Below are 46850 nucleotides of genomic sequence, written 5' to 3' on the forward strand. Positions count from 1 at the left end.
GGCTCGCCGAAGCCGACCTGGACGGGCTGCACCACGCGCACCAGGAGACGATGCGAACCGGTTGCGTGAGCCTGGCGCACAACGTCGGGGCGATGCTGGCGCTCGACGCGGTGCTGCGAGCCGACTTCGACCGGGCCGCGGCCCTGCTGGACGGCTCCAGGGCCGAGACCGAGCGACTGCAGTTGCACTCGGTGACCCGGTACGCCCTGATGGTGGGCGCGGTGGCGGCCGCCCACCGGGCCCGCAGGCCCCAACTGCGGGCGGCGCTCGCCCGGTTCCGGAGCAGCGGTGGGAACGAGTCGCGGGAGGCACCGCTCGTGCTCGGCCTCGCCGAGCTGTTCTGCGCGCTGTTGGAGGAGGACCACGAGCAGGCGGCGGAGCTGGCCGCGCGGCTGACCGCCGCGGTCCCGCCGGACGAGGAGAACTACTTCCACCTCGCCGGCAGCCACGGGCTGGTCCTGCTGCTGTCCGTGCTGGCCGGGCGAGCCGACTGGGCGGAGGTCGAACGGATCACCGCGAGCCAGGCGGGCCGGATGCGGTGGAACCGGCAGTTCGTCGGCTTGGCCCGGGCCGTCCTGTACGGGCGGGAAGGCCGCCGGGCCGAGGCGGTGGCGGCGTGCCGCGCCGCACAGGCCGACGCGGTGGTCTTCCCGACGGCTCGTCACCTCGGCCTGCGTCTGGTCGCCGACGCCGCGGTCACCGACGGATGGGGGGCGGTCCGTGACTGGTTGACGGAGGCCGAGACGTACTTCCACCACTCGGGTGTCGACGCCGTCGCCGCCGCGTGCCGTTCCCGGCTGCGTTCGCTGGGCGCTCCGGTCGGGCAGCGCCGCACCGGCACGGACCGGATTCCGGCCGAACTCGTCGCGCTCGGCGTCACCCCGCGCGAGTACGACGTCTTCTGCCTGCTGGTCGAACGGGTCGGCAACAAGACCGTGGCCGCCCGCCTGCAGATCTCTCCCCGGACGGTCGAGAAACACATCGCCAGTCTGATCGGCAAGACCAACTCCGCCACCCGCGCCCAGCTGTGCGATTTCGTGGCGGACTTCCTCGCCGCACGCTAGGGCCCGTCAGGGCCTGCCGAGGCCTGCCGGGAATCCGACGCACCCCCCTGTCGAAAGTGGGTGATGGTGTGCCAGAGTCGTGGAGTGACGGTGAAGGCGACTCGGTCGGTTCCGCTGCCCGCGGCGTGCGGCGCCTGGTGGCTGCCCGCACTGTCCCCGGCCGAGCGCGATGCCCTGCCGCCCGGACGAACGCCACGCTGGGCCGAGTCGGTGGAGCAGACGCTGCGCCGCGCCGAGTCGGCGCCCGGCGGGCGGATCCGCTCGCTCCCCGGGACGGGCCCCGAGGGCCGACTGCTGCATCCGCTGCGGCCGTTCCTGCTGACCGCCTCCCGCCAGTTCGCGGCGGCGAACCCTGCCGCAGCGGACCGGCGGGTGGTGTGGGCCGGTGCACGGCGCCACCTGGCCGACGGCCTGGTGCGGCTGGCCGGGCGCACACTGGTGCGGGAGTTGGGACGCGCGCGCCGGGCCGGAACCTTGACCGGGCAGGACGGCCGGGAGCGGTTCGACGCGTTCCTGCGCGAGATCGCCGCCGGGCCGGCCCTGGGTGCGGTGCTGCACCGTCATCCCGTGCTGGCCCGGCTGCTGGCCGAACGGTGCATGCGTACCGTCGCCGCGGCCACCGAACTGCTGGAGCGGCTCCACGCGGACCGGGAGCAGCTCGCCGCCGCCCTGCTCGACGGCGAGCCCGGTCGTCTGACCCGGGTCCGCTTCGGACTGGGGGACCCGCACGCGGCGGGCCGGTCCGTCGCCGTGCTGGAGTTCGACGGCGGGCGGCACCTGGTGTACAAGCCGCGCCCGCTCGGTCTGCACGCCCGGTGGAACGAACTGCTCGCCTGGTTCGGCGAACGCCGGCCCCGACTGGCGGCGCGAGCCGTTCGGTTGCTGCCGCGGGCGGGGTACGGCTGGGCCGAGTACGTCGAGCCGCGCCCGTGCCGGGCCCACGCCGACGTCGGGCGGTTCTACGAGCGGCTCGGCGCCCAACTCGCGCTGCTGCACGCGGTGAACGCGGTCGACATCCATGCCGAGAACCTCATCGCCGCGCGCGACCAGCCGGTCGTGGTGGACGTGGAGACGTTGTTCCACCCGTGCTGGGTGCCCGTCACCGACGGCGGCGCCGATCCGGCCGCCCGGGAGCTCGCCGCGTCCGTGCAGCGGACCATGGTGCTGCCGAACCGGCGCTTCGGCGAGGGCGGTTCACTCGACCTCTCGGCACTCGGTGGCCAGGCCGGCCAGTGGACGCCGGACCCGGTGCCCGGGTGGGCGGACGCGGGCACCGACCTGATGCGGCTGGTCCGCCGCCCGGCCCGCTGGCCCGGTGCCGACAACCGCCCGATGCTGGCCGGGAGACCCGCCGATCCGGCCGACCAGCTCGACCGGCTGCTGTGCGGATTCCGCGCCGGCTACCGGGCGATTGCCGCAAACTCCCATGAACTACTCGGTGAGCAGGGGCTGTTGTCCCGCTTCGCGGATGAGACGATGCGCCTGGTCGCGCGGCCCAGCCAGAGCTATGCGACGCTGCTCGCCGAGGCGACCGAACCGGAGCTGCTGCGCGACCACTCCGGTCGGGAGCGGGCCTTCGCCGCACTGGACGACGAGACCGGCCACCCGCACCTGCACGTGCTGGCACCCCACGAACTCACCGACCTGCTCGCCGGCGAGATCCCGTACTTCACCGTGACCCCCGCTGCCCGCACCCCGCAGACCTGGGACGGTCGTGAACTCCCTTTCCGGCTCGACGAATCCGGGACAGCGGCCGCCGCGAGGACGATCCGGGGGATGTCGGAGGGCGACCTCGACCGGCAGGCATGGCTGATCCGCGCCTCCCTGGCCGCCGGACGACGGTCTCCGGGCCGCTGTGCTCCTGGGCGCCGTGCTCCTGGGCGCCCCGCTGCCGAATTCAAGGACGCCCACGACGATGACCTCGGTGCCCGGGCGCTGGAGCTCGCCCGGGGGATCGGGGAGGACCTGCTCGCCCGGGCCTGCCGGGGCGAGGGCCGGGTGAACTGGCTCGGGCTGCAGGAGACCGGGCCAGGACAGTGGGCGGTGCTGCCGATGGGCATGGCGCTCGGCGACGGCTACACCGGCCCGGCGCTGTTCCTCGCCGAGCTGGGCCGACTCACCGGGGCGGTCCGCTATCAGGAGGCCGCCGACCAGGCCGTCCGCGCCCTGCCCCAGCTCCTGAGGCTCCTGGCGGAGCACCCCGAACTCGCGCGTGCCGTGGGGCCGGGCGGTTTCTCCGGGCTGGGCGGCATCAGTTACGTCACCGCCCGGCTCGCCGCCCTGCTGGACTCCCCGGAGCTGAGCGCCGCCCTGCCCGCCGGCCTCGCCGCACTGCACACGGCCGCCGTCGATCCGGCGGCCCCCATGGACATCGCCGACGGCCTGGCCGGTGCCCTGCTCGCGGCCGAGGCCGTGCACGCTCAGACGCGGCTGCCGGAAGCCGCCGAACTCGCCCACACCGTCCGGACCTTGGCGGGCCGTCGGCCCCGTCCTGAGCGGCCCGGCTTCCTCCACGGCCACGAGGGCGTCGCGTGGGCCCTGCGGGAGCGAGCGGCGGTGGACCGGGCGGACTCCGACGGCCCCGGCCGGTGCCCGGACCGGGTCGGCCGGGCGCCGCGCGCCCGCGAGGCGGACCAGCGCCTCGCCCTGTTCGCCGACCGCGGGCCGATGCCGGACCACTCGCTCCGCCACGGCGAACTCGGCCTGCTGGAACCGCTGGTGGAGCCGGCGTCGACCGATGCCGGCCGGCGCCGTACGGCCGCTCGACTGGTGCGGTCCGTCGAACAGCAGGGCGCCCGTTGCGGGACCCCCGGTGAGGTGCCCACACCCGGCCTGCTGACCGGACTGGCCGGCATCGGCTACGGCCTGCTGCGGCTCGGCTTCGGCCCCAGGATCCCCTCGGTGCTGCTGCTGCGACCAGCAGCGGCACCGGGGCCCGTCGAACGAGAAGGAGGGCATCACCATGATGGACGGCGGACTGCTCGAAAGAGTGGACAACGAGCCGCAGGAGACCGACGAGCGTCGTACGGCGGCTGACCACGCGGCCCGCCGGGCCCGGCTGCGGGTGGCGATCCTCGCCGGCCTGACCGTCGGCTCGGCCGGCGTGGTCGTCCTGGACCAGGGGGAGCCGATCACCACCACCGTGTCGAGTTACACCATCTGAGACGGCGTCACCGTCCGGGACAGGTGGTGGGGCCGCCCTCGGGCGGCCCCACCACCGAGCAGGCCGGCCGGCCTCCGACGTGTCCGGGCCGCCGTCGGGTGGTCAGCCCGCCAGCGGGAATTCGCACCAGACGTTCTTGCCGCTGCCGAGCGGCTCGACGCCCCAGCTCCCGGTGAGGGCGTCCACCAGCAGGAGACCGCGGCCGGAGGTGGCGGTCTCGCCAGGGGTCCGACGGCGCGGCAGGACGCTGGAGCGGTCCCGGATCTCCAGACGGATGCAGGGGGTGCCGCCGGTCCGCAGTTCTATGGTGAGCAGTGCGCCCCCGTCGGTGTGGACGAGGGCGTTGGTGATCAGTTCGTTCGCCGTCAGTTCGACGGCCGGCAGGAGGTCGGTCGCACCCCACGCGGCCAGTGCCTGGCGGAGCATGGCCCTGGTCTCCGTCAACCCTTCCGGATCGGCCTGGTGGACGTGCTGGGTCATCCGCCGGGTGGCGTGGGCGCCGGGTACGGCGGCGCGGTGCAGCAGCAGGAGCGCCATGTCGTCGCTGCTGCCGAGGCGGCTCGGATGGCCGCCGCAGAGGTGGTCGGCGAGCGCCTCGGTGTCCTGTGGGCCGTCGCGCAGGGCGGCGGCGAGGGCTTCGATGCCGTCCGCGATGTCCCGACCGGGGTGTTCGACCATCCCGTCGGTGCACAGGAGCAGGGTGTCCGCGGGGTTGAGGTCGAGACGGGTCTCGGGGTAGCCGTCCTGGCCGAACACCGTGGCCACGCCGAGCGGCAGGCCGCCGCGGACGCTGACCCAGCCGGTGACGCCGGTACCGCGCCGCACGAGTGGTTCGAGGTGGCCGGCCCGCACCAGGCGCAGTGTTCCGGTCTCCAGGTCGGCGTCGACGTAGATGCAGGTCGCGGACCGCTCGGTGTCGAGATCGGCGAGGAATCCGGAGGCGCGGGTCATGACCGTGGCGGGGGTGTGTCCTTCGGTGGCGTAGGCCCGTAGGGCGATCCTCAACTGCCCCATGATGGCGGCCGCGTGGCTGTCGTGCCCCTCCACGTCGCCGACCACGAGACCCACCCGCCGGCCCGGCAGGGGGATGACGTCGTACCAGTCCCCGCCCACCTCGCGTCCGCTGCGGCCGGCCCGGTAGCGGACGGCCACCTCACCGCCGTTGATCTCGGGGATCCGGCGGGGCAGCATGGTGGTCTGGAGCGTGGTCGCGAATTCGCGTTCCTGGTCGAAGAGCATGGCGCGTTGCAGGGACTGCGCGACCGCACTGCTGAGCGCGATGCAGATGTTGCGGTCCTCGGTGCTGAAGTGGTGCCTGTCCCGGTAGAACAGGCCGAGCGCGCCGATGGAGCGGGCCTGGGCGGCCAGGGGCAGGAAGGCCGCCGCCTCGATCCCCATCTCCTCGGTGTAGGGCAGCAGGCGGGGGTAGCGGGTGGTGAGTTCCTCCCTGGTGCCGAGGAATCGCGGGCGTCGGGTGAGCACGGCCTCGGACAGCGGGAGGCCGTCCCCCAGATGGGTCATGGACAGGTCGTCCCGGGCCCTGAGTTCCGCCGACGGCTGCTCGGTCGCGGCGACGAGGCGCATGACGTCGCCGTCCACCAGCCCGAGGGCGAGCCCGTCCGCGCCGAAGCGGCGCAGGCCTTCGCTGTCGGTCAGCACGTCGGTCACGTCGCGGACGGTGACGGCGCGGGCGAGGGCTTCGGTGGTGGCGCGCACGGAGTCGGTCTGGCGGCGCCGGTCGGCGGCGAGCGTACGCATCCCCTCGGCGTGGGCCAGTTCCTCCTCGGCGTTGCGGACGATGCCGACGATGCGGTACGGGCGCAGCTGCGGGTCGCGCAGGATGCGCCCCTGCGTGTGGGCCCAGCGCAGGGTTCCGTCGCGGCAGATCAGGCGGAAGTAGGACGCGAAGGTCAGGTGTCCCTCCCGCAGCGCGAGTGCCACGGCCTCGTCGAGCCGCTCGCTGTCCGTCGGCACCACCCTCGCGGAGAGTGACGCGGGATCTCCGTCGAACTCGTCGGCCCGCAGGTCGAACACTTCCAGGCCCGTGTCGTCCAGATGGTAGGTGCCCTTGTCGAGGTCCCAGTCGAAGCTGCCCATGCCGTTGAGCGCCAGCCGGTCGTTGGCCGCGGTCGGCTCGGTGTCGTTCCGGGGGGCCGATGACGGCGCGGGGGTGCCGACGGACACGCGGCCGGTGATCTCGGGGTCGTGGCCGCCCGGAGACCTGGACGTGTTCGCCATGGCAGGGCTCCCGTCCGATCGATGGCCCGCTGCCGGATCATCCGCGACCCGTTCCCGCCGCTGCGGTCACGCGGTGGAGTGGTGTACGCGCGCGACCACGGGGCGCGGCGGGAGCTCTGTCGCCCGCGCCGGGTCCGTTCCTGGAACGCCTGGTCAGTCTATCCACGGGGCGAAGGCTCGGCATGGACGCGTGAGCCGTGGGGCGGGCCTCCACGACCGCCGTGGCGGGCCGGGCCTTCCCGGCTCCCGGGCCGCCAGGGGCCACCGCCGGTTGCTGATCGGCCTTAAGGCCCGCCTCTCGTCTTTGCAAGTGCACGCTGACGTCAGTCCACGGGCGCACGACACATCGGTGCGAGAAGCGAAGCCTTGGCAGCCAACTGCCGGAGCACAGCGCTTGGGCCAAGTGCTCGGCGCGGCGCCCCAGGGCCTCCGTCATCGGACTTCGGGTTCGGTCAGCGGTGGACGCGGATCGGCAGGCAATGCTCCGGCAGGCTTCGCCCAGCTGCTGTCCGCCTCCAACCGCTCGGCGAGGGTCTGCCACGGTCCGTGTCGTTCAGGGAGATCGTGCCACGGAGCCCCGGTCTGCAGCTGACTGTCGCGAGGGCGGCAACTCAGGCATCGGCGTCGGGGGCTTGGCGCGGCGCGCGGAAGAGGCACCCGGTGGCGGCGGCGAGCACGATGACGGCGACGACGACGAGGGAGGCCGACAGGCCGCTGATGAAGGCGTCCTTGACGGCCTGCGCCAGGGCGGGGCCCTGTGCGCCGGCGTGTTGGGCCACCTGCAGGCCGGCGGCCGCGGAGTCGCGGACGGAGTCGGCGGCGTGGGGCGGGAGCTGGTCGATGCTCGCGGGGAGGGCGTCGCGGTAGTGGCTGCCGTAGACGGAGCCCATGAGGGCGATGCCGATGGCGGAGCCGACTTCGCGGGTGGTGTCGTTCATCGCGGAGGCCACGCCCTGCTGGCCGCGGCCGAGGGACCCGGTGATGGCGGCGGTTCCGGCGGCGCCGGTCAGTCCGATGCCGAGGCCGCACAGGACCAGCCCGCCGAGGAAGGGCAGGTACCCGGAGTCGGCGTGGATGCGGGAGATCGTGAACAGGCCGCCGCTGAGCAGGGTCAGGCCCGCGACCATGACGGCTTTCATGCCCAGGCGGGCGACGAGGTGGGGGGTGATGTGGGAGGTGGGCAGGACGACGACGGCGACGGGGACGAGGGCGACGGCGGCCTTCAGGGGGCTGTAGCCGAGGATGAGCTGGAGGTACTGCAGGCCGACGAAGAAGAACCCGAAGACGGCCATGAACTGCACCAGCACGGTGACGGCCCCGGCACGGAAGCCCGGGATGCCGAACAGGTGCGGGTCGAGGAGCGGTTGGTCGTTGCGCAGCCCGAAGAAGGCGTAGGCGGCGAAGCCGACGACGGTGACGGCCAGGGTTGCGAGGACGACGGGTTCGCTCCAGCCCTGCTCGTTGCCCTCGACGATGGCGAAGACCAGGCAGCCGATGGCGACAGCCGTGCAGGTGGCACCGATGACGTCGGGCCGGTGGGGGTGGGGGTCCTTGGTGTTGGGGGCCAGTGCCGCCGCGGCAGCCCCCGCGACCAGGGCGGTGACGGCGCTGGCGACGAAGATCGAGCGCCAGGAGAACTGCTCCAGCTGGGCGCCCGCGGCGAGCATGCCGATGATGGCGCCGGCCGCGGCGAAGCCCGACCACACCGCGACGCCCTTGGCCCGCTGCTCGGGCGGGAAGGCCGCGGTGATCGTGGACAGGGTGCCGGGCATGATCATGGCCGCGCCGATGCCCATGACGATCCGCCACACGATCAGGTGGGCGGTGGTGTCGGAGAAGGACGCCGCGAGGGAGGCGGCGCCGAAGACGACGGTGCCGGCGACCAGGACGTGGCGGCGGCCGATGCGGTCTCCGATCGCGCCGAGGGGCAGGACAAGTGCGGCAAGCGCGACGGTGTAGGCGTCGGCGATCCAGGTGAGCGAGGCGTTGGTGGCCGACAGGTCCACGGCGAGGTCGGGCAGGGCCAGGTTGAGGGCCGAGACCGACGCGACCACCAGGACGAGCGCCAGGCACATGGAGAACAGGACGCCGCGGTGGCCGGCCCGGCCTGCGGCGGCCTCCTCGGATGCCTGAGCGGGGGTACGGGGAGTTGTGGTCATGTCGGGTCACGTCCCTTGGAAGGGTGGCCGGTCGGTGAGGCGGCGAGCCTCGATTTCCGATGAGAGCATCAACTTCGATGGAGGCATGCAGGGTGGGGCGTGTCCTGGTGGACTGTCACCGTTTCGGGGGTCGCGGAACGCGTGGGGCTCGGGCCTGGGGGCCGTGATGGCCTCGCAGCGTTATGCGCCGACGGCGGGTGCGCCCGTGCGGAAGGTGACGTCGTCGCCGGCGAGCCGGGCTTCCAGGCCGCCGGCGCTCGTCCGGAGGGCGTCGAGGTGAAGGCCCTGGGGGATGTCGTGCAGGGGAATCGGCTGGTCGAAGATCTTCGCGAGCAGCTGCGTCCCGGGGCCGGGCAGGTTGCCGGACACCGGATGGAGGTCGGTGAAGACGATGGTGTTGCCGGTGCCCGCGGAGACCTTGGCGGTGAGGGTGGCGGCCCCGACCAGGGGCAGGAGGACCTGCGCGTCGACGTAGCCGGGCCGGTCGCCGGCGGTGATGCCGAGGCCGAGGGCGCTGGAGAGGTCGTCGTAGGACAGGAAGGCGCTGGCCTCGGCGGAGTCGGCACGGGCCGCCCGCTCGTCGCCCGACTGCCGCACCCCGGTGAGGTCGAGGTCGAGGCGGGTGACGGGCAGGCGGCCGTCGTGGGCGGGTATGCCGTGGGCAGTGATGCCGACGTGGTCCAGGCGTCCGGCGACGACCTGGCTCAGGACGGGGAAACCGTCGATGGTGACCCGGGGCGCCCGGGAGGTGCCGGTGGCCTGCTGGAAGGCGTCGGCAGTGCGGTGCTGGACGTACTGGGCGACTGCGCGGTCGGCCCCGGTCGTACCGAGCGCGAGGGCCGCGAGGGCCGCGGTGGCGGCAAGGGCAGGGTGGCGGCGCGCTGCGAGAGGCAAGAGGGGCACGGGGGCTCCTTGTGGACAGGCGGGTGAGGTGCGCCCGCGTGGTGTTGCCGAAGCCGGGCTGGGCTGGGCTGGTGCAGGACCTCGAGGGCGGACGCGCGGCGGGTGAGGGCGATCACGTACTCGGTGTCGCCGCCGTCTGCTTGGCCGCAGCTTCGCGATCGGGCTCGGGGTCGGTGGACCAGTGGGGCTCCGGGGTTGCGGTCCGGGCCTTGCCGCCGGGGCGCGGTGCGATCGCGGCGCAGGCGATGGCGGCGACCGCCAGAATCGCTGCGATGACTTCCATCGCGGAGGTGAAGCCGGACATGAAGGCGTCGCGGACCGCGGTGGCCAGCGCGGACCCCTGGGCGCCGAGGTGGGCCGCGACTTCGAGTCCGCCGGCGGCGGAGTGGTGCACGGTCTCGGCGGCCTGGGCGGGCAGGCGGGACAGGTCGTCGGGCAGTGCGGAGCGGTAGTGGCTGGAGAACACCGAGCCCATCAGTGCGATGCCGATCGCGGAGCCGACCTCGCGGGCGGTGTCGTTCATGGCCGAGGCCACCCCCTGGCTGTCGGGGCCGAGGGAGTCGACGATGGAGCTGGTGCCGGTGGCGCTGGTCAGGCCGATACCGGCCCCGGCGAGGATCAGGGCGCCGAGGAAGGGCAGGTAGCCGCTGTCGGCGTGCAGGCGGGTCAGCCAGAACATGCCGCCTGCCAGGCACAGCAGGCCTGCGGGCATGACCGCCTTGACGCCCAGGCGCTGGGCCAGGCGCGGTGTGACCACTGAGGTGGGCAGGACGACGGCCGCGACCGGGACCAGTGCGACTGCGCTGCGCAGCGGGCTGTAGCCGAGGATCAGCTGGAGGAACTGCAGGCCGACGAAGAAGAACCCGAAGACGGCCATGAACTGCACCAGGATCGCCAGCGTGCCCGCGCCGAAGCCGCGCAGTTTGAAGAGGCGCGGGTCCAGCAGCGGGTGTCGGCTGCGCAGGCCCAGCACCACGTAGGCGGCCAGCGCCACCGCGGCGACCGCGAACGCGGCGGGGACCTCCGGGCGGGTCCAGCCCCGGTCGTTGCCCTCGATGATCCCGTAGACCAGCGCCCCCACCGCCAGTGCGGTGGTGGCCGACCCGGGGAAGTCGAAGCGCTCCCGCACCGAGCTGCGGGTCTCCGGGGCCAGCAGCAGCGCGGCGAGCGCGCACGCCATGGCGGTGGCCCCACTGGTCCAGAAGATCGACTTCCAGGAGAACTGCTCCAGCAGGCCGCCGGCGACGAGCATGCCGATGATGGCCCCGGCCGCGGCGAAGCCGGACCAGATCGCGACCCCGCGGTCCTTCCTGTCCGCGGGGAGGACCGCGGTGATCGTCGACAGCGTCCCCGGCATGATCATGGCCGCGCCGACGCCCATCACCACCCGGCACACGATCAGGTGCGAGGTGGAGGAGGAGCAGGCCGCGAGGGCCGCGGCGGCGCCGAAGACGACGTTCCCGGCGATCAGGACCTTGCGGCGCCCGATCCGGTCACCGAGCGCACCCAGCGGCAGGACCAGCGCGGCCAGGGCCACGGTGTAGCCGTCGGCGATCCAGGTGAGCGCCGAGTTGGTGGCGCCCAGTTCCACGGCGAGGCTCGGCAGCGCGAGGTTCAGCGCGGAGACCGAGGCCACGACCAGGACGAGGGAGAGGCACATGGCGAAGAGCACGCCGCTCTGGCCGCCACGACCCGTTCGGACAGGGGAGTTGCTGAACGCGGGCGTTTTCATGCCCTCATCGTAACTGATGGCTTCATCAGTTACGACCAAAGAATCAGGTGCGCTCACAGGGCTGGGGAGTACGGCAGGCCCCCGCGCCGTGGAACGGTGCGGGGGCCTGGAGTGGAGTTCTGGCCGGCAGGCCGGGGTCAGGGGAGGTCGGGCAGGGGGCCGGTGGCGATCTCGCACGCCTCCTCGGCGGGGAGCCCTAGCATGCGCAGGATCATCTCGGCCGTCTGCTCGCCGGCGGCTGCGCCGAGGTCGCGCGCCGAGTTGAGCTGGAGCAGGCCGATCAGCGCGCCGCCGACCGCAGACAGGGCCACGAGCGGGTCGTCGAAGGTGAAGCGCCCGGACGCCTTGCCGACCTCCAGGTCGCGCAGGGCACGCGGCCCGAGCCCGGTGGCGGCGTTGATGTGCGGCAGGCCCCGCAGGCGCAGGATCTGGGTGATCTCGGGATGCGAGGCGGCCAGCCGCAGCGTGAGGCGGACGCTGGTGGCGAAGACCGCGGCCGGGTCGTCGATGCCTTCGGTGACGCTGTCGAGCAGCTGGCCGTACTCCTCCAGGGCGTCGCCGACGGCGGCGTCGAAGAGCTCGTTCTTGGTCTCGAAGTGGTTGTAGAACGTGCCGAAACCCACGTCGGCGCGTTCGGCGATCTCCTGGATGCTGGCCGAGGTCTCGCCCGTCTCGGCCAGGATCTGCCGCGCGGCGGCGATCAGCGCCTGGCGAGTGCGCGCACGGCGGCGCTCGAAGCGATTCGCACTGGCGGGGCCGTCGGTGGTGTCGAGCTGGTTCGGCATACCGCCAGTCTAGGCGCATTCAGATCTGATGACTCCATCACTCTGGGCCTTGACGATTGCTCTGCCAAGACTGATGCTTCTATCAATTCAGAGCTTCTCATCAGAAGCGTGTCCGTTCGAGCCACCCTGACGGAGCCACCACATGGCGAAGGACCGCGCCCGTCCACCCGGGCCCAGCACCGCCCACCAAGACCTGCACAGCGAGCACGGGCCGCTGCGCGGGGAGCACCCCGGCCGTGCCCGGCAGCCCGTGATCAAGGTGGCGGACCTGGCCTGGCTGGAGTTCGAGAAGCCCGACCTGTCCCGCGCCGAGGTGTTCGCCCGCGACTTCGGCTTCGCCGTCGCCGCGCGCACCGCCCAGGCCCTGTACCTGCGCGGCACGCTGCCCGGTTCGGCGTGCGTGGTGCTGCGCCGCGGCCGCACCTCGCGGTTCCTCGGGCCGGCGTTCCGGGCCGCCGAGCGCGCGGACCTGGACCACCTGGCCCGGGCCACCGGCCGTCCGGTCCGCGACCTCACCGAGTTCGGCGGCGGGCAGGTCGTGGACCTGACCGACCCGTCCGGCTTCCCGGTCCGCGTCGTCCACGGCACCGAGCAGCTCCCGGCCCTGCCCGAACAGCCCCCGCTCCTGCTCAACTTCGGTGGCAGCCGGGCCCGGACCAACGCCACCCAGCGCCCGCCGCGCGAACCCGCCCGCATCCAGCGGCTCGGCCACGTGGTCCTGGAGACACCGAGGTTCACCCAGGCCCTGGACTGGTACCTGGAAACCCTTGGCCTGATCGTCAGCGACTTCCTGTTCCTGGACGGGCGGCGCGACCGCGGGCCGACAATGGCGTTCATCCGCTGCGACCGGGGCAGCACCCCGGTCGACCACCACACCCTCGCGATGCACCTGGGCCCGCGCACCGGCTACGTCCACTCCGCCTACCAGGTCACCGACCTCGACGCGATCGCCGCCGGCGGTCAGTACCTCGCCGAGCGCGGCTACAAGCGCAGCTGGGGCATCGGCCGGCACATCCAGGGCAGCCAGCTCTTCGACTACTGGCGCGACCCGGACCGGCTGATGGTCGAGCACTTCGCCGACGGCGACCTGTTCTCCTGCGACCTGGAACCCGGCTGGGCCCCGATGTCCGCGAGCGGCCTGGCCCAGTGGGGCCCGCCCGCCACCCGTGACTTCCTCGGCGCCAACCCCACCCCCGCCCTGATCCGCGAGGTGATGCGCGCCCTGCGCGCCGACAACGAGATCGACCCCGGCCGTCTGCTGGGCCTGATGAAAGCGATGAACCGATGAGCGTCAACGTCCTGCGCACCACCGACGGCTGGTACGCCGTCCGCGAGCAGCGCGCCGTCCGGGTGCAGACCACTGCCGCCACCACCGCCGAGCTGCTGGCCGACCGGGACGCCGTCACCGCCGCCGCGCACAGCACCACCCCCGGCGTGCCGGTCGCCGACCTCGCGGTGCTCTCCCCCATCACCCCAGGGCGCCGGGTCGTCGCCCAGATGACGAACTTCGCGTCGCACGCGGCCGACGCGGGACTCGACCCGAAGAACGTCCCGCTCACCTTCTTCCGCAAGGCGTCCGGGTCGATCAGCGGCCCGTACGAGGACATCGTCAAGCCCGCCCACGTCCGGCTGCTCGACTACGAGGTGGAGATCGGCCTCGTCATCGGCGCACCGCTGCCGGTCGGCACCGAGGTCTCCGCCGCGAACCTCGCCGACCACGTCGCAGCCCTCGTGGTCACCAACGACGTCTCCGCCCGGGACCTGCAGCTGCCCAAGACCCAGTTCTACGAGGCCAAGTCCTACCCCACCTTCACCCCCACCGGACCGGCGCTGGTGCTGCTGGAGGAGGGCGACCTCGACCGTTTCGCGCAGCTGCGGCTGCGCCTGTGGGTCAACGGCGAGCTGCGGCAGGACATGCCCGCCTCCGACATGATCTACCGGCCGCTCGAAGCCCTCCGGGCGCTCAGCGGCTTCCAGCGGCTCGACCCCGGCGACCTGCTGCTCACCGGCACCCCGGTCGGCACCGCGCTCAGCGCGCCGCCCAAGCCGGTCGAGGTCCTCGGCTCGCTGCTGCCGGCCGCGACCAAGTGGCGCCTGTTCTTCAAGGCCCAGGCCAAGAACCCCAAGTACCTGCGACCCGGCGACCTGGTGGAGGCCGCCGTAGCCACCGACGACGGCACGCTCGACCTCGGCCGCCAGCGCACGACGGTGAGGTACGCCCGGTGACCGAGGACCTGCTGTGGCCCCGCTACGCCGCCCCCGACGACCTGGCCGCGATCGAGGCCGTCCCGCTCCAGGCGCGCGGTCTGCCCGGTTCGACGTACGACCTGCTCGTACGCGCGGCGAGCAGGTGGCCGGACCGCACCGCGCTCACGGTGCTGCCCGAGGCCGCCCGGTGGCGCGAGCCGGTGCGGCTGACCTTCGCCGACCTGCTGGAACGGGTGCACCGCTACGCCAACCTGCTGCACCGTCTGGGGGTACGGCGCGGCGACGCGGTGGCACTGATGGCGCTCAACTGCGCGGACCTCGTACCGGCCGTGCTGGCCGCGCAGCTCGCCGGGATCGCCGTGCCGCTCAACGGCGCGCTCGCCCCGGCCCACCTGGGCGAGCTGCTGCGGCGTTCCGGCGCCCGGGTCCTGATCACTGCGGGACCGGAGCTGGACCCGCAGGCGTGGGCGAAGGTCCCCGAGCTGACCGGCGCCCTGGACGCGGTCCTGGTGCTGCGCCCCACGGACGCGCAGGCCCCAGCGGCGCCGCTGCCCCGACTCGACGGAGTATTGGTCGGCGAACTGGCGGAGTTGTCCCAGGACCAGGACCCGTCCGGCTTCTCGGGCGACGAGCCCGCGGCGGGCGACCTGGCCGCGTTCTTCCACACCGGCGGCACCACCGGAACCCCGAAGCTCGCCGCCCACACCCACGAGAGCGAGGTCGCCAACGCCTGGATGATCGCCGCCAACTCGCTGCTCGACGGCGACGCGGTGATCTTCGCCGCCCTGCCCCTGTTCCACGTCAACGCCCTCGTGGTCACCCTGCTGGCGCCGCTGTTCAAGGGCCAGCAGGTGGTGTGGGCAGGGCCGCTCGGCTACCGCGAACCCGCCCTGTACGGGGAGTTCTGGTCGATAGTCGAGCACTACGGCATCGCGGCCATGAGCGCCGTGCCGACCGTCTACCAGGTGCTCGCCCAGTGCCCGGTCGGCACGGCGGACATCAGCAGCCTGCGGTACGCCATGGTCGGCGCGTCGCCGCTGCCCGACGCCGTCCGCGCCGCGTTCGAGGCCCGCACCAAGGTGACGCTGGTCGAGGGCTACGGCTTGACCGAGGCCACCTGTGCCAGCGCCCGCAGCTTCCCCGACGCGCCGCGCCCCGGCGCGGTCGGGCAGCGCATGCCCTACCAGCGGCTGAAGGTCGTCCACCCGGAATCGGGGGCGGAGCTGCCCGCCGGGCAGACCGGCCTGCTGGCGATCGCCGGCCCGACCGTGTTCGCCTGCTACGTCACCGGCCGCGACGCCCAGGGCCGTCCGGTCCTCGACGGCCTGGGCAAGCTCGTGGACGGCTGGCTCGACACCGGCGACCTGGCCCGACTCGACGCCGACGGGTTCGTCCACCTGGCCGGCCGTGCCAAGGACCTGATCATCCGCGGCGGCCACAACATCGACCCGGCTGTCATCGAGGACGCGCTGCTCACCCACCCGTACGTCACCGGTGCCGGCGCGGTCGGACGCCCCGACCCGCACGCGGGCGAGGTCCCGGTGGCGTACGTGACCCTCGCACCGGATGCGGAGGTGAGCGAGGACGAGCTCCGCCGGTGGGCCGCCGAGCGCGTCCCGGAACGCGCGGCCGCACCGAAGTCCGTCACCGTCCTCGCCGCGATGCCGGTGACGGACGTCGGCAAGCCCTACAAGCTCGCCCTGCGGGCGGACGCCACCCGGCTGGTTGTCGCAGAGGCCCTGGCCGGTCAAGGCTTCGGCAACGAAGTCGACGCGGCGGTCGAGGACGGGTCCGTCCTGGTCTCCGTCACCCTCGGCGCCGGTGACCGCGAGGCCATCAGAGCGGTCCTCGACCAGTACGCCCTGCGATGGACGTGGTCCCCGGCGACGCCCGGACCGGTGGCGCCATGACCCCCGACATCGTCCCGGTGGTCGTGATCGGCGCCGGTCCCACCGGCCTGACCGCGGCGACCCTGCTGGGCCAGTACGGCATCGAGACCCTCGTGCTGGACCGCTGGGCGTCGGTCTATCCACTGCCGCGGGCGGTCCACCTCGACGACGAGATCTACCGGCTGCTCGCCCGCCTCGGCACCGCCGAGCAGTTCGCCGCCATCTCCCGCCCCGCCCACGGCCTGCGGCTCCTGGACGGCGAGCTGCGGGTGCTGGCCGAGTTCCGGCGCGGCGCCGACCTCGGCCGCCACGGCCACCCCGAGGCCAACATGTTCGACCAGCCTCAACTGGAGGAGCTGCTGCGCGCCAACCTCGAACGGCACCCGACCGTCACCCTGCGCGGCAACACGGAGGTCACCGCGATCGAGCAGTCCGACGGCGGCACGGTGCGTGTACGGTTCACCGACCGGAGCACCGACGAGACCAGCACCGTGACGGCCGGCTACCTGCTCGGCTGCGACGGCGCCAACAGCCTGACCCGCGCGACGATCGGATCCAGCATGCACGACCTGGCCTTCACACAGCGCTGGCTGGTCGTCGACGTCGCCACCGACGCCGACCTGGCCCAGTGGGAGGGCGTGCACCAGGTCTGCGACCCGGTACGTGCAGCCACCTACATGCGCATCGGCGCACGCCGCTACCGCTGGGAGTTCCAGCTCCTACCCGGCGAAACCGCCGACGACTACCGCGACATGACCCGCCTGCAACCCCTCATCCGACCCTGGACCCACAACGTCCCCGCAGACGAACTGGAGATCGTCCGCACGGCCGAGTACACCTTCCGCGCCCAGATCGCCGACCACTGGCGCAAACAGCACGTCTTCCTGCTCGGCGACGCCGCCCACCTCACCCCGCCCTTCATCGGCCAGGGCATGGGCGCCGGCCTGCGCGACGCCGCCAACCTCACCTGGAAACTCGCCGCCGTCCTCGACGGCCGCCTCCCCGAACACGCGCTGGACAGCTACGAGGCCGAACGCAAACCCCACACCCGTTCGATGATCACCCTCGCGAAGCTGATCGGCACCGCCATGACCGCCGGCGGGGACACCGGCAACGCCCTGCGCCGCATCCTCGCACCCCACCTGTACCGGGTACCCGGCCTGAGCAACCGCATCCTCGACAGCCGGACCCCGGCCCTGCACCGGTCCGTCCTGGTGGACCGTAGGCGGCTCGGGCTCGGCCTCGCCGGACATCTGTGCCCCAACGCCCAGCTACCGGACGGCCGACGCTTCGACGACCTGGCCGCCGGCCGCTACGCGCTGGTCACCTCCGCAGCCGCCACCCCCTCCCTGCAAGCCGAGGTCCACGACCGCGGTGCCGTCCTGGTCACCGTCACCCCCGGCACCGCCCTGCACCGCTGGCTCCACCGTGGCCACACCACAGCGGCGCTCGTCCGCCCCGACGGCACCGTCCAGCGCACCGCACGCGACCCGAATGCCCTGTGCGAGTTCCTCCCTTCACCGCCCCCCGCAGAGGTGTCTCGTGATCGATCTTGTGACTGGTCGAGACGAGTTGACGGACGCGGCATGGGAGCCGGCTGAGCCCCTATTGCCGCAGTGGACATCGCGGCTGTCCGTGGCGCGATCACCGCCAAGCGGTTGGCTCTCACCTCTGCACACGTGAAGCGGCTCCACGCCGACCTGCGGGGTGACGCGGCCGAGCTGGTCGCCGCGTAGTCCGGAGAGCTCTACGTAGCGCCCTCCGGCGAGTAACCGGGGGCACTCGCAGCGGGTGCGCGTGGCCTCAGTAGCAGACCGAGAACGTGGCGTCGGCTCGGCCGGTGGTGGTGGAGACCGGGTCGATGCGCAGCTGATAGGCGTAGTGGCGGATGTAGCGGTCGGGGTGGCTGTGGGAGCGGAACGACGACCAGGACGGGTCGGCGAGGCCGGCGGTCCGGTGGAAGGTGGCGTCCTGGGCGAACCTCGTGGTGCCGTCGTCGGCATCCAGCCGTAGCTGGTAGCCGAGGTGCCGCAGGTAGCGGGTCGGCTGCGTGGCGGACTGGAAGGAGACGCCGGAGGGGTCGGCCAGCCCTGGCACCAGCTTCCACTGCGAGTCGGTGTAGGGGTCGAAGGGGTACGGGTCGATGCGGCCGATGCCGTCGGCCTGTCGCCAGTATCTGTCCGGGAAGTTGTAGGACTTCAGCCGGTTCCAGGCCGGCTTTCCCCACGTGGCGACCATGTTGTCGTACACCGTCTGGGGAATCGGCTTGATGTCGGCGTGCTTGGAGTTCAGCGGCTGGGTGTAGACGCGCCGGTCGGTGGCGGTCCACGTGCCGGTGGAGAGGTCGCTGGTCTGCCAGGTGTGGAACAGCGCGTTGGCGTCGCCCCACAGGTACCAGGTGCCGGCGGCCTGGGCGAGGATCGGGCCCTCGATGCCTCCCTGGGGCGCCAGGCCCGAGGTGAACTGGGTGAAGCTGCCGGGAGCGAGGGAGGTGGACTTCGCACCCGTGAGGCTGTTGTGGCCTTTGTAGTACAGGTAGTTGACGCCGTTCACGTCCTTGGCCAGGGTGCCGTCGATGATGTCGTAGCCGGGGTCGAAGAAGACCTGCGGCGACGTCACGGTCTGGAAGTCCGTGGTGTAGTTGACCATGATCACGTTGTGGCCGCTGCTGTTGACGGCCGAGTAGATGATGGCGTACTGGCCGCGGGAGGGGTCCCAGAAGGCGTCGGGCGCCCAGGTGTGGGTGGCCATGTCGTGCAGCTTCAGGAGGCGGTAGTTGTCGAAGGAGCGCAGGTCGGCGGAGTCCCAGACGTGGATGTAGGGGCTCTTCCTGGTCCAGTCGGTGCCCTTCAGGTTGGTCGCCATGACGACGTAGGCGCCGTCCTGCTTGGGCAGGATGACGGGGTCGCGCAGGCCGCCGTCGCCCGCGGTCGGGGTCACGACGGGGTTGTTCTGGTTCAGCGGCATCCATTGCAGCGCGTCGGTGCTGACGGCGAGGTGCAGGCCGTAGTCCGTGCCGAGGTTTCTCGGTGACTGGGTGAAGTAGGCCATGACGTAAGGGGAGGTCGTCGCGGCGCTCGCGGACCGGCTGCCGAGGGTCAGCACGCCGGTGGTGGACAGCGGCACGGCCGCGGCCATGCCGAGGAAGAGCCGGCGCGACGGGAGGGGTGTTGCGCTCATCCGGTGCCTCCGGGGTGTAGGGAAGGTGCGGGCGGATCCGGAACCATGGGCGGCCCGGCCTTGGAGCCGCCCACGGTTTCGGTCCCTCGTCAGCTCCAGGGAGCCGCGGTGAGCCGGTTGGATTCCCGGGCCGCGCTCTCGTGTTGTCCCAAGCCTTGGTGCCGCCATGAGGGCCTTGCGGACGCGGGTAGTTGGAGTTGACGCATCCGTGCCGGCGCCGATCTGGAGGCGCCGGCACTCCTGGTGATGCGGGTCAGCTCGTCACGCGGAAGGTGGCGTCACCGCGTCCCGTCGTGGTGGTGATCGGGTCGAGCTTCAACTCGTAGGCGTAGTGGCGGATGTAGCGGTCAGGGAAGTTGTACGACTGGAACGAGGACCAGGTCGGGTCGGCGAGGCCGGCGACCTGACGGAACGTCGCGTCCTCCGCGAACCTGGTGGTGCCGTCGTTACGGACGAGCTGGAAGTCGTAGTTGGAGTGGCGCAGGAAGTAGCCGGGGAAGTTCACCGACTCGAAGGAGACCGTTCCGGTGCCCGCGAGACCCGGGCGCAGCCGGAACCGGGAGTCGTCCAGCGGGCTGACGTTCGGGTCGATCCGGACGTCGAAGTTGCTCTGGCGGACGTACCGGTCCTGGAAGTTGAAGGACTGGAGCCGCTGGGCGGGGGTGTTGGGCCAGCGGGCGAGCACCCGGCTCTCCTCGGCCGCCGTCAGGGTGGTGATGGCACCGTGGCGCTTGGCGGTGCCGCCCATGTCGTAGGCGGTGGAGGGCTGGAGTCGGTAGGTGCTGACGTCGAACGGGTTGGTCGTCAGGATCGGCCGGTACTCGCGTACGCCCTGCGGGTTGTTGTAGTCGATGTAGAGGGCCCACTCGTTGCGGTCCCTGAACTTCATCCAGACCGGGCCTTCGACCACGTTGCCGGTGAGGCCGATGCTGGAGAGGTTGCCGAGGTTGGTCCACGTCCCCAGGATCGAGTTGCTGCCCTCGACGTTGTTCTGGCCGTCGCCGGAGACCCGCAGGTAACGGTAGGGGCCGGTACCTGCGGGCACCTCGGTCATCTGGGTGTCGACGACCGGCGTGGCGCCGGGCGGGTCGATCCAGATCTGCGGGGTGGTGATGGTGCGGAAGTCCGTGGTGCGGGCGGAGTAGATGCGGTACTTGAAGACGCCGTTCACGGTGGCGTTCGTCGCCCAGTACAGGACGAAGTCGTTGGTCTCGGGGTTCCAGATCGCCTCCGGCGCCCAGGCGTTCTTCCCACCGGGGATCAGTCCGGCGGCGCCGAGCAGCCACGGGTTCGACCACGTCACCAGGTCCGTCGACTCCCACACCACGAAGTTGGGGCTGCCGTTCTGGTAGGTCGAGCCGCAGCGGATGCACAGGTCGGTCGCGATGATCCAGTACCGGCTGCCGTCGGGAGACCGCACCAGTGCGGGGTCGCGCACTCCCTTCGTGCCGATCGTGGAGTCCAGGACCGGTGCCCCGCCGTTGAGGTCGTTCCAGTGCAGGCCGTCCGTGCTGTGCGCGAGGTACAGCATCTGACCGGTCGCGGAATCGCCGGTGAAGTGGACCATCAGGTAGCCGGGATCGGCGGCGGCCGCCCGCTGGGCTGCGGACAGGGCTTGGCCTGTGAAGAGGAGGCAGACGGCGAGCAGCATCACCGACAGCCGGGCGCGAAGCGCGGACATGGACATCTCCTGATCGTTCTGTGCGTGCACCAGGGCGAAGGGAGGAACTGGGGTGGTGGGCGGGCTCGGTCTCGGCGGGGCGGGACACGGTCGGCCCCGCACCACACAGCGGGAACAAGGCCGCCGGCCGACCGTCCCTTCCGAGAGCGACACGTGTCGGCGTGGTGACGGCAGGAGTGCGCAGCCCGGATCGTGAGCGGTCGGGCAACGCCCTTTCCAGGTCGCTCGTGTGAACCGGAAGTGACGCCGCTGTTTCGCTCCGGTGAGATTGTTAGCGTTAACAATTTGGTCGACAAGAGGAAGTACTCGCTGTTACCCAATCTTGATCTGCTTGGCCCTGCTCATCGCCAACGGCGCCGTGACCGTTCTCCTGACGGTCGGTCAGTGAGCACCGCCGGCGAAGCGGGCGTGAGCTCGCGCCCCGGTGCGCGGGTTCACACTTGTCCACTGGTCACGCCCACGGCACCGAGCCCCGGGCGGCGCTCAAGCGGGCGCTCCAGGTCGGTCTTCGCCCGCACACCCTCCTGCGCGGTGAGGGCGGTGGATCGAGGCAGGCCCATCCGAGTTCTTACGAATCGAGTCGTTTCCTTGCCGGTGTCCGGCCTGTCGGGTGTGAACTGTGCGACCTCCGCTGTGTGGTCTGCGGTGGGGTGTTGCGCAGGCGAGCGCCGCAGGGCTCCCGGCTTCGCCGAGGAAGCGGGGAGTCCTGAGGTCGGCCCGGGGGAGGCAGCCCGCCGGACCGGGGCTGCGTCCTTCGCGGAGCAGGTCAGTCCACGTCGACCACCTTCCACAACTGGCTGTCGGCGTTGGTGTCCGTCGCCTGGACGAGCTGAGTGCCTCCCGAGGACACGTCGAGCACCTTGCCGCTGTTCACGTTCTTGATCTTGTAGTAGCCGTTTCCGGTGGCGACCGGTGTCCAGTGCTGGTCCGCGGCGTTGGTGTCGGCCGACTGGACGACGGACGCGCCGTCCGCGGTGGAAGCACCGCTGACGTCCATGACCAGGGCACTGTTCCGGTTGGTGACCTTGTAACTGCCGTCACCCACCGGGACGAAGCGCCAGTTCTGGTTCCCGGCTCCGGAGTCGGTCCACTGGATGACGTCGGCTCCGGCGGACAACGATCCGCCCGAGACGTCGACCGCCTTGGAGCCGCTCTTGTTGACCATCTTGTGGTTGGCGTTCGTCGCGGGGAACGAGATGGGGGCGAACGCGTCCACCGCGCAGACGGCGGAGGAGGCGGCGGTGTTCTTCGTCCCTGTGCACACCACCCTGATCGTGTGCGGGCCCGCGGCCAGGTCCGTCTTCTCGAACAGCGGCACCTGCTTCGTCACGGTCGGGGCGTACGCGTCGATGCCGGCCCGGGCCAAGGTGCCGTCGATGTAGACGTCCACCTTGCCCATGTTCGGCTGCGTCATGCCGAGGTACCGCACGCCCGAGCCGGTGAACGAGAACTCGGCGTAGTCGCCCGCGGTGCTCGTGAACTTCTCGGACCCGTTCATGTCCTTCGTGTCGTTCCAGTTCGACCAGGTCCCGGAGTAGGTCACGCCCGCGGCCTTGTCGTCGACGTGGTTCCAGCGCTGTCGCACGAGGGTGTTCGACGCGGCGGACGCGTTCCCCTGGGCGTCCACGACGTAGAGGCGGTAGTCGCCCGCCGCCTGCGGAACGCTGATCCGCGTCGAGGCGCCGCTCGCGCTGGTCATGGTGGGACCGGCGGCGAACGTCGTCGTACCGGCGGGAGCCAGCCAGAGCGTCTTGGCCGCGTCCCCGGGGCTGCGCACCGGAACACTCATCACGCCCGTGCCGGCGAACGTGCTCGCGGGCAGGGTGTAGTCCTGGAGAGCCGCCGCTCTGCTCCGGGGGACGAGGTTCTTGTAGGCGTCCTCCAGACCCGCGTTCAGGGCGATGCCGTACGCCTGCGACGGCCACACGTTGTCCCCGTACCCCCGCACGTCCTGGATCGTGCTGTTCGGGACGTTCCTGCCGGCGATCTTGTTGACGGTGCCGTAGTTGTTGGTGATGGTCAGGTCGTGTTGCCGGCCCCAGGTGCCGGAGTTGACGGTGTACGCCAGACCCGGGTCGACGTCGAACACGTTGTCGTGCTCGTTGATGAAGGCGGAGCCCTCATCGGGGTGCAGGCCGTACTTGTGGCCGGCAGGGACACCCTTGATGTAGTTGCCGCTGATCTCCGTTCCCGGCTGGCTGCCCAGCGTGTAGATGGGAGCGGAGTCGCCGAGCACCTGCATCGTGTCGAGGATCTGGTTGTACTTGACGGTGTTGTTCTTCGCCGTGGTGGTCGGGTTCCCGGGATTGACGGAGTTCGTCGAACCGTCGAAGTTCCACCAGCCCCAGCCGAGGGTGATGCCCGCCCACGGGGACTTCTCGATCCGGTTGTGCTGCACGGACAGGGACTCGACGAAGTACGCCGACACGGGGCTGGAGCCCTGGAACAACACCGCGCTGTCGTAGAGGTAGTTGTCCGTGATCGAGATGTTCTTGCAGAGCCCCTCGACGTTCACCGGGTACTTCTCGTGGTCGGCCGAGGTGTAGTCCCCGATGTACACGTGCTGGGGGTGCCCCACGGTGATCGCGGAGCCGGCTGTGTCATTCGTGACGTTGCCGGTCAACTGTGAGTCCGTCACGTCGTTGGCCAGGGTGATCCCGTCGGCACCGGTGTGCTGCACCGTGTTGCCCTGCAGGACGATCCCGTCGGCGTTCTCGATCTGGACGGCCGCGGGCGGCAGGTCGACGTTGCGGTAGGTGTAGGCGTGGAAGTTCTTCCTCGCGTACACGGTCGAGCTCGCGTTGCCCTGTGTTCCCTGCCGGAAGACGGAGCCCGCGACATTGACCAGGTTCCAGTCGGAGTGCTCGACCGTGAGCCCGGAGAACGTGATGTTCCGCGCGTGGTCGGTGGTCGACGTGCCGGCGATCTTGAGGAGGGTGGACAGGTTGTTCGGCGCGAAGACCTTCGCCGTGGCCATGTCCTCGGAGCCGGACTTGTAGTAGTACAGCGTGTGGGTGCTCTTGTCGAAGTAGAACTCGCCCGGCTGGTCCAGGAACTCGTACGCGTTCATGAACGTGTGACTGCCGCTGGCTTTGAACGGGCCGTACGGCGGTGCCTGGGCGATGGCCGCACCCGGCTGCTGGAACAGGGCCACGCGGTTGGCACCGTCCGGGCTCGTGGTGATCTGGCGGACACCCACGATGGCCGTGGTCCAGGTCGTCGCCGACTCGATCTCGATGTCGTCCTGGTTGGACGCGACGGCCGGCAGGTCGGAGAGGCCGTACTTGGCCCCGTCGCACTGCGAACCCGACTCCCAGGCCCAGGGAGCCTGGCCTGCCGTGACCGTGTAAGTCCCGTAGCAACCGGTCGTGTTGATCGTCTTCGACGCCATCTGGGCGCGCTTGTCGTTGACGTAGAGCGCGCGGAGCTTGTCGTCCCGGTCGAGGGTGGCCTTCCAGATGTTCCCGCTGTGCTGGGTCCACCCCGACACCTGAACGCCTCCGTCCAGGACCGGCTTCTCGCCCGGGAAGGCGGCGTACACGACACGGTGACCGTTCGTGCCGGAGTCGGCCGAGGTGAAGTCGACGGTGCTGCTCATCGGGTAAGTACCGCCCCGGAGAAGGACGTTGATGTCCCCGGTCATGTTGCCGTCGACCGTGCGCACGACGTCCCGCGCGTGCTGGAGGGTCCTGAACGGCGCCGTGACGGTACCGGGGTTGGCGTCGTCACCGCCGGGGGCGACGTAGTACGTCGCCTGGGCCGAGGCCGAGGCCGGGGGCGGTGCGGCGAGGGAGGTCAGTAGCGTTACGGAGACGGCCGTCGCAAGCGCCACTGGCGCCTTGCGGACGACGGAGCTGAGGGGTTTCATCCTGATCCATCCTGGTGGCTCGGACGGTCGAGCAGACGCTCATAGCGGCTCGGCGACTTCTGTGGGTGAAATTAGCCGACCTATCACGAGCCCAGTCAAGGGTTTATGCAGGGTTCATTACGACAGCACGGTGCGGTGAGACCATAAAGGGTGGGATAATGTCTGGTAAATCCCTGGATGCCCCTTATCTCTCGGTGTCATTGACAGGCAATCTCACTGGCAAATGAGTAGTACTCATAGCTGACGTGCGAACAAGTCGGCCGCGCTGCCCATCGGGCGGCGGGGCCGGCGGGGGAGCGTCAGATCACGGTGGTGGTCCTGGAGCGCCGGACGCCCGGCTCCGCGTAGGCGGCCGCACAGTGGCACAGCCCGGCGAACTGCCCGTCGGCGCGGCCGTCCGGCCCGCGAACGCCGTGTACCCGGCCTCGGTGACCTTCGCGTCGAAGACCAGCTCGCCGGTATCGGGATCCACGAACGCTTCCGCGTCCCGGATCGGCGTCCACGCGGCCTCGGGAATGGCCGCGGTCTTGAGGGCCGCCCCGGCTGTTCACGGGTGGTCGGTCATTCCTGGGTGGGGCCGAGGTCGGGCTGCTCGCGCAGTTCCACCGTGCGGTCGAGGCTCGTGGTGTGCAGTTCGAGCACGGTGATCTCGTTCGGCCCCGGGCGCAGGACGGGGCCGGGTACGTACAGGGAGCGCTGGGGGCCGCGGGACCAGTGGCGGCCGAGGTGGAAGCCGTTGATCCAGACGTTGCCCTTGGTCCAGTCGGGCAGGTGGACCAAGGTGTCGGCCGGTTCCTCGACGTCGAAGGTGCCCCTGTGGAAGACCGGCCCGACGGCGGGCCCCTCGGTGGGTGCGAAGGCGAGGCCGCCGAGGTCGGTCAGGGGCAGCGGGCGGTTGGTCCAGCCCGTCAGTTCGGTGCCGTTGAGCAGGACGGGGCCGAGCAGGCCCTTGCGGTCGTGCATTCCTCGGCCGTAGTTCACGCGGCCCTGGTTCTCCACCAGGACGCGCAGCACGCTTCGGGCAGCGGGGGCGGTGAACGCGATGGCCCGTTCGTGGTTCTCCCGTTCGAGCACGCCGATGGGCTGTCCGTCGACGAAGACCTGGGCGCGGTCGCGGACGCCGTCCAGTTCCAGCAGCGCGGGGCCTGCGGTCGGCAGGGTCGCCTCGTAGAGGACGTAGCCGAAGCCCTGACCCAACTGCTCCATGGTGAGCGGGTGTTCGGACGTCTCTGCGCTGCCGAGGGCCGACAGGACGGTGAACAGTGGTGCGGTGTCGGTGAGCGTCACCCTGGCCGCGGGGAGCTTCGGCGCGGGGGCCGGCACCGGCTCGGCCGGTACCGGGGCGTACTTGGCGATGACGTCGCGGAAGGCGTGGTACCCGGGGACGAGCGCGCCTGGGACGTCGACGACCAGTTCCTGCTCGGGCCCGACGTGCTGGCGGCGCCCGTGTACGAGGCGGGCGCCCGTTCCCGCCGGGTGTACCTGCCGTCCGGCGCCCGCTGGCTCGGCCCGGCCACCGGGCAGGTGTCCCAAGACGGTGGCACCCTCGACGTCGACGCCCCGCTGGAACGCATCCCCGTCCTCGTGCGCGAGGGAGCCGACCTCGCAGCGGTCCTGCGCTGACGGGCCATCAGGCCCACGGGAGGGCTTCTCCCGAACGCAGGTGCTCGCTCAGCCACTGGGCGGTGTTGCTGACGTGCAGCAGAGCGGCGGCCTGACTGAGCGAGGCGTCGCGGATCGACAGCGCCCGGAGGATCGCCTCGTGCTCGGCGATGGTCCGGTCCGAGGCCTGGGCGTCGACCAGACCGCGCCAGGTTCGGGCGCGCAAGGTCCGCCCGGAGATGCCCTCCAGGAGCGTGAGCAGCGTCTCGTTGCCCGTGGCCGCGATGACGGCGCGGTGGAACGCGGCGTCATGGGCGTTGAGCAGCTCCACGTCGTCACGGGCTTCGCGCATGGCCTCCAGGTGCCGCTCGACCTCGGCCAGCTGCTCGTCGGAGATCCGGGTGGCGGCCAGCGCTGTGGCGACCGGTTCCAGGAGCCGCCGCACCTCGAAGAGGTCCTGCACCGCGGCGGAGTCGCCCTGCAGCAGTTCCACCGCACCGCCGAGCCCCTCCAGGAGGAGGCTCGGCTGCAGGCTGGTCACGTAGGTGCCGTCGCCCCGTCGGACCTCCAGGACCCGGGCGACGGCCAACGCCTTCACGGCCTCCCGTGCGAGATTGCGGGAGAGGCCGAGCTGGGTGGCCAGCTCCTGCTCCGGCGGGAGCTTCGAGCCTGGGGGCAGCGCTCCGCTGCGGATCAGCTCCCGGATCCGCGCGATGGCCTTGTCCGTCAGCGACACCGTGCGCTCCTTCCGGCCCTGATCGCGACGGGCACGTCCGACCTGATGAGTTCCTGGGCGCGCAGATCGTCCCAGAGGGCCTGGGGGATGTGCTGACTGTGGAGTTCCACGTTCCGTCCGACCTGTTCCGCGGTCCGCATGCCGAGGGTGACGTTGATGATACTGGGATGGCTGTACGGGAAGGCGACCGCGGCGGCGGGCAAGGTCGTACCGTGCTCCGCGCAGACCTCGGCGATCGCCCGGGCGCGGGTCACCACGGCCGGGGGAGCCTCCCGGTAGTCGTCCTTCATGCCGTCGGCCGGCCGGTCACGGGAGAGCAGTCCGGAGTTGAACACGCCGACCGCGACGACGCTCTTGCCGCCCTGGAAGCTGAGCAGCGAGGCCGTGAAGATGATCTTGCCCTGGCCGCGGGCCATGGCCCGGCCGATGCCGCGCCGGCGCCGGTGACGACGGCGAGCCGGCCGGTCGGGTCGAAGGCGCTCATGCCGAAACCTCCTGGGTGTCGTCGGTGCAGTCCACGAGGATCTTCATCACGTCGCCGCCGCCCTCCAGGGCCTCGAACGCCGCGGGTGCCTCGGTCAGCGGCACGACCTTGCTGATCAGCCGCTCGGCCGGGATCGTGCCGTCGGCGACCAGCGCCACCGCCCGCTCGAAGTCGCAGCGGTCGTACAGCCGGGCCCCCACCAGGGTGAGCTCGCGCCAGAAGAAGCGGTGCAGGTTGACCTCGCGGGGCCGGGGGTGGATCGCCACCAGGCACAGCCGGCCGCGTACGCCCAGCACCTCCACCGCGGTGTCGACACCGGCCGCCGCACCGGACACCTCGAACGCGACGTCCGCGCCCGCGCCGCCGGTCCACTCCCGGACCGCCTCGACGACGTCCCCGTCCGCCGGGTCCCAGGTGGCCAGCCCCGACTCCTCGGCCAGCTTCCGCCGGTGGGCGCTCAGCTCCACCACCCGGACCTCGGCCCCGGCCGCCCGCGCCACCAGCGCGATCAGGATCCCCACCGGACCGCCGCCCACCACGACGACCCGCTCACCGGCCCGCACCCCGGCCCGCCCGACATCGTGCACGGCCACCGCGGTCGGCTCCACCAGCGCGGCCCGGTCCAGCGCCAGCGAGTCCGGCAGCCGGATCAGCGTGTCGGCGGGGACCGTCCAGCGCTGCTGCATCGCGCCCGGCGAGTCGATGCCGATGAAGTCCAGGTTCTGGCAGACGTGCCGGTGGCCGCTCAGACACGCCGGGCAGGTGCCGTCCCAGCGCAGCGGCATCACCGTCACCGCGTCCCCGGGCCGCCAGCCCTCCACCCCGGCGCCCACCGCGAGCACCCGGCCGGACATCTCGTGGCCCAGGACCGCCGGCGCGGCAACCCGGGCGTCCATGTCGCCGTGGAAGATGTGCAGATCGGTACCGCAGATCCCCACGTACGCGGGAGCCAGCAGCACCTCCCCGGGGCCGGGCTCGGACGGCTCGACCGGAGCCGTGTCCAGCGTACGAGCGGCCGTGTAGCGGACAGCAAGGGTCATCGTGATTCCCGAGTCTCTTCGGTACGGGTGAGGCGGTAGAAGGCGGTCGCGGTGCCCGCGAGGACCGCCGAGGTCTCGTCGGCCGAGCATCCGTCGAGCAGTTCGTCCACGGTGGCGGCCCAGCGGTTCCAGCCCCCGGCGAGGTTCGCCACCGGCCAGTCCGAGCCGAACATCAGCCGGTCGGCGCCGAAGGCGCTCAGCAGGACGTCCCAGGCCGGGCGGATGTCGGTGGTGGTCCAGGTGTCGTGGTCGGCCTCGGTGATCAGGCCCGACACCTTGCAGACCACCTGGGGGTGCGCGGCCAGCTCCCGCAACCGGCTTTCCCAGTCCGCCAGTTCGCCGCCGGCGAGGTCCGGCTTGCCCGCGTGGTCGAGCACCAGGGGCAGGCCGGGGAGGCGTTCGGCCAGCCGGACCGCCTGGTCGAGCTGGTGGCTGCGGACGAGCACGTCGTAGCCCAGCCCGCGCTCCCCGACCGCCGCCAACCCGCGCTCGACGTCGGCGCGTTGCAGCCATTCCGGGTCCGGCTCGCCCTGGACCAGGCTGCGCAGCGACCGCAGGAAGCCGCCCCCCGGTCCGGCGAGCAGCCGGTCGAGCTCGTCACCGACCGCGGGGGACGTGAGGTCCACCCAGCCGACCACGGCCTCGATCAGCGGGTCCTGCTCGGCGAGCGCGAGCAGGTCCTCGGTCTCGGGCACGTCCGGCACGCACTGCACGACCACCGTGCCGTGCAGCCGGCGGCCGGCCACCTCCCGGGTGGCGGTGGTGCGCAGGTCCTCGGGGGTGAACGTACGGCGGATCGACGTCAGGGCCGGGTCGTCGAGCCACGGCTGCGGGCGCTGCGCGAGGTCCCACAGGTGGTGGTGGGCGTCGATGAGCACGGGCGGCGGGGTGGAGGTCACTTGGGGGCTCCGGGTGGGGTCGTCTGGAGTGGGCCGGTCAGTCGGCGGTGGGCTCGCCGGGTTCGCCCAGGTGCCAGATCTCGGGGAGTTCGGTCCACTGGCGGGAGTCGCCCCGGTCGGGCCAGGGCTCCTGGCAGGGGTCGGTGCGCTTCCACCACTCCTGGGTCACCGGGTCGGCCTCGAGTTCCGCGATGTCGGCGTCGAAGTCCTCGCCGTGGTACTCGAAGTAGGCGAACAGCACGTCGCCGTGGAGGTAGATGCTGTAGTTGCGGATCCGCGCCCGGTGGAGGGCCGCCTCGACTCCGGGCCAGACGGCGGAGTGGAGTTCGAGGTACTCCTCGCGGTACTCGGGCCGGAGCTTGATGGTCTGGGCGAAGCGCCTCATGCGGATTCCTCCGATGTTTCGGCGTTCGGCACGTCGGCCGGGGTACCGAAGGGTGAACGATAGCTGGGCGTACGGGTGCGGAGCTCCAGCCGGAGCGTCAGCCGGATCCGGGTGGACGCGGGCAGCCGCACCGTCAGGTGGGCGCCGTCACCGGACGTCTTCGCCTCGCCGACCACCGGCTCGGTGTGGCCGTAGTCGTACATGTCGCCGATCCAGCCCTCGTCCGGACAGGTCGTGTACCGGACCGAGGTGATGGAGTGCTCGGCAAAGGCGCCCGCCTGAATGATAATCATCCGATCTTTCTCTGGCGAGAGGTTCACCAGCTCGACCGTGGTCGCCTCGGGGTCGATGGACGTGACCAGGGCGGCCACGTCCTGCGGCAGCCCCGCGCGGCGGGCCTGCGCGTCGTGGTAGCGCAGCCGGGCCTGCTGGAGACCGCCGTTGTAGAGCACCTGGGGGCCGCCCCAGGTCAGCTGGACCAGGGCCTCGGTGGCCACCGGATTGCACTGCTGCCACACGTGGATGTCGGCCTCGTCGACCTCCAGGTCGCGGTAGCGCTCCATCCTCCGCAGGCGGTGGCGGACCTGTGCCTGGGCGGCGGCGAGGATCCGCTCGGGGTACTCCGGGTCGTCACCGGCGAGGAAGGCGAACCACGCCTTCTCGTGCCCGGACTCCTCCTTGGCCCGGAACGACCGCACGGTGCTCCAGTCCAGCTCGTCCGCCTCGCGCAGCCGTTCTATCCGGGCGCGGTCGGCCTCGGAGGCGGAGTGGTGCCACAGCGCCATCGGCACCGGCAGGGTCACCGGGTTGTAGTCGAACCAGCCCGAGTCGTTGCGCCGGAACGGGAGGTGGAGCGTCGGCTTGTCGGCGTCCCCGGCGAGTTCGACCGCCCACTTGGACTGGAGGCTGGAGTCCGCCTCGGCGAAGGGCATCAGCTTGGCCCGGGAGATCATCTCGTCGAGCGAGGTCCCGACCATCGCGAGGTAGTCGTCCTCCCCGGTGGACACCGCCGCGGCTATGGCCGCCACGCAGGCCGCGTGGCCCACGCTGTGCCAGCCGTGCGGCCAGGACCAGCCGTAGTGGCCGCCGTACCAGCGGCCTTCGAGCCGGCTGCCGACGACCCCGTCCGGGCCTGCGTTGTCCGGGATCAGACCGCCGTTCGCCTCGGTGCGCTCCCGCCAGGCACCGACGTACTCGACGATCCAGTCGCGGTAGCGCTGCTCGCCGGACAGGATCCAGGCGTTGAGGACCAGCCCGGCCACGGCGAGATTGACGGCGGTGTCGCCGACGCCGATCCGCTCCCGCATCTGGGCGCCGAGCCGCGGGTCCGCCGAGAGCGGGTACGGGCCGTCCTGTGCCTCGGGCAGCCATTCGAGCGGATAGCCGTAGGTGTCCGCCTCCTTCTGCAGCCACGGGTAGACCTCACCGTCGGACACGCCCTGCCGGTCGGGGTCGCTGCCGTTGTGCGGGCGGGTGACGATGCGGTGCGCGGGGTCGTAGTTGCCGTGGACCGGGTCGACGTACAGCTCGGCGAACCGCAGGGCGCGCTCCGACCAGCGCTCGGGGTCGGCCATGCAGAGGAAGTAGAGCAGCAGCAGGCTCTCGCCCTGGTGGAACCAGTCGTAGCCGCGCTCGTACTCGTCGCGGAGCATGTCCAGTTCGGTGAGGTGGGCGGTGACCCCCTCCCAGTGCTTCGCGCTGGCGGCCAGGAGGTCGTCGGCGCCGCCGAGGAGGTACAGCTGCGGCCAGTTGAAGAAGACCTCGTAGAAGTCGTCCACGCCGTCACGGGTGGTCAGCTGCCCGGTGTAGTTCAGCCGGCCGTCGGGGCCGGTGAAGTCACGGGCGAACTGCCGCCAGCCGTGGTCGAGCAGGTCGAACAGCGCGCGCTGCGCCAGCGCCCAGCCGGGCGGTTCGAGCAGCGGCACCGAGGCCTGGATCTCGACTGGGGAGGCTGCGGCGTCCTCGCCCGGGGAGCGGTCGGTGGAACTGGGGGACATGGGGAGGATCTCCGATCGGGGGGACGGCACGGGCGTCATTCCTTGGTGGCTCCGGCGAGCATCCCGCTGACCAGGAAGCGCTGGGCGAAGAGGAAGACGACCAGGACCGGGGTGATGGCCACGAGGGTCGCGAGGGCCAGCTGTGGGCGCTCGATCGCGAGCGAACCGGCGGTCGGGTTGAACTGCGGCACGCTGCTGAGCAGGTTGCCGACGCCGACCTGGACCGGCATCTGGTCGTCCTGGGGGAGCATCACGTAGGGCAGGAAGTAGTTGGTCCAGTTGGCGACGAAGCTGAAGAAGCCCACGAGCGCGATGACCGGCGTGGCCAGCGGCAGTGCGATGTGGCGGAAGACGCCGAACTCCGAGCAGCCGTCCATCCGTGCGGCCGCCAGCAGGTCCTTCGGCACGGCGGTGGTGAAGTAGATGTACGTCAGGTACACCCCGAACGGGTAGAACGAGTACGGCAGGACGATCGACCACATGGTGCCGATCAGGTGCGCCGCGTTGACCTCCAGGAAGAGCGGCACCACCAGCGTCGCGGTCGGCATCAGCATGACGACCAGGGTGGTCACCAGCAGGGTCTTCCGGCCGCGGAACTCGGTCATGGCCAGCGCGTACCCCGCCGGCACCGACACGCAGAGCGTGATGACCAGGGAGACGACGGCGTACAGGGCGGAGTTGCCCAGCCACTGGAGGATCGCGCCGTCCTGGAAGGCGGTCAGCGAGTGCCAGTTGTCCGCGAGCGCGCCGAAGGAGCCGAAGGAGAGCGGGTGGTCGTGGACCAGCTGCTGGTCGGTCTTGGTCGCAGCGAGGAGGAGCCAGACCACCGGCAGGACGAAGAACACCACGAACACCGTCAGGATCGAACCGGCCAGCAGCCGGTACGACATCTCGCCCACGGATCGGTGGGCCCGCCGCGACGCCCGGGGTGCGGTTCGGCTCATGGCGCTCGGTTCCCGTTCGGTGCGTGGCGCGGTGGCGGCCGGGGTGGCGTGGGTCTCAGTCGGCATCGAAGAACCTCGATCGAGCGACGAAGACGCCGGCGACCGACACGCTCACGACCAGGAGCTCCATCGAGACCGCGGCGGCGCCGTTGACGTTGTTCAGCTGGAAGGCGAAGTCGTAGGTCAGCTGGTTGAGCGAGTAGTCGCGACCGGCCACGCCCACGCTGGCCAGGGAGAGCAGCTGCGGCTCGACGAAGAGCTGGGCGCCGCCCGCGAAGGCGAGGATCACCATGTAGACGATCCATTTGCGGAGCATCGGGATCTGCACGTGCCAGGCGGTCTTCCAGGCACCCGCGCCGTCGATCCGCGCGGCTTCCAGGACGTCGCTGGGGATGTTGTTGAGCGCGCCGTACATGACGACGATCCAGCCGCCCGCGCCGGTCCAGAACGCGATGACCGTGAACAGCACCGGCAGGTTGCCCGGGGCGATGACCTGGCCGAAGGTGTCGAACCCGAGGGCCCCCAGCAGCGAACTGACCGGGCTCACCGTCGGGTCGAGCATGAACAGCCACACCAGCACGCTGGCGGCGCCGGCCAGCGCCCCGGGGATGTAGTACAGGAAGCGGAGCGCCTGGCTGATCCGACCGGAGGACACGCGGTGCAGCAACAGCGCCAACGCCACCACGAACACCACCAGCGAGACCAGCCAGAACAGCAGGTAGAGCGCCACGTGGCCGAGTGCGTCCACGAACCGGAAGTCCTGCGCCGTGGTCACGAAGTTGGTGAAGCCGGTGAACGAGCCCCCCGCGTCGGTGAACGCGAAGTAGATCGCGTAGCCGATCGGGAGGACGCCGAAGGCGATCAGGAGGAGTACGTAGCCGGCGACGAAGGCCGGGCCGGCCCAGCTCCGGCCGGCGCCACGAGGACGCCGGCCGGAGCCGGCCGGGGAGACGGTGGTGGTCACTGGGAAACCTTGTATCCGAACGACTGGGCGTGCTTGACGATCGAGTCCTGCCAGGCGGGCAGCAGGGAGGTGATGGTCTGCCCCTGGGTCAGGCCGGGCTTGACCGTGGCGGCCCAGACTCCCTCCTGGCTGAACTGGCCCGAACCCCAGCCCGGCCACACCTGGGAGGAGGCGTCCTTGAGGGCGCCGAGGTCACCGGCGAAGTAGCCGGAGGCCGCCTGCGCCTTGAGCCACTCCTCGGCGGCGGGCGCGTAGGCCGGGAAGCCCGGGGACTTCTGAGCCTGGTAGGCGTTGTCGGTGGTGACCCACTTCAGGAAGTCGGTGGCCGCCTTGAGGTGGGTGGAGTGCTGGGAGACCAGCCAGGTGCCGCCGCCGACGTTGCCGGTGGCCGGCTCGGTGTCGCCCTGCCACTGGGGGATCGGGGCCACGCCGATCGTCTTGTCCGCGATCTTGAGGGTGTCCTTGAACACCGCGCCGCCGAACCAGGCCGGGCCGGGCATGAGCAGCACCTTGTCGGCCTCGTTCTTGGCGAAGTCGGTGCTGAACACCCCGCTGATGGACATCGACTTGTTCTTGATCAGCCCGTCCATGAGCTTGGCCATCTTGGTGCAGTTCTCGCTGCCGGTGTTCACCGTGACGGCCTTGGGACCGGTGATCTGGTTGGCCCCGCACTTGCTCGCCCAGAGGTAGATCTCGGGGGCGAAGGAGTCGCCGGCGTCGCCCACCAGGTAGCCCGGGTGCTCGGCGGCCACCTTCTCGCCCAACTGCTGGTACTCCTCCCAGGTCTTCGGGACGGTGTAGCCGAACTGCTGCATCAGCGGCGCGTTGTACCAGAGCACCGCCTGCGAGAGGTCGTTGCGCAGGCAGTAGACGGTGCCGTTGACCGTACACACGTCGTTGGCGCCCTTGGCGAAGCCGCTCAGGGTGTCCGCCGGGACCAGGCCCTTGTCGAGCGGCGCCGCGAAGCCGGCGTCGACCGCCCAGCTCGCCTCGTTGTTCTGGGAGCTGAAGACGACGTCCGGCCAGCCCTTGCCGGTCCGGTTGAAGAGCTGGACCTTGGTCTGGAGGTAGTTCGAGCCGTTGGCGTCACCGTCGTAGGAGACGATGTCCAGCTTCACCTCCGGGTGCAGCTGCTGGTACTGCTTCGCGGCGGCCAGCCGGGTCGCGTCGACCCAGACGGTCAGCGCGCCGTCGGTCTGCGCCGCCTGGGCGAAGCCGTCCTTGGTGGTCTTCCCGGACGAGCCGCTGCTGCTACAGGCGGACACGGTCATCACCAGAGTCGCCGCGCAGGCGGCGAGCAGCACAGCTCGTCTCTTACCGGACACTGCTACCCGGCCGACCTGAGGCTTGTTGACGGTCATCATCGACTCCACTGCAGAGGCCCCGAACTGGTCGGGAGGTGGGGGGAGGGCGACGCCGGGCCGTCCCGGTCCGGCGTCGGATACCGAAGGGCTGCCGTTCCGCTGCCGCCCTGGGAGACAATTAGCCGCCCTATCGCGCGGCCCGTCAAGAGTTCACACAGGCTTATTCAGATCGATTTCAGACCGACTTCCCAGGCCTGTAGGTGCACTAGCGCCATATAAGGGCATCTTTGTCCGCTTTGCGTCCCCAATTCTCGCCACCAGGCCCCCCAAAATGAGTCGGACTCATTACCCTCTGCGGTACGCTGGTCCAGCTCCGCAATGATCAGTCTCCGCTCGTGCCCCTCACCCGGAAGGCAGGACAGATGAACGACACGCCCACGCCCCAGGCGGCCCTGCCCGCGCAGGCGCCCCCCGCTGTCGCGGCAGCGGGCAACGGCTCGGGCGAGGAGCGGCGGGACTACCGGCCCGGGTACGAGATCGTGTCGGAGCAGATCCTCGAGTACATCGCCGAGGCACGCCTGGCACCCGGCGACCGGCTGCCCACGGAACACGACCTGGCCAAGACGCTGAACACCAGCAGAGCGGTCGTGCGGGAAGCCGTGAAGATCCTCTCCGCGCTCGGCCGGGTGCGGGCGCACAAGGGACGCGGGCTGTTCGTCGCGGACGACGAGGGCATGCTCATCACCAGCCGCTGGGGCGGGTTCTTCCGCCCCGTCGACCTCGACCACGTCCTGATGCTCTTCGAGTTCCGCAAGGTCCAGGAGACGGCCGCCAGCAGTCTCGCGGCCACCCGTGCCACCCCGGCCGAGCTGCGCACCATCGAGGTCGCCATGCAGCAGTGCCGGCACGGGGTCCTCCACGGCCAGGTGGACGTCTTCAACCAGGCGGACGACGACTTCCACACCGCCGTGGCCACCGCCGCGCACAACACCTTCCTGCTCAGCGCGGTGCGCGACGCCCGCCGGCTGCAGCGCCAGTCCAGCGCCATCGGCATCCACGACATGCTCGGCGAAGGCGCCAAGGCCGCGGTCGAGGAGCACGAGGCGATCTACCGCGCCATCCGCGACGGTCGGCCCGACGAGGCGGCCGCGGCCACGACGGTGCACCTCGACCGGACGCTGGAGGACTACCGGCGGGAGATCCAGCGCCGCCTGTTCGGCGACCGGCCCTAGGTTCGGGCGAGGGACCCCGGGCGCCGGAGGACGCGCCGCCCCGGTCGGGATCACGGGCGGCGGGCGGCCCGGCGGCCGAAGTCGTCGTGGCAGAGCAGGACTTGCCCCAATGCGGCCTTGTCCGTCAGTGACACGGCGCCAACGTAGCAGGTGATCCCATGTCCTGAAAGGGAGCAGGAATCGCCACCCCGAGGGACGGGCACCAAGTGCCGTCCAATTCGGCGGTTTGACAAGGTTTTTCGCAACTTACGCCGCAGGCCCCCTGGACGCGCCGCGCACTACTCCGTTAAATCCGTCCCATGGCTCGCGATGTGAACGCTCACACCCAGCAGCGCTTCCCGCGCCGCACCGTGCACCTGGACTTCCACACCGGCCCCGACATCCCCGACGTGGGACGGGACTTCGACCCGGTGACCTTCGCCCGGGCCTTCCAGGAGGCCGACGTCGACAGCGTCACCCTCTTCGCCAAGTGCCACCACGGCCACCTCTACTACGGCACCGACCGGCCGGAGCGCCACCCCGGCCTCTCCCCCGACCTGGACCTGCTCACCGAACAGGTCGAGGCCCTGCGCGCCGTGGGCATCCGCACGCCGATCTACCTCTCCCTCCAGGTCGACGAGTACGCGGCCCGCGAGCACCCCGAGTGGATCGCGCTCGGCGAGGACCTCAAGCTCGCCCGCTGGAGCACCTCCGCCTTCGAGGCGGCCTGGAACATCCTCGACATGTCCAGCCCCTACGCCGACTACTTCGCCGACCAGCTGGACGAGGTGCTGCGCCGCTTCGCCCCGGTCGACGGCATCTTCATCGACATGTGCTGGAACCAGCCCAGCGTCAGCCGCTGGGCGGTGGACGGGATGCGCCGCGAGGGCCTGGACCCGGCCGACCGGGACCACCGCAACCGCTACGCCGACCTCGTGGCCAAACGCTACATGGCCCGCTACTCCGCGATGGTCGAGAAGGCCCTCCCCGCGGACGCCGTCCAGGGCGCCTGGTACAACAGCCGGCCGAAGACCGGGCTGGCCGAGGAGCAGCAGTACCTCAAGCACGTCGAGATCGAGGGGCTGCCCACCGGCGGCTGGGGCTACGCGTTCCTGCCGTACGTCGCCCGCTTCGTCCGCCCGTTCGGGCTGCCGGTCCTCAGCCACACCGGCCGTTTCCACGAGAGCTGGGGGGACAACGCCGCCCTCAAGCCCCGGGCGGCGCTGCTCTACGAGACCACCCAGATGCTGAGCCACGGACTGACCGGCGGCGTCGGTGACGTACTGCACCCGCGCGGAGTGCCCTCGCGGGCGGCGTACGAGCTGATCGGCTCGGCCTACGGTCACATCCGGGCCTGCGAGCCGTTCCTCGACGGGGCCCGGGTCGTCAGCGAGGTGGCCGTGGTCGTCGACCCGGCTCTCGGCGACAACCCCGGCGCGAGCAACATCGGCGCGCTCCGGGCGCTCCAGCAGCTGCGCGCCCAGTTCGACATGGTCCCGCCGACCGCCGACCTGAGCGGGTACCGGGCCGTCGTGGTGCCGGAGAGCACCCCCGTCGACGACGCCCTGGCCGAGCGCCTGGGCGCGTACCGGCGGGCCGGCGGCGCCGTGCTGCTGGTCGGGCCCGCGCTGCTCAGGAACGGCACCGAGCCGACCCTGCCCGACCTCCCGGTCGAGGACCTGGCGCCGGCCCCGGCCGGCGAGGACTTCCTCTCCTGCGAGGGCGTGCCCGGCGTCCCGGAGGACTTCCCGGTCATCAGCCACGGCGCCCGGCTGACCGCCCGGGCGCTGCCCGGCGCCGACGTCCTGGCCCGGGTCGTGGCGCCCTACTTCCCGCGCTCCTGGGACCGCTTCTGCGGCCACTCCTACACTCCCCCGGCCGACCCGACCGACGAGGCGGCCGTCGTCGTCGGCGACGGGGTGGCGGCGGTGACCGTGTCCCTGCTGGAGGCCTTCCACGAGCACGGCCTGGAGGCGTACCGCCACCTGCTGGGCGCGGCCCTGGACCGGATCCTCCCGGACCCGCTCGTCCGCGCCGGCGGGCCGGTCCACCTGGAGACCACCGTGCAGCGCACCGCCACGGGCACCGTGCTGCACCTGGTCAGCTTCGTGCCGGCCCGTGAGACCCCGGAGCTCGACCTGGTGCACGACCCGTTCCCGCTGCTCGACGTCCCCGTCGCCCTCCGGCTCGCCACCGCGCCGCGCTCGGTGCGGCTGCAGCCCTCGGGGCAGGAGCTGCCCTGGCAGCACGACGGCGAGTACGTCCACGTGCGGGTCACCACCCCGGACGGGCACGCGATGGTCGTGGTCGAGCACGACTGACCGCGCGCCGGGCCCGGTGCACCAGCCTCTCGGTGTACCGGGCTCTCGGTGCACCGGGCCCCACCCGTCGGGCCTCGGGTCAGCCCACCGGGAGCAGGGTGGGGTCCGCCATGATCCGGCGGATCGTGGTCTGCGCCGCGCCCAGCACGGGTCCGCGCCGCCCCAGGGCGGACGGGCGCAGCGCCGCCGGGGCCCAGGGCCGGACGGTGACCCGCTCGGCGAGTTCGGCGCGGACGGAGGGCAGCAGCCACTCGGCCAGTTCGGCGTAGGTGCCGCCGAGGACGAGGCCGTCCGGGTCGATGAGTTCGACGGCGGACGCGAGGGCGAGGCCCAGGGCGCGGCCGGCCCGGTCCAGCGCCGCCAGGGTCGGGGCGTGCCCGGCACCCGCCCGCTCGGCCAGCAGGGCGACCGGGTCGCCGGCCGCCGGATCGCCGGCCGCCACGGAGCCGGCCGGGCCCGGGCAGGGCGGCGTGAGACCGGCCTCGCGCAGTACGGCCGCCTGGCCCGCGTACTGCTCCAGGCAGCCGCGCGCGCCGCAGGCGCACCGGATTCCGTCCGGGTGGACGGGGATGTGGCCGAGTTCGCCGGCGAAGCCGCGGGCGCCGCGGAACACCTGCCCGTCGATGACCAGGGCGGCACCGATCCCGGCGTCCGCGGAGACGTGCACGAAGGTCTCGACGGCCTGTTCGGCGTTCCAGTACTCGGCCAGGGCCCCGAGGTTGGCCTCGTTCTCCGGCTCGGGCGCGGTGTCCGGGTCGGGCCAGTGGTCGGCGACGCCGACGGTGTGCCAGCCCAGGTTGGGCGCGCGCTCGACCCGTCCGGCGGGTTCGTTCGGCACCACCCCGGGCACGGCCAGGACCCGGCCCTCGACGCTCAGCCCGAGGCCGCGGGCCTCGGCCTCCGCCGCGGCGGCCAGCTCGGCGGTCGCGGCCAGCACCTCCCCGGCCGGGCGGCCGGCGTTCGCCCGTTCCACCCGGCGCCACACCCGGGGTTCGCCGCGCAGGTCCACGACGCACGCGGCGAGGTGGGTGACGCCGATCTCCAGGCCGAGGCCGGCCGGGCCCTGGTCGCGCACCGACAGCGCGCGTCCGGGGCGGCCGACCCGTCCGTCGGGCGCGGTCTCCGCCTCGGTCAGCGCGCCCCGGCCGATCAGTTCGTCGACCAGCGAGGAGACGGCCGCCCTGGTCAGGCCGACGCGGACGGCGACGTCCGCGCGGGACAGCGGGCGGGTGAGCGGGTTGTGCGCGGCGACCGCGCCGAGGACCACCGAGAGGTTGCGCCGCCGCATGTCCTGCTGCGACGCGGGCCCGTTGCCCTGGCTGTTCCTCGCTCTGCCGACCACTGTCACGCGCGCGCCCCTCCTACCGGTCCCCGGCCGGGGCTCCCTGCAAGGCCCCGGCCCGACGCAGGGTATCGCTGATCCGTTCGAGTGCGTCCGCGTCCCGCGCCACGGGCTCCAGCACCGGGCCGTCGGCGGTGCGCCAGCGGCGTGCCACCGCCTCGGCGGGCTCGCCGGTGAGCAGGGCGGCGGCCTGGGCGGCCGCGCCGAGCGCGACCAGCTCCTGCGCGGCGGGGATCCGGACGGCCCGGCCCGAGAGCCGCAGGACGGTCCGCTGCCAGGCCCGGCCGCGGGCGCCGCCGCCGATCAGCAGCAGCGGCTCGTCGCCCGCCGGGTCCTCGCCGCCCGCGCGCAGCACGTCGTCCAGCGCGGTGAGCAGGGCGTGGGCGGCGCCGTCGTAGGCGCCTTGGAGCAGCTCCCCCGGGGTGGTGTCGTGCCGGAGTCCGTGGACCAGGCCAGACGCGCCGGGCAGGTCGGGTGTGCGCTCGCCGTCCAGGTAGGGCAGGACCACCACGGTGCCGCCCTGCTCAACCTCCTCGCGCCCGCGTCCGAGCAGGGCGGCGACGCGGTCGACGGCGAGGGTGCAGTTGAGCGTGCAGGCGAGCGGCAGCCAGCCGCCCAGGGCGTCGGCGAAGCCGGCGACCGTCCCGCTCGCGTCCACCGGCCGCTTCCGGCCGACGGCGTAGACCGTCCCGGAGGTGCCGAGGCTGAGCACCGGCTGCCCGGGTCGCAGGCCCAGCCCGAGGGCGGCGGCCATGTTGTCGCCGGTCCCGGCGGCCACCAGGGCGCCCTCGCGCAGCGCCGTCCCGGGGCGGACCACGCCGGCCGGCGCGCCCGGCACCAGGACCTGGGGCAGCAGGGCCGGGTCGAGGCCGATGCGGTCGAGGATCTCCTTGTCGTAGCCGTCCGGCCCCCACCAACCGGTTCCCGAGGCGTCGCCGCGGTCGGTGACCGCCTCCCCGGTCAGCCGCTCGGTCAGGAAGTCGTGCGGGAGCCGGACGGCCGCGACGCGGTCGGCCGCGACCGGCTCGTTGGCGCGCAGCCAGGCCCACTTGGGGGCGGTGAAGGCGGCGGTCGGCAGGCTGCCGGTGCGCCGGACGATCTCCGCCGGGCCGATCCCGGCCCGCAGCGCGGCGGCCTGGGGGGCGGACCGGACGTCGTTCCACAGCAGCGCGGGGCGGACCGGTGCCCCGGCCGCGTCGAGGGTGACCAGGCCGTGCTGCTGGCCGCCGATCGAGACGGCGGCCGCGCGCTCGGCCCAGCCCGTCCCCGCGACGGCCTCCCCGAACGCCCGCCACCACTGCTCGGGGTCGCTCTCCCGGCCGGCTCCCTCGCTGACGGTGTGCGGGGCCCGGCCCTCGCCCAGCACCGTGCCCGTGTCGATGTCGACGGCGAGGGCCTTGGTGGACTGGGTGGAGCTGTCGACGCCGATCACGACACGCTGCTCAGCCATGCGTTCCTCCGATGGGGGTTCCTTCTGACGTCCCGGCATACTAATTTGTTGAGAGCCCTGACAAACACCCCCGCGCACCGATCCGGAGCCGCTCCATGTCCCACGACCCGCTCGCCCCCACCCCGGCGCACAAGTTCACCTTCGGCCTGTGGACCGTCGGCTGGCAGGGGCGCGACCCCTTCGGCGACGCGACCCGCCCCGCCCTCGACCCGGTCGAGACCGTGCAGCGGCTGGCCGGACTCGGCGCCTACGGCGTCACCTTCCACGACGACGACCTGATCCCCTTCGGCTCGGACGACGCCACCCGCGAGGAGACCGTCAAGCGCTTCCGCGCCGCGCTGGACGCCGCCGGGCTGAAGGTCCCGATGGCGACCACCAACCTGTTCACCCACCCCGTCTTCAAGGACGGCGCCTTCACCGCCAACGACCGCGACGTACGGCGCTACGCGCTGCGCAAGACGATCCGCAACATCGACCTGGCGGCGGAGCTCGGTGCCTCGGTCTACGTCGCCTGGGGCGGTCGCGAGGGCGCGGAGTCCGGTGCGGCCAAGGACGTGCGCACCGCGCTGGACCGGCTGAAGGAGGCCTTCGACCTGCTGGGCGAGTACGTCGAGCAGCAGGGCTACGACCTGCGGTTCGCGATCGAGCCCAAGCCCAACGAGCCGCGCGGCGACATCCTGCTGCCCACGGTCGGCCACGCCCTGGCGTTCATCAACGAGTTGGAGCGCCCCGAGCGGGTCGGCGTCAACCCGGAGGTGGGCCACGAGCAGATGGCCGGGCTCAACTTCCCGCACGGCATCGCCCAGGCCCTGTGGCACGACAAGCTGTTCCACATCGACCTCAACGGCCAGTCCGGCATCAAGTACGACCAGGACCTGCGCTTCGGCGCGGGAGACCTCCGGCAGGCCTTCTGGCTGGTCGACCTGCTGGAGTCGGCCGGCTACGACGGCCCCAAGCACTTCGACTTCAAGCCGCCGCGCACCGAGGACTTCGACGGCGTCTGGGCCTCGGCGGCCGGCTGCATGCGCAACTACCTGCTGCTGGCCGAGCGCTCCCGCGCCTTCCGGGCCGACCCGGAGGTGCAGGCCGCGCTGACCGCCTCCCGGCTGCCCGAACTGGCCCTCCCCACCGCCCAGGACGGCCTGGCCGGGCTGCTGGCGGACGGCTCCGCCTTCGAGGAGTTCGACGTCGACGCCGCCGCCCGGCGCGGCATGGCCTTCGAGCAGCTGGACCAGCTGGCCATGGAGCACCTCCTCGGCGCCCGCTGAGACCAACCGGTCACCCGACCCGGCGGGCCGCCCGTACAACCGGGCGGCCCGCGAAGGCGGCGTTACGCCACGCGCGCGGCGCGCCCGGGCGCCCGGCCGCGGCCCGAGGAGCCCTGCTGGCCCCGGCCGGCGGAGCCCTGCTGGTCGCGGCCGGTGGTGGTCCGGGTGTCGCCGGCGCCCCGGCCGGGGCCGCCACCGCGTCGGCCGCGCCCCGTGGACGGGCCGCGGCGCGGCCGCTCGACGACCGGGTCGGCGATCACGGTGGGAATGCCGGTGGGCACCCGGGCGCCGGTGATCCGGGCCAGGTCCTCGCCGCCGGCGCTGACCCTGGTGGTGACGGGGGTGATGGCGGCCGTCGTCATCATCCGGGCCATCCCGCGGCGCTGGTTGGGCAGCACCAGCGTGACGACGGTGCCGGACTCCCCGGCCCGGGCGGTGCGGCCGCCCCGGTGGAGGTAGTCCTTGTGGTCGCCCGGCGGGTCCAGGTTGACGACGAGGTCGAGCCCGTCGACGTGGATGCCGCGGGCCGCGACGTTGGTCGCGATCAGGGCCGTGACCTCGCCCGTACGGAACTGCTCCAGGGTGCGGGTGCGCTGCGGCTGGGACTTTCCGCCGTGCAGGGCGGCGGCCTTCACCCCGTTCGCGAGCAGGTCGTCCACCAGGCGGTCGGCGCCGTCCTTGGTGTCGATGAACATGATCACCCTGCCCTCGCGGGAGGCGATGTGGGCAATCGTGGCGTTCTTGTCGAAGTTCTGCACGTGCAGCACGTGGTGCTCCATGGTGCTGACCGCTCCCGCGGACGGGTCCACCGAGTGGGTGACCGGGTCCGAGAGGAAGCTCCGCACCAGGCGGTCGACGTTGCGGTCCAGGGTGGCGGAGAACAGCATGGTCTGCCCGCCCTCCGCGACCTGCCCGAGGAGCTCGGTCACCTGCGGCAGGAAGCCCATGTCGGCCATCTGGTCGGCCTCGTCGAGCACCGTGACGGCGACCCGGTCCAGCCGGCAGTCACCGCGCTGGATCAGGTCCTTGAGCCGCCCGGGGGTGGCCACCACGACCTCCGCCCCGCGGTTCAGCGCCCAGGCCTGGCGGCTGATCGACGTCCCGCCCACCACGCTCGTCATCCGCAGGCGCACCGCGTGGGCGTAGGGGGTGAGCGAGTCGGTGACCTGCTGCGCGAGCTCGCGGGTGGGGACCAGCACCAGGGCCAGCGGGCGGCCCGGCTCGGCCCGCTGCCCGGCGGTGCGGGCCAGCACGGCGAGGCCGAACGCGATGGTCTTGCCGGAGCCGGTCCGGCCCCGGCCGAGGACGTCACGGCCGGCCAGCGAGTTCGGCAGCGTCGCGGCCTGGATCGGGAACGGCTCCGTGACGCCCTGGCGGGTCAGCACCGACAGCAGCGCCTTCGGCATGTCCAGCTCGGCGAAGGAGGCCACGGGCGGCAGTGCCGGAGTGGTGCTCACCGGCATCGCGAACTCGCCCTGCGGGGAGCCACCCCCTCGCCCGCCCCGGCCGGAGGGGCGCCGGCCTCCGGCGGGCCGGTCACCGTAGAAGGACCCTCCACCGGACCGGGAGGCGGCGTTGTGGTGCGAGGAGCGACTGGAGCGGTTCATGCGGGAGACCTTCCTCGGGCGGCACGTCACGAGGAAGGCTCCTCGGCGCGGGGCGCCGGGCGGAGACCGCAAGGGAACGGGCCGGAAAATGTGACGGGCGGAGCGTGAACGGTGGAACCGTGCGGCACGCCGTCTGCGGTCGGCGCTCACCGCGGAAGGCGGGAGCGAACGGCCTCGAACCGTGAACTGTCACGGCAGGGCGCCGATCCGGACGCGGCGCTGTGCGTCTCGCGTGGGGATGGCCGCCGGTGGCGGAGCCATGGGGCCTGAGCGGCCGGGGGAAAGCGTCGTGGCGCCCACGCCGAGGGGCCCGCACCGGGCATGTGCGCGGTGCGGGCCCCTCGCTGTCAGGCGGGTGCCGTGGCAGTAGAACTACAGCGGGCGAATGTTCTCGGCCTGCGGGCCCTTCTGGCCCTGCGTGACGTCGAACTCGACCTTCTGGCCCTCGAGCAGCTCACGGAAGCCGTTGGCGTTGATGTTCGAGTAGTGGGCGAAGACGTCGGGGCCGCCACCCTCCTGCTCGATGAAGCCGAAGCCCTTCTCCGCGTTGAACCACTTCACAGTGCCATTAGCCATAAAGAAATCTCCTTCAAAGGGTTGTTCGAAGCCACGCACACCGCGGGCTTCGAGTCACCGCATGGAGCGCCCACCCGGGGAAGAGCCGGGAAACAAAAACGCGCCTGCAATACATCAGCAGGCGCACACAAAGTTCATGGGAACCACTACTGCAACTAAGTCGACTGTAGCAGGCCGCCGCCCGCCGCGGCGGGATGTTCCGCGCCCGGTTCCGCCGCGGCCGGCCCCCGGGGCAGCCGCTCCGGGCCGGGCGGACCGTGAACACGCGGCAGTGGCAGGCCCCTTGGGCGCGTGCCCGCGCCCCGGCGGGGACTTTCCGCGGGTTCGGCGCGCCCGCCCCGCCGGCGCGATTTTCACGGTCCGCGCCGGAAATTCCCTCCGCCGGACATTCCCGTGGAAGGCGCTCCTGGCCCGTATCGGCGGGATTGTGCGACCGTCGCCCCCGGCCCGGACCGGCGGTGAGAAAAGGGCGGGGCCCCGCGCGCCCGTGCGGGGGCACGCGAGGCCTCGCGTCGGGGCCGGCTCAGACCGGGAAGGGCAGGTCCCCGAGCGGGATGACGGACGTGCGGGTCTTCGTCGCGACCCGAGGAACGTGAAAGGGGGCGGCGGGCCCCTGCCGGCCCACCGCCCCCCGTTCCCCTCAGCGGGGCGTCCGCTTACTCCGCCGAGAAGCAGTAGACCGTCATCGACCGGAACACCTCGCCCGGGCGCAGGACGGTGGAGGGGTACTCGGGACGGTTCGGTGAGTCGGGGAAGTGCTGCGTCTCCAGCGCGATGCCCGCGTACGCGTGGTAGGGGCGGCCGGAGGGGCCGGTCAGCGAGCCGTCGAAGTGGCTGCCGGTGTAGACCTGGAGCCCCGGCTCCGTCGTCAGGCACTCGACCCGCCGGCCGCTGGCCGGGTGGCTCAGCACGGCGACCTTCCGGAACCCGTTCCCGGCGAGCACCCAGTTGTGGTCGAAGCCCGCGCCGGCCCGGCGGACCTGCGGGTCCGCGTCGGCGACGCGCTCGCCGATCACCGCCGGCTCGCGCAGGTCGAAGGGCGTGCCGGCGACCCGGGCGACCGGGCCGACCGGGATCAGCTCCCCGTCGACGGGCAGGTACCCGAGGGCCTCGACCCGCAGCAGGTGGTCGAGCACCGTTCCGCTGCCCTCGCCGGCCAGGTTGAAGTACGCGTGGTTGGCGAGGTTGACCACCGTCGGGGCGTCCGTGGTCGCCCGGTAGCCGATCCACAGGGCGCCGGCCGGGTCGAGCAGGTACGTCACCTCGACGGTGAGCGCCCCCGGGAACCCCTGGTCGCCGTCGGGGCTGTGCAGCCGCAGCCGGACCCCGGCCCGCCGTCCCTCCCGGACGGGAGTGCCCTCCCAGAGCCGGGTGGCGAAGCCGTCCGGGCCGCCGTGCAGGGTGTGCCCGGTGGCCTGGGTCGCCAGCCGGTGCGTCGTGCTGTCGAGCGGCAGCAGGCCGTCGGCGATCCGGTTGGCGTACCGGCCGACCGTGGCACCGAGGTAGGCGGCGTCGCCGAGCAGGTCCCCGACGTCCTCGCAGCCGAGGACGACGTTCGCCCGCCGGCCGTGCCGGTCCGGCGCGTGCAGGGCCTGGAGGCGGGCCCCCAGGTCGAGCACCTCCACCGTCAGGCCGTCCGGCGAGCCGATGATCCAGCGGGTGACGGGCCGCCCGTCCGGGAGGGTGGCGGCGGCATCCTGGCAGACCGACAGTTCACCCTGGGAAACGAGTGCTTCTTCCGGCACGGGGTTGCTCCGTTCCTCGGGGACCGTGGACTGCGGGACTGGGGACTGCGCGGGACCGCGGCACTGCGGGCATCGGTCGGGCGGCCGGCACCGGTGACGCCCGCC

33 protein-coding genes and 2 pseudogenes (1 of these 35 cut by a window edge) are annotated in these 46850 nt (G+C 72.0%); 11 read left to right on the top strand and 24 right to left on the bottom strand.

Annotated features, from left to right (window positions below; genetic code table 11):
* The 3 genes from IE332_RS29310 to IE332_RS29320 form a co-directional block, all read left to right on the top strand.
* Positions 1-1064: the 3' portion of an ATP-binding protein gene (locus IE332_RS29310; protein WP_229929010.1), read on the top strand. 1885 nt of this gene lie to the left of the window's left edge; only the last 1064 of its 2949 coding nucleotides appear in the window; the start codon falls outside the window, past its left edge; its stop codon occupies positions 1062-1064.
* A 90-nt stretch (positions 1065-1154) separates the two neighbouring features.
* Positions 1155-4100, top strand: a complete 2946-nt coding sequence (locus IE332_RS29315) for a type 2 lanthipeptide synthetase LanM family protein (RefSeq protein ID WP_189922176.1) — start codon at positions 1155-1157, stop codon at positions 4098-4100.
* Positions 4054-4227: a hypothetical protein gene (locus tag IE332_RS29320; protein ID WP_189922179.1), complete on the top strand. Its 174-nt coding sequence runs from the start codon at positions 4054-4056 to the stop codon at positions 4225-4227. The genes IE332_RS29315 and IE332_RS29320 overlap by 47 nt, the downstream gene beginning before the upstream one ends.
* 102 nt (positions 4228-4329) lie before the next feature.
* Here the strand turns inward: IE332_RS29320 and IE332_RS29325 are convergent, their stop codons facing one another.
* The 6 genes and pseudogenes from IE332_RS29325 to IE332_RS29345 form a co-directional block, all read right to left on the bottom strand.
* Complete coding sequence (locus tag IE332_RS29325; RefSeq protein WP_189922181.1) at positions 4330-6465, bottom strand: SpoIIE family protein phosphatase; 2136 nt, start codon at positions 6463-6465, stop codon at positions 4330-4332.
* 492 nt (positions 6466-6957) lie between these two features.
* Positions 6958-7056, bottom strand: a pseudogene (locus tag IE332_RS42575) (IS5/IS1182 family transposase); the annotation flags it as partial.
* 20 nt (positions 7057-7076) lie between these two features.
* On the bottom strand, positions 7077-8624 hold the full coding sequence (locus IE332_RS29330) for an MFS transporter (protein ID WP_189922183.1): 1548 nt from the start codon (positions 8622-8624) through the stop codon (positions 7077-7079).
* 180 nt (positions 8625-8804) lie between these two features.
* Positions 8805-9527: an LmeA family phospholipid-binding protein gene (locus IE332_RS29335; RefSeq protein WP_189922185.1), complete on the bottom strand. Its 723-nt coding sequence runs from the start codon at positions 9525-9527 to the stop codon at positions 8805-8807.
* A gap of 112 nt (positions 9528-9639) precedes the next feature.
* Positions 9640-11259, bottom strand: a complete 1620-nt coding sequence (locus IE332_RS29340) for an MFS transporter (RefSeq protein WP_189922188.1) — start codon at positions 11257-11259, stop codon at positions 9640-9642.
* Between the two features lie 137 nt (positions 11260-11396).
* Positions 11397-12044, bottom strand: a complete 648-nt coding sequence (locus tag IE332_RS29345) for a TetR/AcrR family transcriptional regulator (protein ID WP_189922190.1) — start codon at positions 12042-12044, stop codon at positions 11397-11399.
* A 142-nt stretch (positions 12045-12186) separates the two neighbouring features.
* Here IE332_RS29345 and IE332_RS29350 point away from each other — a divergent pair, with 142 nt between their 5' ends.
* Genes IE332_RS29350 through mhpA form a run of 4 tightly spaced genes read left to right on the top strand, consistent with a single transcriptional unit; the run spans position 12187 to position 17742 of the window.
* Positions 12187-13332, top strand: coding sequence for a VOC family protein (locus IE332_RS29350; protein WP_189922192.1), 1146 nt, complete (start codon positions 12187-12189; stop codon positions 13330-13332).
* Positions 13329-14270 carry a fumarylacetoacetate hydrolase family protein gene (locus tag IE332_RS29355; protein WP_189922194.1) on the top strand — a complete coding sequence of 314 codons (942 nt, stop codon included), beginning with the start codon at positions 13329-13331 and terminating at the stop codon, positions 14268-14270. The genes IE332_RS29350 and IE332_RS29355 overlap by 4 nt, the downstream gene beginning before the upstream one ends.
* Positions 14267-16162, top strand: coding sequence for an acyl-CoA synthetase (locus tag IE332_RS29360; protein WP_189922196.1), 1896 nt, complete (start codon positions 14267-14269; stop codon positions 16160-16162). The genes IE332_RS29355 and IE332_RS29360 overlap by 4 nt, the downstream gene beginning before the upstream one ends.
* Positions 16159-17742, top strand: a complete 1584-nt coding sequence (gene mhpA, locus IE332_RS29365) for a bifunctional 3-(3-hydroxy-phenyl)propionate/3-hydroxycinnamic acid hydroxylase MhpA (RefSeq protein WP_189922198.1) — start codon at positions 16159-16161, stop codon at positions 17740-17742. Before IE332_RS29360 ends, mhpA begins: the two co-directional genes overlap by 4 nt.
* Before the next feature lie 202 nt (positions 17743-17944).
* Here mhpA and IE332_RS29370 read toward each other — a convergent pair whose 3' ends face one another.
* From IE332_RS29370 to IE332_RS41330, 4 genes are all read right to left on the bottom strand, one after another.
* A complete protein-coding gene (locus IE332_RS29370) occupies positions 17945-19321 on the bottom strand; it encodes a glycoside hydrolase family 43 protein (protein ID WP_189922200.1) in 1377 nt (458 codons plus the stop codon).
* Between the two features lie 253 nt (positions 19322-19574).
* Positions 19575-21002, bottom strand: coding sequence for a glycoside hydrolase family 43 protein (locus tag IE332_RS29375; RefSeq protein ID WP_189922202.1), 1428 nt, complete (start codon positions 21000-21002; stop codon positions 19575-19577).
* A 766-nt stretch (positions 21003-21768) separates the two neighbouring features.
* Positions 21769-24870, bottom strand: coding sequence for an RICIN domain-containing protein (locus IE332_RS29380; RefSeq protein WP_189922204.1), 3102 nt, complete (start codon positions 24868-24870; stop codon positions 21769-21771).
* 561 nt (positions 24871-25431) lie between these two features.
* A complete protein-coding gene (locus IE332_RS41330; RefSeq protein ID WP_229929011.1) occupies positions 25432-26157 on the bottom strand; it encodes a beta galactosidase jelly roll domain-containing protein in 726 nt (241 codons plus the stop codon).
* Between the two features lie 84 nt (positions 26158-26241).
* Here IE332_RS41330 and IE332_RS41335 point away from each other — a divergent pair, with 84 nt between their 5' ends.
* Positions 26242-26493 (top strand): glycoside hydrolase family 31 family protein, encoded by a 252-nt coding sequence (locus IE332_RS41335; protein WP_229929012.1) that lies wholly within the window; start codon positions 26242-26244, stop codon positions 26491-26493.
* A 7-nt stretch (positions 26494-26500) separates the two neighbouring features.
* On the opposite strand, the gene IE332_RS29390 is transcribed toward IE332_RS41335, so the two are convergent.
* The 9 genes and pseudogenes from IE332_RS29390 to IE332_RS29430 all read right to left on the bottom strand — a co-directional run bounded on the left by IE332_RS29390 (position 26501) and on the right by IE332_RS29430 (position 35282).
* Positions 26501-27208, bottom strand: a complete 708-nt coding sequence (locus IE332_RS29390; protein ID WP_189922206.1) for a FadR/GntR family transcriptional regulator — start codon at positions 27206-27208, stop codon at positions 26501-26503.
* Positions 27199-27567: pseudogene (locus IE332_RS29395) on the bottom strand (aldo/keto reductase); the annotation flags it as partial. The pseudogene IE332_RS29395 and the gene IE332_RS29390, both read right to left, overlap by 10 nt.
* Before the next feature lie 121 nt (positions 27568-27688).
* On the bottom strand, positions 27689-28732 hold the full coding sequence (locus IE332_RS29400; protein ID WP_189922208.1) for a zinc-dependent alcohol dehydrogenase: 1044 nt from the start codon (positions 28730-28732) through the stop codon (positions 27689-27691).
* On the bottom strand, positions 28729-29631 hold the full coding sequence (locus IE332_RS29405) for an amidohydrolase family protein (protein ID WP_189922210.1): 903 nt from the start codon (positions 29629-29631) through the stop codon (positions 28729-28731). Before IE332_RS29405 ends, IE332_RS29400 begins: the two co-directional genes overlap by 4 nt.
* A 37-nt stretch (positions 29632-29668) precedes the next feature.
* The gene (locus tag IE332_RS29410) at positions 29669-30016 is read right to left on the bottom strand and encodes an L-rhamnose mutarotase (RefSeq protein WP_189922213.1); all 348 of its coding nucleotides are present in this window, start codon (positions 30014-30016) and stop codon (positions 29669-29671) included.
* A complete protein-coding gene (locus IE332_RS29415) occupies positions 30013-32013 on the bottom strand; it encodes a DUF8034 domain-containing protein (RefSeq protein WP_189922215.1) in 2001 nt (666 codons plus the stop codon). Before IE332_RS29415 ends, IE332_RS29410 begins: the two co-directional genes overlap by 4 nt.
* 35 nt (positions 32014-32048) lie before the next feature.
* On the bottom strand, positions 32049-32903 hold the full coding sequence (locus IE332_RS29420; protein ID WP_189922251.1) for a carbohydrate ABC transporter permease: 855 nt from the start codon (positions 32901-32903) through the stop codon (positions 32049-32051).
* 109 nt (positions 32904-33012) lie between these two features.
* Positions 33013-33921 carry a carbohydrate ABC transporter permease gene (locus tag IE332_RS29425; RefSeq protein ID WP_189922217.1) on the bottom strand — a complete coding sequence of 303 codons (909 nt, stop codon included), beginning with the start codon at positions 33919-33921 and terminating at the stop codon, positions 33013-33015.
* Positions 33918-35282, bottom strand: a complete 1365-nt coding sequence (locus IE332_RS29430) for an ABC transporter substrate-binding protein (RefSeq protein WP_189922224.1) — start codon at positions 35280-35282, stop codon at positions 33918-33920. Before IE332_RS29430 ends, IE332_RS29425 begins: the two co-directional genes overlap by 4 nt.
* A 365-nt stretch (positions 35283-35647) precedes the next feature.
* Between IE332_RS29430 and IE332_RS29435 the strand changes: the two genes are divergently transcribed.
* Positions 35648-36457 (top strand): FadR/GntR family transcriptional regulator, encoded by an 810-nt coding sequence (locus IE332_RS29435; RefSeq protein ID WP_189922226.1) that lies wholly within the window; start codon positions 35648-35650, stop codon positions 36455-36457.
* 299 nt (positions 36458-36756) lie between these two features.
* On the top strand, positions 36757-38757 hold the full coding sequence (locus IE332_RS29440) for an alpha-L-fucosidase (RefSeq protein ID WP_189922229.1): 2001 nt from the start codon (positions 36757-36759) through the stop codon (positions 38755-38757).
* A 79-nt stretch (positions 38758-38836) separates the two neighbouring features.
* On the opposite strand, the gene IE332_RS29445 is transcribed toward IE332_RS29440, so the two are convergent.
* Both IE332_RS29445 and xylB read right to left on the bottom strand, forming a co-directional pair.
* Complete coding sequence (locus tag IE332_RS29445) at positions 38837-40105, bottom strand: ROK family transcriptional regulator (protein WP_373313870.1); 1269 nt, start codon at positions 40103-40105, stop codon at positions 38837-38839.
* 13 nt (positions 40106-40118) lie between these two features.
* Positions 40119-41549 carry a xylulokinase gene (gene xylB / locus IE332_RS29450; RefSeq protein ID WP_189922231.1) on the bottom strand — a complete coding sequence of 477 codons (1431 nt, stop codon included), beginning with the start codon at positions 41547-41549 and terminating at the stop codon, positions 40119-40121.
* Between the two features lie 95 nt (positions 41550-41644).
* On the opposite strand from xylB, the gene xylA reads away from it, so the two are divergent.
* On the top strand, positions 41645-42817 hold the full coding sequence (xylA, locus tag IE332_RS29455) for a xylose isomerase (protein WP_189922233.1): 1173 nt from the start codon (positions 41645-41647) through the stop codon (positions 42815-42817).
* Positions 42818-42879: 62 nt separating this feature from the next.
* Here xylA and IE332_RS29460 read toward each other — a convergent pair whose 3' ends face one another.
* The 3 genes from IE332_RS29460 to IE332_RS29470 all read right to left on the bottom strand — a co-directional run bounded on the left by IE332_RS29460 (position 42880) and on the right by IE332_RS29470 (position 46745).
* Positions 42880-44424, bottom strand: coding sequence for a DEAD/DEAH box helicase (locus IE332_RS29460; protein ID WP_189922235.1), 1545 nt, complete (start codon positions 44422-44424; stop codon positions 42880-42882).
* A gap of 372 nt (positions 44425-44796) precedes the next feature.
* The gene (locus IE332_RS29465) at positions 44797-45000 is read right to left on the bottom strand and encodes a cold-shock protein (RefSeq protein WP_030918248.1); all 204 of its coding nucleotides are present in this window, start codon (positions 44998-45000) and stop codon (positions 44797-44799) included.
* A gap of 656 nt (positions 45001-45656) precedes the next feature.
* The gene (locus IE332_RS29470) at positions 45657-46745 is read right to left on the bottom strand and encodes an aldose epimerase family protein (protein ID WP_229929013.1); all 1089 of its coding nucleotides are present in this window, start codon (positions 46743-46745) and stop codon (positions 45657-45659) included.
* Between the last annotated feature and the right edge of the window lie 105 nt (positions 46746-46850).

Source organism: Kitasatospora xanthocidica, from assembly GCF_014656195.1.
Classification (GTDB): domain Bacteria; phylum Actinomycetota; class Actinomycetes; order Streptomycetales; family Streptomycetaceae; genus Kitasatospora; species Kitasatospora xanthocidica.

Bases quoted from the DNA above. Each gene is read 5' to 3' on its own strand.
- IE332_RS29325 (WP_189922181.1), bottom strand. From the start codon at position 6,465: ATGGCGAACACGTCCAGGTCTCCGGGCGGCCACGACCCCGAGATCACC.
- IE332_RS29330 (WP_189922183.1), bottom strand. From the start codon at position 8,624: ATGACCACAACTCCCCGTACCCCCGCTCAGGCATCCGAGGAGGCCGCC.
- IE332_RS29340 (WP_189922188.1), bottom strand. From the start codon at position 11,259: ATGAAAACGCCCGCGTTCAGCAACTCCCCTGTCCGAACGGGTCGTGGC.
- IE332_RS29345 (WP_189922190.1), bottom strand. From the start codon at position 12,044: ATGCCGAACCAGCTCGACACCACCGACGGCCCCGCCAGTGCGAATCGC.
- IE332_RS29350 (WP_189922192.1), top strand. From the start codon at position 12,187: ATGGCGAAGGACCGCGCCCGTCCACCCGGGCCCAGCACCGCCCACCAA.
- IE332_RS29355 (WP_189922194.1), top strand. From the start codon at position 13,329: ATGAGCGTCAACGTCCTGCGCACCACCGACGGCTGGTACGCCGTCCGC.
- mhpA (WP_189922198.1), top strand. From the start codon at position 16,159: ATGACCCCCGACATCGTCCCGGTGGTCGTGATCGGCGCCGGTCCCACC.
- IE332_RS29370 (WP_189922200.1), bottom strand. From the start codon at position 19,321: ATGAGCGCAACACCCCTCCCGTCGCGCCGGCTCTTCCTCGGCATGGCC.
- IE332_RS29375 (WP_189922202.1), bottom strand. From the start codon at position 21,002: ATGTCCGCGCTTCGCGCCCGGCTGTCGGTGATGCTGCTCGCCGTCTGC.
- IE332_RS29380 (WP_189922204.1), bottom strand. From the start codon at position 24,870: ATGAAACCCCTCAGCTCCGTCGTCCGCAAGGCGCCAGTGGCGCTTGCG.
- IE332_RS29400 (WP_189922208.1), bottom strand. From the start codon at position 28,732: ATGACCCTTGCTGTCCGCTACACGGCCGCTCGTACGCTGGACACGGCT.
- IE332_RS29410 (WP_189922213.1), bottom strand. From the start codon at position 30,016: ATGAGGCGCTTCGCCCAGACCATCAAGCTCCGGCCCGAGTACCGCGAG.
- IE332_RS29415 (WP_189922215.1), bottom strand. From the start codon at position 32,013: ATGTCCCCCAGTTCCACCGACCGCTCCCCGGGCGAGGACGCCGCAGCC.
- IE332_RS29420 (WP_189922251.1), bottom strand. From the start codon at position 32,903: ATGTCGTACCGGCTGCTGGCCGGTTCGATCCTGACGGTGTTCGTGGTG.
- IE332_RS29430 (WP_189922224.1), bottom strand. From the start codon at position 35,282: ATGACCGTCAACAAGCCTCAGGTCGGCCGGGTAGCAGTGTCCGGTAAG.
- IE332_RS29435 (WP_189922226.1), top strand. From the start codon at position 35,648: ATGAACGACACGCCCACGCCCCAGGCGGCCCTGCCCGCGCAGGCGCCC.
- IE332_RS29440 (WP_189922229.1), top strand. From the start codon at position 36,757: ATGGCTCGCGATGTGAACGCTCACACCCAGCAGCGCTTCCCGCGCCGC.
- xylB (WP_189922231.1), bottom strand. From the start codon at position 41,549: ATGGCTGAGCAGCGTGTCGTGATCGGCGTCGACAGCTCCACCCAGTCC.
- xylA (WP_189922233.1), top strand. From the start codon at position 41,645: ATGTCCCACGACCCGCTCGCCCCCACCCCGGCGCACAAGTTCACCTTC.
- IE332_RS29460 (WP_189922235.1), bottom strand. From the start codon at position 44,424: ATGAACCGCTCCAGTCGCTCCTCGCACCACAACGCCGCCTCCCGGTCC.
- IE332_RS29465 (WP_030918248.1), bottom strand. From the start codon at position 45,000: ATGGCTAATGGCACTGTGAAGTGGTTCAACGCGGAGAAGGGCTTCGGC.